The sequence below is a fragment of the Deltaproteobacteria bacterium genome (genome assembly GCA_019310525.1).
GTDB lineage: Bacteria > Desulfobacterota > DSM-4660 > Desulfatiglandales > HGW-15 > JAFDEE01.
The window spans coordinates 1-40,774 of record JAFDEE010000053.1; the positions used below are offsets into that span (position 1 = coordinate 1).

33 protein-coding genes and 1 tRNA gene are annotated in these 40,774 nt (G+C 51.8%); 24 read left to right on the forward strand and 10 right to left on the reverse strand.

Going from position 1 to position 40,774, the window contains the following annotated elements; all coding sequences use genetic code 11:
* From JRF57_10850 to JRF57_10890, 9 genes are all read right to left on the reverse strand, one after another.
* Positions 1–72: transfer RNA gene (locus JRF57_10850), tRNA-Val, on the reverse strand.
* A gap of 50 nt (positions 73–122) precedes the next feature.
* Entirely contained in the window at positions 123–977 is an 855-nt protein-coding gene (locus JRF57_10855; GenBank protein MBW2304197.1) for an rRNA pseudouridine synthase, read from the reverse strand.
* Positions 862–1,671, reverse strand: a complete 810-nt coding sequence (gene scpB, locus JRF57_10860) for an SMC-Scp complex subunit ScpB (GenBank protein MBW2304198.1) — start codon at positions 1,669–1,671, stop codon at positions 862–864. Before scpB ends, JRF57_10855 begins: the two co-directional genes overlap by 116 nt.
* Positions 1,664–2,413: a segregation/condensation protein A gene (locus JRF57_10865; GenBank protein ID MBW2304199.1), complete on the reverse strand. Its 750-nt coding sequence runs from the start codon at positions 2,411–2,413 to the stop codon at positions 1,664–1,666. Before JRF57_10865 ends, scpB begins: the two co-directional genes overlap by 8 nt.
* Positions 2,414–2,693: 280 nt before the next feature.
* Positions 2,694–3,677: a tryptophan--tRNA ligase gene (gene trpS / locus JRF57_10870; protein MBW2304200.1), complete on the reverse strand. Its 984-nt coding sequence runs from the start codon at positions 3,675–3,677 to the stop codon at positions 2,694–2,696.
* 128 nt (positions 3,678–3,805) lie between these two features.
* Entirely contained in the window at positions 3,806–6,523 is a 2,718-nt protein-coding gene (locus tag JRF57_10875) for a CBS domain-containing protein (GenBank protein MBW2304201.1), read from the reverse strand.
* Between the two features lie 425 nt (positions 6,524–6,948).
* Positions 6,949–7,314, reverse strand: a complete 366-nt coding sequence (dksA, locus tag JRF57_10880; GenBank protein MBW2304202.1) for an RNA polymerase-binding protein DksA — start codon at positions 7,312–7,314, stop codon at positions 6,949–6,951.
* A gap of 20 nt (positions 7,315–7,334) precedes the next feature.
* The gene (gene dnaJ / locus JRF57_10885; protein MBW2304203.1) at positions 7,335–8,444 is read right to left on the reverse strand and encodes a molecular chaperone DnaJ; all 1,110 of its coding nucleotides are present in this window, start codon (positions 8,442–8,444) and stop codon (positions 7,335–7,337) included.
* Positions 8,445–8,446: 2 nt separating this feature from the next.
* Positions 8,447–8,767 carry a DNA-directed RNA polymerase subunit omega gene (locus tag JRF57_10890; protein MBW2304204.1) on the reverse strand — a complete coding sequence of 107 codons (321 nt, stop codon included), beginning with the start codon at positions 8,765–8,767 and terminating at the stop codon, positions 8,447–8,449.
* Between the two features lie 752 nt (positions 8,768–9,519).
* On the opposite strand from JRF57_10890, the gene JRF57_10895 reads away from it, so the two are divergent.
* Entirely contained in the window at positions 9,520–11,052 is a 1,533-nt protein-coding gene (locus JRF57_10895) for a YifB family Mg chelatase-like AAA ATPase (protein ID MBW2304205.1), read from the forward strand.
* Positions 11,053–11,278: 226 nt separating this feature from the next.
* Positions 11,279–11,932 carry a lactate utilization protein gene (locus JRF57_10900; protein ID MBW2304206.1) on the forward strand — a complete coding sequence of 218 codons (654 nt, stop codon included), beginning with the start codon at positions 11,279–11,281 and terminating at the stop codon, positions 11,930–11,932.
* Positions 11,933–11,983: 51 nt separating this feature from the next.
* On the opposite strand, the gene JRF57_10905 is transcribed toward JRF57_10900, so the two are convergent.
* Entirely contained in the window at positions 11,984–13,429 is a 1,446-nt protein-coding gene (locus JRF57_10905) for a CoA-binding protein (GenBank protein ID MBW2304207.1), read from the reverse strand.
* A 694-nt stretch (positions 13,430–14,123) separates the two neighbouring features.
* Between JRF57_10905 and JRF57_10910 the strand changes: the two genes are divergently transcribed.
* From JRF57_10910 to JRF57_11015, 22 genes are all read left to right on the forward strand, one after another.
* On the forward strand, positions 14,124–14,891 hold the full coding sequence (locus tag JRF57_10910; GenBank protein MBW2304208.1) for an ABC transporter ATP-binding protein: 768 nt from the start codon (positions 14,124–14,126) through the stop codon (positions 14,889–14,891).
* Between the two features lie 41 nt (positions 14,892–14,932).
* Positions 14,933–16,066 carry a branched-chain amino acid ABC transporter substrate-binding protein gene (locus tag JRF57_10915; protein MBW2304209.1) on the forward strand — a complete coding sequence of 378 codons (1,134 nt, stop codon included), beginning with the start codon at positions 14,933–14,935 and terminating at the stop codon, positions 16,064–16,066.
* Positions 16,067–16,146: 80 nt separating this feature from the next.
* Positions 16,147–17,058 (forward strand): branched-chain amino acid ABC transporter permease, encoded by a 912-nt coding sequence (locus JRF57_10920; protein ID MBW2304210.1) that lies wholly within the window; start codon positions 16,147–16,149, stop codon positions 17,056–17,058.
* A 1-nt stretch (position 17,059) separates the two neighbouring features.
* The gene (locus tag JRF57_10925; GenBank protein MBW2304211.1) at positions 17,060–18,286 is read left to right on the forward strand and encodes a branched-chain amino acid ABC transporter permease; all 1,227 of its coding nucleotides are present in this window, start codon (positions 17,060–17,062) and stop codon (positions 18,284–18,286) included.
* Entirely contained in the window at positions 18,273–18,977 is a 705-nt protein-coding gene (locus JRF57_10930) for an ABC transporter ATP-binding protein (GenBank protein ID MBW2304212.1), read from the forward strand. The genes JRF57_10925 and JRF57_10930 overlap by 14 nt, the downstream gene beginning before the upstream one ends.
* A gap of 641 nt (positions 18,978–19,618) precedes the next feature.
* Entirely contained in the window at positions 19,619–20,134 is a 516-nt protein-coding gene (locus JRF57_10935; GenBank protein MBW2304213.1) for a purine-binding chemotaxis protein CheW, read from the forward strand.
* A 916-nt stretch (positions 20,135–21,050) separates the two neighbouring features.
* Complete coding sequence (locus tag JRF57_10940) at positions 21,051–21,191, forward strand: DUF2080 family transposase-associated protein (GenBank protein MBW2304214.1); 141 nt, start codon at positions 21,051–21,053, stop codon at positions 21,189–21,191.
* Between the two features lie 437 nt (positions 21,192–21,628).
* The gene (locus tag JRF57_10945) at positions 21,629–23,638 is read left to right on the forward strand and encodes an aldehyde dehydrogenase (protein ID MBW2304215.1); all 2,010 of its coding nucleotides are present in this window, start codon (positions 21,629–21,631) and stop codon (positions 23,636–23,638) included.
* Between the two features lie 36 nt (positions 23,639–23,674).
* Positions 23,675–24,223 carry a (4Fe-4S)-binding protein gene (locus tag JRF57_10950; protein ID MBW2304216.1) on the forward strand — a complete coding sequence of 183 codons (549 nt, stop codon included), beginning with the start codon at positions 23,675–23,677 and terminating at the stop codon, positions 24,221–24,223.
* A 33-nt stretch (positions 24,224–24,256) separates the two neighbouring features.
* Positions 24,257–25,408 carry a (Fe-S)-binding protein gene (locus tag JRF57_10955; protein MBW2304217.1) on the forward strand — a complete coding sequence of 384 codons (1,152 nt, stop codon included), beginning with the start codon at positions 24,257–24,259 and terminating at the stop codon, positions 25,406–25,408.
* Between the two features lie 282 nt (positions 25,409–25,690).
* Positions 25,691–28,828: a CoB--CoM heterodisulfide reductase iron-sulfur subunit A family protein gene (locus tag JRF57_10960; GenBank protein ID MBW2304218.1), complete on the forward strand. Its 3,138-nt coding sequence runs from the start codon at positions 25,691–25,693 to the stop codon at positions 28,826–28,828.
* A 50-nt stretch (positions 28,829–28,878) separates the two neighbouring features.
* The gene (locus JRF57_10965; protein ID MBW2304219.1) at positions 28,879–29,706 is read left to right on the forward strand and encodes a hydrogenase iron-sulfur subunit; all 828 of its coding nucleotides are present in this window, start codon (positions 28,879–28,881) and stop codon (positions 29,704–29,706) included.
* A 773-nt stretch (positions 29,707–30,479) separates the two neighbouring features.
* The gene (locus JRF57_10970) at positions 30,480–31,184 is read left to right on the forward strand and encodes a formate dehydrogenase accessory sulfurtransferase FdhD (protein MBW2304220.1); all 705 of its coding nucleotides are present in this window, start codon (positions 30,480–30,482) and stop codon (positions 31,182–31,184) included.
* Positions 31,181–31,999, forward strand: coding sequence for a formate dehydrogenase accessory sulfurtransferase FdhD (gene fdhD, locus JRF57_10975; GenBank protein MBW2304221.1), 819 nt, complete (start codon positions 31,181–31,183; stop codon positions 31,997–31,999). The genes JRF57_10970 and fdhD overlap by 4 nt, the downstream gene beginning before the upstream one ends.
* Positions 32,000–32,051: 52 nt before the next feature.
* Positions 32,052–33,686, forward strand: coding sequence for a 2,3-bisphosphoglycerate-independent phosphoglycerate mutase (locus JRF57_10980; GenBank protein ID MBW2304222.1), 1,635 nt, complete (start codon positions 32,052–32,054; stop codon positions 33,684–33,686).
* A gap of 328 nt (positions 33,687–34,014) precedes the next feature.
* Positions 34,015–34,659, forward strand: a complete 645-nt coding sequence (locus JRF57_10985; GenBank protein ID MBW2304223.1) for a TetR/AcrR family transcriptional regulator — start codon at positions 34,015–34,017, stop codon at positions 34,657–34,659.
* 2 nt (positions 34,660–34,661) lie between these two features.
* A complete protein-coding gene (locus JRF57_10990; GenBank protein MBW2304224.1) occupies positions 34,662–35,450 on the forward strand; it encodes an outer membrane lipoprotein-sorting protein in 789 nt (262 codons plus the stop codon).
* An 11-nt stretch (positions 35,451–35,461) separates the two neighbouring features.
* Positions 35,462–36,685 (forward strand): ABC transporter permease, encoded by a 1,224-nt coding sequence (locus JRF57_10995; protein MBW2304225.1) that lies wholly within the window; start codon positions 35,462–35,464, stop codon positions 36,683–36,685.
* Between the two features lie 157 nt (positions 36,686–36,842).
* The gene (locus tag JRF57_11000) at positions 36,843–38,069 is read left to right on the forward strand and encodes an ABC transporter permease (GenBank protein MBW2304226.1); all 1,227 of its coding nucleotides are present in this window, start codon (positions 36,843–36,845) and stop codon (positions 38,067–38,069) included.
* Between the two features lie 73 nt (positions 38,070–38,142).
* Positions 38,143–38,856, forward strand: coding sequence for an ABC transporter ATP-binding protein (locus JRF57_11005; protein MBW2304227.1), 714 nt, complete (start codon positions 38,143–38,145; stop codon positions 38,854–38,856).
* Between the two features lie 121 nt (positions 38,857–38,977).
* Complete coding sequence (locus tag JRF57_11010) at positions 38,978–39,358, forward strand: hypothetical protein (GenBank protein ID MBW2304228.1); 381 nt, start codon at positions 38,978–38,980, stop codon at positions 39,356–39,358.
* Between the two features lie 43 nt (positions 39,359–39,401).
* Positions 39,402–40,688, forward strand: coding sequence for a hypothetical protein (locus tag JRF57_11015; GenBank protein ID MBW2304229.1), 1,287 nt, complete (start codon positions 39,402–39,404; stop codon positions 40,686–40,688).
* The last annotated feature ends 86 nt before the right edge of the window (positions 40,689–40,774 follow it).

Below are 40,774 nucleotides of genomic sequence, written 5' to 3' on the forward strand. Positions count from 1 at the left end.
TGGGCGGTGTGGGATTTGAACCCACGACTTCCACCGTGTGAGGATGGCACTCTCCCGCTGAGTTAACCGCCCGGATGTGTGTACTCTTTACACTATCCTTTCCCTGCATGCAAATAAAAAAATCATTTAAGGCCCACCATTTTTTTCATGGCGTCCACCTCGTGGGTTTCCAGGTGGCGGTATTCACCGATCTTCAGGTCCCCGAGTTCCAGCACACCGTACCCGGTTCTGATCAGGTGTACTACCCGGAATCCGACGGCCTCGAACATCCGCCGAATAAGTCGGCGTCTGCCGCTCGTGACGGTAATGCGTACAAGACTCTTGCCCTTTTCCTCCCCCAACCGGGCCACTTTTGCCGTGCCGCTGAAACCATCGTCAAGGTATACTCCTTTCCTCAACCGTTCCAAAATCGCCTCGGGAATGGATCCATTCACCGTAACCTTGTAAGTCTTGGGAACCCTGAAACGTGGGTGTGCAAGGCGATGTGCCCAGTCTCCGTCATCGGTCAGGAGTAAAAGCCCCAGGGTATCGAAATCGAGCCTTCCAACGGAGTAAACCCTTTGGGGCACATTTTCAAGGAGATCCGTAACAACGGGCCGACCTTCAGGATCGCTGAAGGAACAGAGATAACCAAAGGGCTTGTTGAGCATGAGGTAGATCCTCGGGGAAGGCCCGGGGATCTCCTGGCCATCTACCTTGATCCTGTCTACACCCCAAAGGGCCTTGGCACCGGGACCGGAAACCACCCGGCCGTTGACCGTGACCCGGCCCTCAGATATCAACGCGTCTGCTTTTCGACGGGAGGAGACCCCTGCAAGTGAGAGGATTCGATTGACCCTTTGGGGGACCAGGAAGGTTCTATCATCCCCCGGAGGGCTCTTGATCGGGGTCCATTCGGCCGGTTTTGGTTGGGAGGCTTTCTCGGGTTTGGCGCCCCTTGATGTCTTCCGGCGCGCTTCCCGATGCCTGCCCTCCATCATCCTCTTCCCCTTCTCCCGGCGCATCCCCCGCGCCCTTTTCCGAATCCCGGTTTTGGGCCTCGAAGAACCCATTTTGGGTGATTTCTTTGATCTCATGGATGAGGCTCCTTTGCGATGGTAATCCCTCCGGTCCCCCTTCTTTCAAAGGCGCCTCGGATTCCAGTTCGTCTGAACCCAGGGACTGGATTTCCTTGAGTTTTGGGAGGGAGTTGAGGTCCTTGAGATCGAAGACTTCCAGAAAGCGCTTCGTCGTTCCGTAAATCAAGGGTTTTCCGGGAAGGTCCTTTCTCCCCATGATTCTGATGAGTCCTTTTTCAAGGAGGGTTTTCAAGATCCCCCCCACGTCAACGCCCCTGTATTTCTCTATCTCCTGGCGGAGAATAGGCTGCTTGTAAGCAATAATGGCCAGGGTCTCAAGGGCCGCCCTGGATAGCCTGCTTGGGGAACTCTGGATCATCTTCCGAATGTAGGGTGCATACTGGGGATGAGTCCTGAGCTGGTAACCTCCGGCAACCTCCTTGAGAGTGAAGCTGCGCCCCATGGCCTCGTATTCATATCTCAAGACCTTTAGGGCGCTCCTGATCTCAGCCGGCGAGGCATCCGGCAGACAATCCCGGATATCTTTCGGACTCAGCGGTTTATCTGATGAAAAGAGCAATGCTTCTATGATCAATTTCAAAGACTTAACCATTCTGGTCATCCTCGGTTTTCTTGAATCGGGCTTCGAGCCGGATATCTCCTTCCGGATCCGGTTGAAAGGCCCTGACAAGGCCCCTTTGAATAAGCTCTAGAAGGGCGAGGAAAGTAACGACCAGTTCCCCTAAGGGTGCCTTTTCCGTGAAGAGGTCCCTGAAGAACAAGACCCCCTTCTCCTTCAGGCGGTCAAGGATAACCGTGGTCTTCTCTTTCAGAGACCACTCTTGTGCCCGAAAATGGAGTTGAGGGAGGGGACCTCGCTGATCGAAAACCCTTTTAAAGGCATCAATGAGTTGAAACAGGTTGACCTGAAACGGGGCATCTTCTTCTGCCTGGAACTGCTCGAGGTAATCACGCGGCAACCTCCTCGTAAACACGTTCCTGTCAAGGAGGGGCCTTTCACCCAGCATAGCGGCCGCCTCCTTGAGCTGGAGAAATTCGATAAGGGGGCGGGTGATTTCATCCCTTGGATCCTCTTCGTCCTCATCGTCGGTCTTGGGCAGAAGCATCCTGGATTTGATGTGCATGAGGGTGGAGGCCATTACCAGGAATTCGCCTGCCACGGTGATGTTCAATGCCTTCATCATGTCTATGTATTCCAGGTACTGGTCCGTGATCAAGGCGATGGGGATATCAAAAATATCCACCTCGTTCTTTCGGATGAGATGGACAAGAAGATCCATCGGCCCTTCAAAAATCTCAAGTTTGACTTCGTAATCCTTGGTTTCCACCGTCATCAATGATGAACCGTCCCGCCTCAAAGGCTTTTGGTGGATGCCCGCATTTGTTTTCAGGCTCCATCAGATCCTGGTGCCGGGCGCCCGGCGTATGGCATGGTATATTTTTATCCCAAATCTTCGGTAATCCTTCGCTCGATACGGATGGATCAAATGGTTTCTGCCACTTGGAAACCTGCCGGGTCCGTATATGGGAGGCTGAGAAGCCTTCGTAAGGTTTCCCGCGCGGCCTTACGTGAAAAAGAAGGGATCTCACCTAGGCCCAGTGGGGAGGTTTGGGCTAGATCTTTACGGCTTCCCTGACTTCTATCATGGTCTTTTGCGCTACCTCTCTGGCACGGGCATTCCCGTTCTCCACCACTTCCCGCACATAATTCATGTCGGCCTCAAGCTCAGCCCTTTTGGCCCGAATAGGTTCCAGGGCCTTGTTCAAGTTTTCGCTCATACGTTTCTTGCACTCCACACAGCCGATTGAGGCATTTCGACAGTCTTCATCGATTTGAAGGAGAACTTCACGTGGTGTATAGATTTCATGAAAAGAGAAGACGTTGCAGATCTCCGGACGTCCCGGGTCGGTTTTTCGGGCCCGTTGTGGATCAGTGATCATTTGGCTTACTTTTTTCTCCGTATCCTCAATTGAATCAGATAGAAAGAGCGCATTGTTATAGCTTTTGCTCATCTTTCTCCTGTCAGTCCCCAGGATCTTCGAGGTAGGTGCCAATAAGGTGTCGGGTTCGGGGAAAACCTGACCATAAAGGTGGTTGAACCGCCTGGCGATCTCCCGAGTGAGTTCCACGTGTGGGGCCTGATCCTCTCCGACGGGAACGCCGTTGGCCTTGTACATGAGGATATCGGCGGCCTGAAGAACAGGATATCCGAGAAAACCGTAAGTGTAGACATCTCTCTGGGTCAGTTCTCTGAGCTGTTCTTTGTAAGTCGGGTTCCTTTCCAGCCAGGGCAACGGGGTGATCATGGAAAGGAGCAGGTGCAGTTCCGAGTGCTCTTTGATCTGGGATTGTACGAAAAAAGTCGCGACATCAGGGTCGAGTCCCACTGAGATCCAATCGATGATGATCTCAAAGGTGCTTTCCCGGATGGTTCCCGTATTGGCATATTCGCTCGTCAGGGCATGCCAGTCCGCAATGAAAAAGAAACACTCATATTCTTTTTGAAGCTCCATCCAATTGCTCAGGGCCCCATGTAGGTGACCCAGGTGGAGTTTTCCGGTCGGTCTCATTCCGCTTACGATTCTCTTCTTGCCCATTTCTTTATTCCGCTCCAAATTTATTCATATTTTGTCCCCCGGACAATGGGAGGAAAACTCTTGCCTTCTTGGTTATCGGTAACACGCCTGGGAGACGGGGCGGGAAGGAAGCTGTGTGTTCCCGCGCCTCAGGAAGGCGGCTCCTGATTCCCTCCGCTCTCGGCGGATATTGGAAAGTGATCCTTCACGAAGAGGATTTCGTCTTCCCTGCTCTTTAGGGTTTCGTTCAGCCTGGCCTCCAGGAGGCTGTCCAGGATTCTCCGGTATAGAGGACCCGGGGGGTACCCCAGTTCCTTCAGGTCTTTTCCCCTCAGGATGGTTTCAGTCCCCTTCAAGTGGGTGAAATATTTTGAGATCAGCCGCCTGACACCACGATTCTTGCTTTTGGCCATCATGTAGAGCAGGATGTCTGTATCATATTGGGAGAGCAATGTATAGAGAGGATAATTATCTCCCTCCCTGAAACGGTACAGTTTGTCCAGCACGTCGTTCACTTGGCTCCGCTGCTCGATCATCCTCCTTCTCTCCCCGACCCCCACCTGCATGCGTTCCATCAGATCCTCCAGGGCAGGCGCTTCGAGGGATGACGTGAGCCCATGCCAGTAAACCTTCCACGATTCGTAAGGTTCATCCAGATAGAGATTGTCGAACCAATAGAGCACCCCCCTGATCTCCCTGAGAAGCGTCCAGAGGTCGTTGTTCACTTTGATTTCCGGTGAGAGAAACCGCAGGAGATCGAATTCGTTCATCCTCTCGATGGCCTTAACCGGTTCCTCTTCCATGAGCATGAGTTTTATCTCTGTGAAAAGGCGTCTTCCCGAGAGGGCCTTGAATGATTCGATCTTCACGGCGTTTTTGATCAGGGCAAGGGTGAGTTTGCCGATTTTGAAACCGAATCGCTGCTCAAAACGTATGGCCCTCAGCACCCGCGTGGGGTCCTCCACGAAGCTGAGGTTGTGAAGCACCCTGATCACCTTTTCCCTGAGATCCTTCACAGCCCCGAAGTGGTCCACCAGGATTCCGAATTCCTTTTTGTTCAGCTTGACAGCGAGGGTGTTGATGGTGAAATCCCTCCGGTAAAGATCCATTTTCAGGGAGCTCATTTCCACATTCGGCGGGGCGGCGGGAGATTCATAATATTCGATCCTGGCGGTCGCGATATCCACTTTGAACCCGTCAGGGAAGATGAGCACCACTGTTCCGAATTTTCGATGGCTCCTGACCTTGACTTCGTGTTGCTTGGCAAATTCCTGCGCGAAGCGGATCCCGTCCCCCTCGATCACGATGTCTATATCGAGGTTTTCGCGTTTCAGGAAGATGTCCCGGACCACGCCGCCTACCAGGTAGGCGTTGTATCCCAGCATGTCGGCAACCACACCGAACTCTCGTAATATTTTTATAATCTTTCTCGGGAGACGTTCTTTGAGCATGGCCGACATGTTCTTCTTTCGGCCGAACCGGGCCGCATGACGGGACTCGTAAAGAAAATCTGGCAGCACCGGACCTCCCACCAGGATGTTCATGAGATCCGTTCGGGTGATGACGCCCACCACCTTTCCCTTTTCAACAACGGGAAGGATCCTGAGCTTGTCCTGGATGATTTTCTCCTGAACCTCCTTGAGAGGGGTTTCAGGAGTTACGGTAGGGACGTCTATGTTTAAGTAATCCTTGACCTTTATGTCTCCCAGGCCGAAGTAGACGGCCTTTTCCACGATTTGGCGAGTGATGTACCCCGCGAGTTCGCCCTTTTCGTCGAGGGCCACCAAGACGTTGATGTTATATTGGGTCATGAGGGTCGCGGCGTTCTTTATGGTTTCGTCCACCGGCACATGGATCACCGGGGAGGTCATCATATCCTTGGCCTTTTTCTGGGGGGTGATCCGGCTGCGGAGAAGATGGTGGAGGGATTTTTCAACCTGGATCAGGGTCTTGTTCTTGATGGTGGCTGATGCCGCCTGGGGATGCCCGCCGCCGCCGAATGCGAGGGCGATTTCGGCCACGTTGACGTCCTCCACACGGCTTCGTGCCACGAGGTAGATCTTGTCTTCCATCTGGGCCAAGGCAAAGATCACCTTCAGGTTTTCCATCTCCATGAATTTGTGGACCAGGACCGCGAAATCCCCGATGTATTCCTCCCTGATGACCTTGGCGATGATGACCTCGACCCCGTTGATAACCCTGGTGGTGGCGGAGCGTGTAAGATCGTTCAGCAGCCATACCTGTTCGGCCGTGAACTCCCGTGGAAGCATGTCGGCGATGAGATTGAGATTTGCTCCCTGTTCAACGAGCCATGCCGCGGCCCGCAGATCCTCGGGCCGGGTTGAGGAGAAGGTGAAGGACCCCGTATCCTCGTGAATCCCCAGGCACATGATGGTGGCCTCGTCGGGATTGATGGGGATTTTGCGCTGGCGTATGATATCGGTCAGGATGGAGGTGGTGGCGCCGACAGGCCGTATGACTTCCAGGTCTCCGTGAATATCTTCATGGGAGTCGTGGTGATGATCGTAGATGTGGATTTCCAGGCCTTCCCTGTCCACAAGGTCGGCGAATTTCCCGATGCGGCTCCGCATCCGTGTATCCACAAGGACGAGCCTCTTTACCTCGTCGAAATCGACATCTTTGATCCTTGTGAAATCGAAGAGATAGGAGGTCGAGTGCAAGTAGAAATTGCGGAGGTTCCTTTCTTGCGATCCTGGAAAAACGAGGGCCGCTCCTGGATAAAGTTTTCTTGCTGCAATGAGGGAGGCGAGGGCATCGAAATCCGCATTGATATGGGTAGTGATGATTTCCTTCGGTCTCCCTTTTGAGGAAGGAGATCGATCCTTTAGGGACGGCTTCTTTTCCATGACAGCATAGTAGCATAGAGGACTAATTCAGTCACCGGTCATTTCCAGGAGACCTTTGCAAAACGCCCCCTTTTGTTCATTTTCGGCGTCAGGCTCAAACCGGGCACCCACCCGAAGGGTGGGGAGTCCAAGTGAAACGCGGACAAATTTCAATCCTCAAAATACTTCAATGTATGGATGCTTGTCCCGCTTGGGATACCAAGGGGGGCGGTTGAAATTTTGGCCTTCCCCTCCGGGGCGTAGGCCTTACGGGCCGGAGGGTTGAACTTGAAAATAGAGCATTTTTCAAAGGTCTCTTCCCGGTGGCCGTCGGGGCTCCCTTCAGGCGGGGCATAAGGGCTTGGTGCCCATGAGAGGGGCGGAAGAGAAGAGCTGGAGAAACCGGCTTGAGCCGGGTTGTTTTTCCCTTGTCGAAAACAGAGATATCAGATCCCCTTGGCTTTCTCTTCGGATTCCTGTTTTTTCTTGCATTCGATGCAGAGTGTGGTGACGGGCCTGGCCTTCAACCTAGCCTCCGAAATGTCTTCTCCGCAGACTTCACAGATGCCGTAGGTCCCATTGTCGATGCGTTCCAGGGCTTCTTTGATCTTGCCGATCAGCTTTCTTTCCCTGTCCCGGATCCTGAGGGTGAAATTTCTGTCCGATTCCAGAGTGGCTCTGTCGGAGGGATCCGGCAGATTCGCCTTTTCGGAAGTCATGCCGCTCACGGTCTCGTTGGCTTGAAGAAGGAGTTCCTCCAGTCTTTCTTCGAGGCCCTTTTTGAACTGTTCGAGTTTCTTTTTTGATAACATGGCCTTAGATTCCTTCATCACTATTTCATAATTTTATCCCAAAAGGTTTTCTCTTTTCGACGGAACTTTGTCCCTTCGGTCTTCGCGAATTCTTCCAGAAGCTCCCTCTGGCGCTGGGTCAGTTTCTTGGGTATTTTCACATGGACCTTCACGAAAAGATCCCCCCGCTTGTTTCTCTTCAGCATCGGCATTCCCTTCCCCGGAACCGTCAGGATATCATCAGGCTGGGTTCCGGGTGGGATTTCCAGCTCAAAGCCGTCCTCCGCTTCGATTAAGGGGATATGAACGGTCCCCCCGAGGGCGGCCTGAACGAATGAGACTGGGATTTCACAGAGCAGGTGCTCACCCTCGCGGGTGAAGAAATCGTGTTGCCTTATGTGGATAAAAACGAATAGATCTCCCGGTGGCCCGCCGAATTCTCCGGGTTCCCCTTCCCCTTGGAGTCTTAATTGGGAGCCGGTATCGACCCCGGGAGGGATCTTGAGCGTGATTTTCCGCTCCTTTCGGATTTTCCCCGCTCCCCTGCACGCCTCGCAAGGATCCGTGATGATCTGACCCTGCCCGTTGCATGCAGGGCAAGTAGTGGTGATCTGGAAAAACCCCTGGGAACGGACGACCTGCCCCCGGCCCCGGCATGTGGGGCAGATTTGGGGCTCCTTGCCTGGTTTGATTCCTGAACCGTTGCAAAGCCCGCAAACCTGCCATTTCATGAAGGAAATTTCCTCTTCTTTACCGTGGAAGGCCTCCTCGAGGGTCAATTCCAGATCATAGCGGAGGCTGTCGCCCTGCCTGGCCCGTGTTCTGCCGCGGCTTCTCCGGGAACCGAATCCGAAAAAGTCCTCGAAGATGTCCCCGAAACTGCTGAAGATGTCCTCAAAACCACTGAAACCCCTGAAGCCGCTTCCCTCAAGGCCTTCGTGACCGTAACGGTCATAAATTTGACGTTTCTCCCTGTCCCTCAGGACTTCGTATGCCTCCGCAGCTTCCTTGAACTTTTCCTCGGCCTCCTTGTCTCCCGGGTTTCGATCAGGATGATATTTCATGGCCAGTTTACGGTAGGCCTTCTTGATCTCTTCTTCGCCTGCGGAACGGGAAACGCCCAGGACTTCATAGTAGTCCCTTTTGTACATCGTTATTGACCTTCCGCGATCTCTTCTTTCTTCTCTTCTTCCGTTGGAGTTTCAGCAGATATTTCACGGGGTTCGGGTTGCTCGACTCCTTCAAGCAGGATGCCCGTGTCATCCGGAAGTTGAGGAGTCTCCTTTGAAGTATCCGCCAGGACCACCTTTCCTGCTGCGATCTCACGGAGTGAGACAACGATATCCTTGTTCTTGGACTGAATGGTGGGTTCCGCGCCTTTCCTGAGCTGGCGCACCCGTTTGGCCGCCATGTGAATCAACGTGAAACGGTTGTTTACTTTCTTTAAGCAGTCTTCTACAGTAATGCGTGCCATTGGGGATCTCCTGCAAAAAGTATTGCTCCCTTAAATAGGGGGCGGTTACCTTTGGGCGCCGAAGGTGACCAACGCGCCTCATGCTGAACGGCTGGCTATAAGCTCAATATTTGGCATAAATAAACTTTACTTTATAGCAGCCTGAATGTTATATGTAAATTCTTTTTTTTGGATGTCCAGGGGTGGAGGGGCATTTTATTGTCTACCTATGGGAGTGATAGTAAAACCCTTGCCCGGGGGAGGGGGGCACGTCTCCAGGCGACGATTTGGTTTGAGTATCTAATGCGAGAGGGTTCGAGGGGTCACGGGTTCCGGAGCGTATGCGTAAATAGTGTCCATCCATAAGGCAGGCAATTTTGTTCAAGGTCAAGGAAGGCGAAGATTTTAACCCCCCCGCTTGGTATCCCAAGCGGGACAAGCATCCATACATTGAAGTATTTCGAGGATTAAAATCTGAGCCTGACGCCGCTTGTCCGCCGCTGTCTGACGGACTTGTCACGCCGAAGCCTTAGCGAAGGCGGAAGATTGGGGAAAAGGGGCATTTATGGATGGGCACTAAATAGATTTCATCGCCCGGGAGCCTTTGACCCCTTGAATCCTTGGACCCTCTGGCCATTTCTAACTGGAATGGTCGTTGACTGGATGGCTTCAGGCGGAGAAATCGAATTCCCCGAGTAGAACAGGATCGCCGTTACCAAGGTGCACGGCATGGCAAACCGATCATCGTTTCCAGCTGAGTGAGGCCCAGAGACATGCTCGCCAAGGTCTTGAGCAGCGCCGTCATCGGCATTGATGCCTATATCGTGAACGTCGAGGTGGATATCAGCCAGGGACTCCCTTCCTTCTCAACCGTGGGGCTGCCGGAAGGGGCCGTCCGCGAGAGCAAGGAAAGGGTCAGAACGGCTATCAGGAATTCCGGTTACCATTTCCCCTCGGATCGCATCACGGTAAATCTGGCCCCAGCCGATATCAAGAAGGAAGGAACGGCCTTTGACCTTCCCATGGCCCTCGGAATCCTTGCGGGAACAGGACTTGTTTCTCCATCTTCCTATGCAGGGCACCTAGTCCTGGGAGAAATGGCCCTGGACGGGCTCGTCCGGCCCATAAAGGGAGTTTTGCCCATGGCGATAGCGGCCAAGGAGCAAGGTCTGGCGGGCATCTACCTTCCGGCCGAAAACGCGCCGGAGGCCTCTGTTGTCGGCGGGATAAAGATATACCCCCTAAAAAGCCTTTCCCAGTTGATCGAAGCTCTCTCGGGCATTCGACCCATTGAGCCTTTTTCAGGCGATAACCTCCCTTTCGAACCCGGTAAAGAGGAGTATCCCTTCGATTTTTCCGATGTCTGCGGACAGGAAAGCGTTAAGAGGGCGATGGAAATCGCCGCAGCCGGGGGACACAATATGATCATGATCGGGCCCCCTGGAGCTGGAAAGACCATGCTCGCCAAGCGCCTTTCCACCATCCTCCCTGAACTCGCTTTCGAAGAGGCCCTGGAAACTTCCAAGGTTTACAGTGTGATGGGTCTCATGCCAAGGGGAAAGGGCTTGATTCAGACCCGTCCCTTCAGGGCTCCCCACCACACCATTTCAGATGCCGGGCTCATCGGTGGGGGGAAAAATCCCAAACCCGGCGAAGTGAGCCTTGCCCACAACGGGGTTCTGTTTCTGGACGAGTTGCCGGAATTTCGCAAGAACGTGCTGGAGGTCCTCAGACAACCCATGGAAGACAGGGAGGTCACCATTTCAAGGGCCAGTTCTTCGGTCACCTATCCGGCCAATTTTATGCTGGTGGCCGCCATGAATCCCTGTCCTTGCGGTTTTCTCGGAGATCCGAAACGTGAATGTACCTGCACCCGGCTCCAGATCCAGAGGTACCGGTCGAAAATTTCCGGGCCTTTGATGGATCGGATTGACATTCACACGGATGTCCCCGCGGTTCCTTTCAAGGACCTGGCCTCTGAGGATGCCGGGGAGACCTCGGCCGAGATCCTTGGACGGGTCAAGAAGGCCAGGGAGATTCAGAAAGAGAGATTCAGCCGACTAAAGGTTCACGTCAACGCGGACATGGAAAGCCGTCACATTCGAAGGTATTGCAGCCTGGAAGCCGGTTCCATGGATCTCCTGGAAAATGCCATGGATCGATTCGCCCTGAGCGCCCGGGCCCACGCGAGGATCTTGAAGATATCGAGAACCATTGCGGATTTGGAGGGCAGCCCCGAAATCCGGTCCCACCACGTGGCCGAGGCGATCCAATACCGGACCTTGGATCGAAAGGCGCTTTTGTGAATAGGGCCCCGACAGGGATCCGTTCAGACCGACCGACGCACTTTAATGGAAGGGGTTCCATATGATGACTTGTTAAATAAAAGGATCTCATCAAAATTTTGAAACGCTCAGTTTAGGTTGAATAAATCGTTTCCTGCATGGGGAGGGGAGGCGGATGTCCTGAACATCTCCCTTGAGCATCCGTGTGAAAGGAAAAACAAATGATTTCACGGAAAAGGAGCGCACAATGGAGAAACCGATTGAAAATTACTGGAGCTTGAGGCTCGAGGAAGTCAAGAAGGCCCTGGAAGAGAACAATTTCGAGGTTTTTCTCGCCGAGGATGCAGGTAAGGCCAAAGAGGTGGTCTTGGACCATATTCTCCCGGCCGTGGCCCCTAGGAGCGTTTCCTGGGGAGGCTCAGTAACCTTCACAACCACAGGGCTCTACGAGGCTATAAAGGCCCGGTCGGATTTAGAGATCCTGGATACTTACGACAGGAGCATTCCCCGGGAAGAGGTAATGGAGAGACGGCGCCGAGCCCTCTTGGTGGATCTTTTCATCACAGGGACCAACGCTGTGACGGAAACGGGTATGTTGATCAATCTGGATATGATAGGGAACCGGGTCGGGGGGATCACCTTTGGACCGAAGAATGTAATCATTTTGGCCGGCAGAAATAAAATCGTTCCGGACCTGGAAGACGGGATGTTCAGGATCAAGAATTATGTGGCCCCGGCCAATGCAATGCGCCTGGACATGAAGACGCCTTGCGTAAAGACCGGAAATTGCGAGGACTGCAAGAGCCCTGAGCGTATCTGCAATCACTGGGTCATCACGGAAAAATCCTTTCCCAAGGGCCGGATCAAGGTCGTCCTGATCAACCAAGACCTCGGTCTCTGAACCCTTCACGGGGGGCTTTTCAAAGTCCCCCTCCTTCCTTTTTTGCACCATTCAATGACCGCAGGCGCGGGCGTATTCAACGAGGGCCCGCATTGCGCGGGCGGCACGTGCTGGTTCCGGAAATACAGGTATTCCGCCACTCCTGAGCCGTAAGATAAACCTTTCCTTGAGGTCCCTGAAGGTATATCCCACTAGAGGTTTTCGGTGGGCGCCGGGAAGGGCGCAGATCGCTTTGGCATGTTCGTCGATGAATTTGTTCGTTTCCTCGCGGATACGGTCCCGTGGCACACCCATTCGGCCCAACGTTTGTTCAACGAGTTGGGTGGGAAGCAGAAAATAGACCAGAAGCATGTCGGCCCCTTCATCTTCCAGGAGGATCCTGGGAAGTTCCTCGAAATAGTGGGTGGGGTCCTTGTGATATGTCATATCAACAGGGTTCGAGAGGCTTCCCGTGGGAGGAACGAAAGGGGCCAGTCTTTCCTTGGTTTCGCTGGAGAGATTGGGAATCTGCAGTCCTGACCGGTCGCAGGCATCGGCGGCGGCTGCACCCGGTCCGCCGGAATGGGTTTGGATGATGACGCGGGCCCCCCGGGGCCTGGGCTGGGTGGCCAGTACCCAGCAAAAGTCGAAAAGCTCGGTAACGGAAGAGGCTCGGATGATGCCGCACTGGCGAAAGGCACCATCGTAAACCCGATCCGAACCCGCCATAGCCCCTGTATGGGAAAAGCTTGCCCGTTTTCCCGCACCGGAACCCCCGGCATAGAAGGCAACGATCGGCTTGTGAGGAACGATGCTCCTTGCAGTTTCGAGGAAATACCTCCCCCGTGTGATCCCTTCGATGTAAAGGGCGATGACCTTGGTGCGGGGACAGGCTCCGAGATATTCCATGGCATCCACGATATCCACATCGGCCTCGTTGCCGACGCTGAATGCAGTGCTGAAACCCAGTTCCATGTTGTCCAAGAATTTGAACATCTGGGTGACGAAGCTCCCGCTTTGGGAGGCAAGTCCTACATATCCCGCCCGGCCGTCGAATTGGAAAAAGGTGGTATTGAGTCGGTGGTGGGGATTTGCCACCCCGATGCAATTGGGTCCCAGGAACCGTATGCGGTACCTGGCGGCGATCTCCTTGAGGCGGCGCTCCAGGAGCACGCCTTCCCCCCCGACCTCCCTGAACCCGCCCGAGACCACGATGGCATGCCGGATGCCACTCTTCCCGCAAGCCTCTAGGACCTCAGGGACCACCCGGGTGGGCAGTACGAGGAGGGCCAGATCCGGCACCTCGGGAAGTTCCCCGGGATCCCGGTAGGCTTTGATTCCCAGGACCTGCTTTTCGGTTGGATGAATGGGATAGAGAGGTCCTTCAAATCCCAGGTGAAGGAGAGAGAGGAGATGGCTGGTCCCCATGGAATCCCCGCGGTTGGAGGCACCGAAAAGGGCGATGCTCCTGGGATTGGCGAGGGGGTATAAGGGGCTGTCTTCGACCCTGTCAAGCATGATTTTTTGTCCTCCGCGTCGTTTCGCTGGAAATAAAACCTGGATAGGCGGTTGTCACCCGAACCAAGAGTTAAAGGAAATCCACCCTGGAATCAACAAAAATAACCAGTGGCAGATTTTGGGAAAAACCCCATTCACCAACCGCGCTGGGGAAACGAACGCCTTCTTATTTTACAAACGTATGAAACCGGATAATCTTCACATCCGGCTTCAGAATTCATCGGGAGCGGACGTGCTCCAGGGAACCACCAGATCAGGAAATCCGAGAGGGAAGTTGGTCGAGTTCAGGGATCTTCCTTCTTGACTTCACCCGCCGATTCCTATATGAAACGACCCGACCTTCTTTTCGGACTTCTTTTAAGGGATGTGAGATTTAAAGGTCGTAAGTGTATATTGTTCTTTGTTTTTCTTTGGTGCTTGGTCTGATGAGCAGAGGGCTTTGAAACCGTTCAATTTTGTCCAAGGTCTAAGGAGGACGAAAATTTCAACTATTGGAATACATTGAGTATTTCAAGGATTGGAATCTGAGTCCAACCTGCCTGTGTGCAATGCATTGGCAGGCGCTGAGATCGGCAAAGTTGGGCGTTTTACAAAGGTCTCGACCATTTAGCCCTATTCTCCCATTATCGGGCGCAGACGGTCCTTCGAGTAAGTGAAAACCCTCCAGGTATTCCGTAATATATCAAATGGTCCAATGGCTGAATTGGTACTCCAAAACGTAACGAAGAGTTTCGGGGGCTTAAAAGCGGTCGATGATTTGGAGATGACCCTTCACCCGGGAGAGATTCTGGGGCTCATCGGGCCCAATGGAGCAGGGAAGACCACGGTCTTCAACATCATCACCGGGGTATATACTCCTAACACCGGGACCGTCCGTTACGGTGAAACATCCCTCAACAATCTCCTGCCACACCAGATTGTCGAAGCGGGGATCGCCCGCACATTCCAGAATGTCAGGCTTTTCAAGGCAATGACAGCCCTGGAGAATGTACTTGCAGGGCTTCATTGCCGAACGAGGATCGGAATCTTGGGCGCCATCTTCCGGACTCCCTCCCAGCGAAAGGAGGAGAGGGAAAGCCGCGAGGAGGCGGAGGAGATCCTCGGGTTCCTTGACCTTTACAAGGTCCGGCATGAACCCGCGGGAAATCTCCCGTACGGCTTCCAGCGTAGGTTGGAGATCGCTCGAGCCCTGGCGACCCGTCCCGGCACATTGCTCCTGGACGAGCCGGCGGCGGGGATGAATCCCCAAGAATCCCTCGAACTCATGAAACTGATCGAATCCATCCTTGAAAGGGGCATCAATATTTTGCTGGTAGAACACGACATGCGGGTCATCATGGGTATTTGCCACCGCATCGTGGTCCTGGACTACGGCCGTAAAATCGCTGAAGGCAGCCCTGAGGATATTCGGAAAGACCCAAAAGTGATTGAGGCCTACCTGGGAAGTCAGACGAAAGGCTGATTTCTTGTTCTGTTAAACCTTAGTGAGAAGGAGGTGTTAGGATGAAGTCTTTAAGGGTTTTGTTAATCATGATGGTGGTTTGTGGATTGGCGGCCTATCCTGGCTTGGCCGCAGCCAAGACCCTGAAGATCGGCTCCATGAGTCCTTTGACGGGACAGTACGCCGCGGACGGAAATGACATCAGGCAGGGTGTCGAGACGGCAATCGCCATGTGGGAGAAAAAGGGGGGTGTGCCCGGTTATGACAAGATCAAATACTACCCCCAGGATTCCGCCTGTGACGGCAAGCAGGCTGTTTCTTCGGCCAACAAGCTTGTCAACTTAGAGGTCGCAGGCGTCATTGGCGCCTATTGTTCATCCGCCACCATTCCTGCCTCTGACGTGTTGAATGACGCCAAGATCGTCATGTTGACCCCCGCCTCCACCAATGAGAAGGTAACCGAGAGGGGCTTCAAATATATGTTCAGGGTTTGCGGCCGGGATGATGATCAGTCCAAGGCAGCGGCCAAGTTTCTCATCAACCGTCTCAAGATCAAGACCGTCGCCATCGTGGACGACAAGACCACTTATACCCAGGGCCTGGCAGACAACCTGGAAAAGGCCCTTGGAGGAAAGGTCAAGGTCGTGGCCAGGGAACATATCAATCAGGGCGACAAAGACTTTTCGGGCGTTTTGACCAAGATCAAGGCCCTTGATCCGGACGTGCTTTACATGAGCCTTTATAATCCCGAGGGGAATCTTATGGCCATCCAGGCCAAGAGATTGGGACTCAGGGCCACCCTCATGTCCGAGGATGCGGTCTACCATCCCAATTATCTGAAAATCGCCAAGGAAGCTGGCGAGGGTACCTATTTCACCTTCGGCCAGCCCCCCAGCAAGTCCATACCGGAGGTCAAGGCCTTCCTGGATGCCTATACCGCCAAGTACGGAGAACCCGGTTCCTATTCTTCCTATGCCTATGACGCGGCCAATATCCTGCTCTCTGCCATAGCAAAGGTGGGTGCAGATGATCCGGACAAGTTGGCCGAGGCCATCCGGGCCACCAAGATGCAAGGGGCTTCCAAGTTCATTACCTTCGATGAGAAGGGAGACAGTGGATCGACTTATAAAGTGCTCGTGGTGAAAGGCGGAAAGTTCGTACCCTTCTGGGATCCCGAGACCGGGAAAGATTTCTGATTCTCGGGGGTGTAAAGGCCGGCCCAGAACATACAGGTTCCGGGCCGGTTTCCTTCTCTGCTTTATACGGGTGCCAACGCATGGACGTATTCCTTCAGCAGGTCGTCAACGGACTTACCCTGGGCTCCATCTATGCACTGATCGCCCTGGGTTATACCATGGTTTACGGCATCATTCAGTTGATCAACTTCGCCCATGGAGAGATCTTTGCGGCCGGGGGGTACCTGGGTGTCATTACTTTGTCCTTCCTCCAGGCCAGGGGTGTCCTTGAGCATCACCCGATCCTGGGCCTGGCCTTAGCATTCTTTCTGGCCATGGTTTACTGTGCTTTCATGGCCGTGGCCTTAGAAAGGATCGCCTACCGGCCCCTCAGGGGGGCGAGCCGGCTTTCCCTTCTCCTCTCTGCCCTAGGGATGTCGATCTTTTTTTCAAACGGAATGATGCTCTGCCAGGGCGTGTATGACAAGGCATATCCCCATTTCTTCGTATCAGGAGGGTTTCACCTCGGAGGGGTGGTGATTACCCAGATGCAGATTTTCATAATGGTGGGGTCCATTCTCCTGATGGTTGCCTTGAACCTTTTCGTCAACAGGACCCGCCTAGGAAAGGCAATGCGCTCCACGGCCCAGGACAGGGTAATGAGTGCCATCCTGGGTATCAATGCCGATAAGACCATCGTGACTACCTTCGTCATCGGGGCATCCCTTGCGGCCGCTGCCGGGGTGATGGTGGGACTCTATTATGGTTCCGTCCGGTTCGACATGGGCTTCATCCCTGGCATCAAGGCCTTTGCAGCGGCCGTCCTCGGGGGTATTGGAAATTTGACGGGTGCAATGCTCGGGGGAATGATCATCGGGATGGTGGAGATTTTCGCTGCAGGATACCTGGCAAGCGAATACAAAGATGTGTTCGCCTTCGTCATCCTCATCCTTGTCCTGTATTTCCGGCCGACAGGCATCATGGGTATGCAGGTGGATGATACGAGAGTCTGATATGTTGGCCAAGAAGTCCTTAAAATTGGTGATGTTTCTTGTGTGGGCCTTCATCCTGCTCTTCCCCATGCTGGCTGTCAAAGATGGCCAATTCGTTTGGGAAAGGCTTTTGAAGGTCATGGCCGTGCTGACGGCAAGCGGCCTCCTGGTCCTGGCTTACACTTCCATACCGAAGCGGACCTTGAAACCGGGATTCACCGGGAAGGGCCTACCCTTTCGGATCCCTCCAAAGGGGATCATCGCCGCGGGGATCGTTTTTGCCCTTGTTTTTCCCTGGCTCACCAGCAACTATGCCCGTGACGTGGCCATTAATGTCCTTATTTACATATCTCTGGGACTTGGGCTCAATATCGTGGTCGGGCTGGCGGGTCTACTTGACCTGGGGTATATCGCATTTTACGCGGTAGGGGCTTATACTTACGCTCTCCTCAACACCCACTTCGGGGTTCCCTTTTGGATCGCTCTGCCGATCGGTTGCATCATCAGCGCCCTGGCCGGGACTATTATCGGTTATCCAACCCTCAAGATGCGGGGTGACTACCTTGCCATCGTGACCCTGGGATTCGGGGAGATTATCCGTATCGTGCTCAATAACTGGGACAAAGTGACCCGGGGACCCAACGGCATACTGGGAATCAAGGCCCCGGGTGTTTTTTACCCGACCATCGGAGAAGGTGGGATTCATTTCGCCCATTTCTATATGAAGAATCTCTTTTGGCTCTATTATCTCATCTTGGTCATTGCAGTCATCGTCATGGTTTCCGTATACCGCTTGAATACATCGCGTATCGGAAGGGCCTGGATGGCCGTGCGCGAGGACGAGACTGCCGCTGAGCTTACTGGAATCCATACCACCCGCATGAAACTCTGGGCTTACATTCTGGGAAGCATCTTTGCGGGATTCGCCGGAGCGTTTTTCGCCGCCAAGGTGAGATACGTCAATCCCAGCAGCTTCGTTTTCCTGGAATCGGCCTTGGTCCTTTGTATTGTTGTCCTTGGAGGGATGGGCTCCATCCCTGGGATCCTCCTGGGGGCGGCGGCCATCATCGTTCTCCCCGAGGTTTTTAGAGATCTTGAATTATACAGAATGGCCGCATTCGGCGGCGCCATGACACTTATGATGGTTTTTCGGCCCGAGGGACTAATCCCGGCCAAACCCAGGAAACCGGATGATGAGGGGGAGGGAAAAGTTTCCCTCAGCGAGGAGGGTGCTCGTGCTCACGGTTGAGGAGGTCCATACCTATTATGACCACATCCACGCCCTGAAGGGTATCAGCCTCCATATCGAGGAGAAGGAGATCGTCTGTCTGATCGGCTCCAACGGAGCGGGAAAGTCCACTACCCTGATGACCATCAACGGGGTGATTCATCCCAGTCAAGGTCGCATCCGGTTTCTCGATCTGGATATCACGACCGTTCCCCCGGACAAGATCGCGGGGCTGGGCATCAGCCAGGTGCCGGAAGGGCGCAGGATCCTACCGCGCCTCACCGTGGTGGAGAACCTGGAGATGGGGGCCTTTCTTCGCAAGGACAAACAGGGGATTAAGCGAACCATGCAGGAAGTCTTCGACCTCTTTCCCGCCCTGGCGTCGCGAAAAAGACAACAAGGAGGAACTTTGTCCGGTGGAGAACAACAGATGCTGGCCATCGGTAGGGCCCTCATGGCTCAGCCGAAACTGCTCCTGCTGGACGAACCTTCCCTGGGACTCGCCCCTATCATAGTGGACAAGATCTTCGAAATCATCCAACAGATCAATAAGGTGGGAACCACTATCTTCCTGGTGGAGCAAAACGCCAATCTCGCCCTGAATATCTCCAGGCGTGCCTATGTCATGGAAACAGGCCTGATCACCCTGGAAGGCCCAGCCGCCGAATTGTCAAAGAACGAGGAAGTGCGAAAGGCCTACCTGGGAGAATAGTGGGACGATCATGCCTGGAGACCTTTGAAAAACGCTCCCTTTTGTCCAAGGGTCAAGGAAGACGAAAATTTTAACCACAGGAATACATTGAAGTATTTCGAGGATTAAAATTTGAGTCTGACGCAGAGATTGGGCAAAAGGGAGCGTTTTTCAGTCTGCCCTATTCTGATTTCGCAGGACCCAATCCCGGGGGCGCCATGATTCGGTCACTGAGCGTCAAAGGTCTGTCGAAAAGGTCCTTCAACCCATCCCTTTTCTTCCCCTTTTCCGGATTTCTCTCTATCTTGGTTTCCTTCCCCATGGAGCTGGGGTGCCGTCCGTGATCCCGGAATGACGTGGTCTTTACAATGCCTCCAAGGTAATTGCCTTCGGAGCAGGGATCCTCCTTGGGCCAAGATGGAAAAACCCAGTGCAGGAAAGAAGATCACCGCTTTAGAGGATTCGTATATTTTTCTTTATGGTCCCCGGGACTGGGTGGCATTCGATTTGCAGAACGGTAAGATGACGATGGGTCTCGAAAGAGGCCTTATGAAGTTTTTGTCATGTAACCCATGTGAAACAGTGGGGAAAAGACCCGGGTCACATTCCCAGGTCCAACCCCGATCAATCAATAGAAAGATCCTGGAAAGGAGGTTCCTGGAATGACAGAACAGGCTCAAGTGTTGGAGAGAGAGGAGGGCTTGAGTTCGGCCTTGGCTGACAAAGAGGGGAAATATCTCACTTTTACCCTGGATGAAGAGGCGTACGGCATCGGCATCCTTAAGATCAAGGAAATCATCGGTATGATGCCGACGACCCCTGTTCCCCAGACCCCAGAGTTTATAAAGGGAGTAATCAACCTCAGGGGGAAGGTGATCCCGGTCATTGATCTCAGACTCAGATTCGGTCTGGAACCGGTCGAGTACACCGAGAGAACCTGTATCATCGTCGTGGAGACCACAGGGGACTCCGGTGACGTGATGATCGGGATTGTGGTGGATTCCGTATCGGAGGTCCTGAACATCAAGAATGAGGATATCGAGGAGACTCCCAATTTCGGCACCAAATTAAATACGGAATACATTCTCGGCATGGCCAAGATGGAAGGGGGAGTCAAAATCCTCCTGGATATCGACCGGGTGGTTAAAGTGGATGAAATCAGCCAGGCTTTTAATTGAAAGACTTAGTGTGTCTTTCCCCCCTTCTTTCTCCCTATGGCGAAGGAGTGGAACATATTGAACTGATTGAGCAAAAAGGGAGCCTTAATGAACTGCTGGGAATTCAAGAAGTGCGGCCGTGAAAAGGGAGGATCAAAAGCGAATGAACTGGGTGTATGCCCGGCATATCCAGATCATGGAACCCATTGTGCTTGGATTGCCGGGACCCTTTGTGGGGGAAAGGTACAGGGAAGTTTCGCCCAAAAGGTGTCTTCCTGCATGAAATGCGATTTTTACCTCAGTCCCCACTATGATAAGACCTACAAGGGATGAAGGCGTTTCCAGACGCCTTCCGTTTGATTCCGTACAATTTTCCATCGAATCGAGGGCCGGGAATCGTTTAATATGCCGGATCAAACCCGAGGCCCAATAAAATTATCCCGGATGCCGCGTCGGGTCCGTCCATGGCCTCCTGGGGTGGCTCTTCATATCCATTTACCCTTCTGAAACACTTCTTTGCTTACCCTGCTAACGATCAGGCAGGAAAAAGGTGTGTCCGGGGCTGGCATCAATAGTGAACTAACCGCCCTTCAACCGGCCTCATAAGCCTTTCCATCCTTCCCAGACGTGTATTATCCGGTGGTCGCCGAAATCTTTTCAAAGGCTGGGAATTATCTCACGCCCAACTCCACCCATTCGCAGGGTGGAGGTCCTGGTAAGTGCTCTTTTTCCTTGACAGAGCTTGGGGATTTTCCTTATGGTTACTTTGTAGCTAAATTGTATTTAAATTGTGGCGCAACCACTTCTACATTTCCTGGCTTACTGATTAATAATATCAATATGATAGTATGCACAGCCCTTTGGGGGATAGAATTAAATGCCCGAGGAGAAAAAAAGGGAGAACGAAAAAGACCAGCCTCACGAGAAGGACCGCAAGATGGTTCAAAGTAAGGTGAAGTTCGAGGTCTATGGTGAGGAAATGGTTGAAAAGGAAGTCAGGTTTAGTGGTAACAGCGGCCGAGTCTACCTTCCTCCCGACTGGGTGGGTTCCAGGGTCAAAATTATCCGTGTTGATTGATTGAATAAATGAGTAAGCCGGAAGGTCAATTAGTGGAAGGTCCGTTTGGAAGAGGTGTAATGGCTTGTAAAAATACACATTTTCCTTGACAGGTAGTTACAATGTAGTTATTTTGTGACTACATTTTGCCGGACGTTGTTATGTGTTATGGGGGTTTTTTTAATTCGTGTTCATCCATAAATAGGCAATTTTGTTCAAGGTCAAGGAAGGCGAAGATTTTAACCGCCCCGCTTGGGGGCCAAGCGGCAGAGGCACCATACATTGAAGTATTTCGAGGATTAAAATCTGAGCCTGACGATTCTTACAGAGATGCGCCTTCAGCAACTTGAGCAATCTCAAACCTTCACCCTGCGGGTTAAGGCCGTTAGGAGTCAAGCGCCTGAAACCCATGCTGAATGAACATGCCCCGGATTCAGGTAATCTAGAAGGGGGAAAAAATGAGGTATGCAGAGACAGGCTTTAACTTGGAAATTGATCTATCTCGAGGAAGCATTGAAAAGGTACAAACCGATCCTAGATTAACCGAGCTTCATCTGGGGGGGCTGGGTACTAATGCCAAAATATTATGGGACAGGGTCCCTCCTGAAGTTGATGCCTTTTCTCCTGATAATCTGTTGATCTTTAGTTCGGGCCTCCTGGGGGGAACTCCGGCCCCAGGGGCTAATCGCACCATTGTTTCAACCATCTCGCCCCAGACCCATTTGATGGCATATTCAATGATGGGGGGATTTTTTGCCCCGGAGTTGAAATATGCAGGGTATGACAAAGTTATCATCAGGGGGAAATCTCCCAGCCTGGTCTATTTGTGGATAAACAACGACAAAGTGGAAATACGTGATGCCAGTCATCTCCATGGTAAAGGCGCTCTCGAAACTTCAGAACTCATACGGCAGGAATTGAATGAACCAAAGGTCCAGGTGGCTGCAATTGGGTTGGCCGGTGAAAACAGGGTCTACTATGCTTCCATCGAACATGGCAGGTCCAGCGCCAGCAGAGGTGGACTTGGTGCCGTCATGGGGGCCAAGGGACTAAAGGCCATTGCCGTTAGAGGAACGAAAGATGTTAATCTTGCAAGGCCCGATGAATTCTTCGAACTGTGTAACGAGGTGCTGAAATATATTCAATACAGGGCTGAACATCCCGTAAAAGGTGTGCCGGCTATACTGAAAGGAATAGGGTCACCCCAGGAAATGGCAATCCATGACGAGAAGTGGCATACGACCAGTTTCAGTTGGGGAAACGCGCGGCAGAGAAGAAAGGGCTTCTGGACCAAAGAGGTGGAAGAGGAGTGGAGCAGGACCCAGGAAAACGCCGTTGAGCGACTGATAAGTTGCTATAACTGCCCCATGAAATGTGGGGCGGTTATTTCTTATCCCGCCCTCGGGGTCTCAAAGTACATGATGAAGTGTTACTCGAAGCTGACCTATGTAATGGGCGCAATGACGAACAGCCTGGATTTCGGCTTCAGGATCGCCGGTATGGCTCAGGAATATGGAGTGGACGGATACACAACGCCGCAAGTTATGGCCTTCGCCGTTGAACTTTATGAAAACGGTATTTTGACTGATGAGGATATGCCGGGATTTCCTTCCGGCAACGAGGAGCGATTTTTCTGGTTGCTTGATAAAATTGTCCGTCGGGAAGGGATAGGAGATGTACTGGCTGATGGGGTTTATTGGGCAGCCCGTAAGATCGGCAAAGGAGCAGAGGCATATGATCATAACACAATCAAGAAACATGAACAGATCCCTATCAAGCTGGGAATGCTGAATCCTATTTATTACATAATGTGGGCCACCGGTGAAAAAGCAAATATTACCCAAATTGAAGGACAGCTTCCCCAGGCACCGTTTCCCACCAAAGAGTTGCGGGAGGATTTTGTAAAGGATTGGATCCAAGTTCCAACCAGAAACGGGGAAAAGATCAAGCAGTTTGTCTTGGAGTGGGGTGATCCAGGCACCGAATTCCCGAATTATCCGTCCACTGACCTGATCTGTGAGCTGGTCGAGTGGCAGGAGACTATGCACTATATTGATGATGCGGTTGGACTTTGTGCAGGACTTTCATCCTTCCCCCTTAAACCCCCCTATCATATACATAACCTGCCACGGATTATTTCCAGCGGAACGGGATTCGATATGGACGAGGATGGGTTATGGGAATTAGTAAAAAGAAACCGCAATTTGATCAGAGCAGTCAATGTGAGACGAGGTCTGAGGAGAAAAGATGAGAAGCCTCCGGAGGACCACTGGAAGAAAAGATTCCCTGAGCTGGAATCCAAGTTACTTGACGAATATTATAAATTCAAGGGATGGAATAACGATGGTATTCCTACAAAAGAGACGTTGGACAAACTGGGCCTGGATTACGTGGCCGAAGACTTGATACAGAGGGGGATTTTGAAGGATAGTGATGAAGATGTTCCTTCCAAAGAAAAGTCCGCGTAATTAAAGAAGAAATATCGTGAAAAGGTGGTAACCGTTATGACTGAGAAAAAAAAGAAAATAGTCAAAACGATAATTGTTGATGTTGACAAATGCAACGGCTGCCGGGCATGTGAAGTAGCTTGTTCTGCGTTTCATGCTACACCTAAATACAGCAGAAATAACCCGGCCAGATCTCGGATTCGGGTAATTCATGAACCCCTTAAAAACATATACGTTCCTGTATATGCAGGTGAATACACTCCAGCCGAATGTGCCGGGAGGGACAAGTATGTGATCGACGGAAAGGAATACGATGAATGTGCCTTCTGCAGGGCTTCCTGCCCATCCAGGGACCTGTTCAAGGAGCCTGACTCAGGACTTCCCCTGAAATGCGATATGTGTGAATCTGATCCACCTTTGGAAGAGCCTTTGTGTGTTCAGTGGTGCTTGGCCGACGCCCTGACTTATGAAGAAAGGGAAGAAGAAGTAGAAGAAGAAGAGAAAGTGGAAGATATTGAGGTGGGACTGGAATCATTGGTTGACAAATATGGACTTGACAAGGTGCTGGATAGTATTGCACGTATGGCGATGTCAAAGAACGACTAAAACCTTAAGTCTAAAAACGAGGATTAAAAAACAGTGGAAACCGTAGCCCCTTACAAAGAAATTATAGATGTCATAAAAGAGAGCGGTGGGGAAGCATTTAAAAGATGCTTTCAATGCGGATTATGCGATACTGTTTGTCCTTGGAATAGAGTTACTACCTTTAGCATGCGAAAGATAGTCCGACAGGCCACGTTCGGTTTGACTGAGATAGAAAGTGAAGATATATGGCGCTGTACGACCTGCGGAAGGTGCCCTCAGCAATGCCCAAGGGACGTAAAACAGATAGAGTCCGTGGTATCCTTACGCAGGATTGCTACGGAATACGGGGTCTTTCCTACGCCGGTAAAGCCTATCCGCACCGCAAGCGCGAGCCTTGTTGCCGAAGGTAATCCCTTGAATGAAGAACGGGAAAAGAGAGCGGATTGGGCCAAAGAATTGTCTGTAAAGACGTTCACCGAGGGGATGGAAATTTTATATTTCCCCGGTTGCTACCTCAGCTATGATCCGAGATTAAAAAAGGTGGCCAGAGCGACAGCCGGTATTCTCAAGCAGGCAGGGGTCGATTTCGGAATACTGGGAACCAAAGAGAATTGCTGCGGAGAAAGCATCCGCAAGACGGGTGATGAGGAATTATTCAAACGCCTCGCCCGGGAGAACATCAAAAATTTTATTGATAATGGAGTAAAGAAAATAGTCGTTTCCTCTCCTCATTGCTACCATACCTTCAAAAACGAGTATCCTGAATTCCAGGTGAATTTTGAGGTGGTTCATATCTCTCAATATTTGTTTGAACTTATTGGCGACGGAAAACTCGAACTCAAAAAGGAGTATGAAAAGAAAGTCACCTACCATGACCCATGTTATCTTGGGCGACATAACGGAATATATGACGAGCCTCGGGAAATCTTAAACAAGATACCCGGTTTAGGGTTGTTGGAGATGTCCGACTCGCGGGTTGATAGCTTGTGTTGCGGTGGTGGGGGAGGCCGTATCTGGATGGAAACCAAAAAGGGTGAACGGTTCTCCGATATCAGGTTGGAACAGGCTATAGATGTTGGTGCTGAGGTGTTGGTTACTTCCTGCCCGTATTGCATCGCCAATTTCGAAGACAGCCGGTTAACCCTCGATGTCACCGAAAAAATAGAAGTTAAGGACATCACAGAGATAATACAGGAAGCTATTTAGTTTCCTTCCATAAATGGCCTTTTTGCGCAATCTTTCCGCCTTCATCACGACTGCGGTGTGACAAGGTGGGGTAATCCACGGGATTCTTTGTGGCGGCGATAAGTATACGCCTTCGCGTAATCCCTCGATTTTCTTGAACTTGCGCAAAAATTCTCATTTCTCGATTGGAAATCTGACCTGTGCCCTAAGTTTATTTGCGGTTGGGCACTGTCTGAAGTAAGTACTGATAACCCGGACGCTCGGGACATTACGGGCACAAAAAATCTTGTGGGGTTATAAAAAATGGAAAGAGAATTTTTGATAAAAGAAAAAATTCAACAACTTTCTAAAAGTCTTGGAGACAGCAATTTCGGAGACGTTATGGTTGTTGGTGGAGGAATCAGTGGCATTCAAGCCTCTCTTGATCTTGCCGCTGCGGGTTTTAAGGTTTACCTTGTTGAGAAATCACCTGCTATCGGGGGCCATATGGCCCAACTTGACAAGACCTTCCCCACCAACGACTGCTCTATGTGAATACTTTCGCCCAAACTGGTCGAGGTCGGCCGGCATCCTAACATAGAGGTTTTGACTTATACTGAAGTTGACGGTGTAGAAGGGGAAGCAGGAGACTTTAAGGTAACCCTTATCAAGAAGCCCAGATACATTATAGAAGACAAATGCACGGGCTGCACCACCTGTGTAGAATACTGCCCAGTGGAATACCCTGATCAATTTAATCAGGAGATATCGAAGAATAAGGCTGTTCATATATACTTTGCCCAAGCAATTCCTCTTGTCGCATATATTGATGAAAGCTGTATTTATCTTAAAGAGAAGAAATGTCGTATTTGTGAAAGCGTCTGCAAGAATGAAGCCATAGATTTTAATCAAAGACCGGAGAAGATGGAAATAAAGGTTGGGGCGGTAATTCTGTCTCCCGGCTTTGAGCCCTTTGATCCTAGAGTTAGAGATGAATATGGCTACGGAAAGATGCAGAACGTGGTAACCAGTATGGATTACGAGCGGCTGCTATGTGCCACCGGGCCATATGAAGGTGAGATACTGCGTGCTTCCGACAAGAAACATCCACGCAAAATCGCCTGGATTCAATGCATCGGTTCCAGACGGGTCACCCCTGGTGATAACAGCTATTGTTCAGCCGTATGTTGTACCTATACCCAGAAACAGGTGATTTTGACAAAGGATCACGACGCTGAGGCGGAGTGTACGATATTCCATAATGATATCCGTTCTTATGGCAAAGATTTTGAATTATACTATCAGAGAGCAGAACAACTTCCCGGCATTCGTTTCATAAGAAGCTACGCGTCAATCGTAAGAGAGATTCCCGAGAGCAAGAATGTTGTTGTAAGATATGCAACTCCCGATGATGGAGTAAAAGAGGAAGAATTCGATATGGTCGTGTTATCCGTCGGGTTGAATCCTCCTGCAGATTACGAGGATCTGGCGGATAAGTTCGGAATCGAGCTCAATTCCCATGGATTCTGTAATGCAGTTTCTTCCAATCCAATGGAGACAAACAGACCCGGGATCTTTGTAAGCGGCGCCTTCCAGGGGCCTACAGATATCCCGGAGTCGGTCTTTTCCGCGAGCGGAGCAGGATCCCAATGTGCTGAACTCCTTGACTACAGGCGCGGGAAGCTGACCAAGGAAAGAATATATCCGGAAGAAAGAGATGTTTCAAACGAGGAACCCAGGGTCGGAGTTTTTGTATGTCATTGTGGAGCAAATATTGGAAGTGTGGTAGATGTTCCTTCCGTGGTCGAATATGCCTTGACCCTGCCTAATGTAATCTACGCTCAGGAGCAGTTGTTTTCATGCGCTACCAACTCTGCAAAAGAAATAACGGACATGATCAAGGAAAAAGGGATCAATCGAGTGGTTATTGCTGCATGCAGCCCCAGGACCCTTGAACCGTTATTCTGGGATACTCTTCGGGAAGCGGGAATTAATCAGTATTTCCTGGAGATGGCTAATATTAGAGAGCATTGCTCCTGGGTCCACTCACGAGAAAAAGAAGACGCCACCCAAAAGTCGAAGGATATAGTCCGGATGTCGGTGGCCCGGGCTTGCCATCTGGAACCCTTACAGGAAATTGATCTGCCGGTAAACAAGACGGCGTTGGTGGTTGGTGGAGGAATAGCCGGCATGACTTGTGCCCTCTCCATAGCCAATCAGGGACATGAGGTTTATCTGGTTGAAAAAGATTCTGACCTGGGGGGAACAGCGCGGAGGCTCCATTACACTTTAGAGGGGCTGGATGTCCAGGCCTATTTGGGTGACCTCGTGCGCAAAGTTTATCAACACCCTTTAATACATGTCTATACTGATGCCGTTATCACAGAGGCTACCGGTTATGTCGGGAATTTCGTAACCAAAGTAAAGTCTGAAAGAGGGGTTACAGAGATAAAACATGGAGCAGCCGTTATCGCGATCGGAGCCGATGAATATAAACCCACCGAATACCTTTATGGAGAAGATGAAAGGGTAATGACCCACCTTGAGTTGGAGGAGCTGATAGCCAAAGGAGACGAAAGGCTTATCAACTCCAACAGCCTGGTCATGATCCAATGCGTAGGCTGCAGACAAGAGGACAGAAATTACTGTGCCCGGGTATGTTGCAGCCATGCTATAAAGAATGCCCTGAAACTGAAAGAAATAAACCCCGAGATGGATATTTACATTCTCTTTCGGGATATGAGAACCTATGGATTCAGGGAGGATTATTACCGAGAAGCGTCCAATAAGGATGTAAAGTTCATCTGCTATGAGCCGGATGATAAACCTCAGGTGGAAGCTGTTGAAGAAGAGGGTCGGCCTGTTTTAAGGGTTACCGTGACCGACTCCATCTTGGGTCAGAAGCTTGCATTAGACGCTGATTTCCTTTCTTTGGCTGCTGCCGTTATTCCACCTGCAGAAAACAAGGAAATATCCCAATTGTTCAAGGTCTCTTTGGGACCGGATGACTTTTTCAAAGAGGCGCATGTCAAATTAAGACCTGTTGAGTTCAGTACAGATGGTGTCTATCTTTGCGGAATGGCCCACTACCCCAAACACATACCGGAAGTGATCAACCAGGCCTTTGGAGCTGCAGGTAGGACTTTAACTCTCCTCTCAAACGATATAATCACTGTCTCAGGTTCAGTTTGCGAGGTGGACGAGAAGAAGTGTATGGGATGTGGGGCATGTATTTCAGCATGTACGTATGGCGCCATAGAGTTCCGTGAGACACGACAGGGCAAAAAGGCTGTAGTTAATCCTGTTATTTGTAAAGGAGACGGTCTTTGTAATGCAAAGTGTCCGACAGGAGCCATTTCACTAAAGCACTTTACCGATGAAGAGATAGTAAGCCAAATCGATGCCGCGGCTTCGGAGGAAGAGATCATACAACAAATCGATGCAGCGGTTGGAGATGTCTAAGGATCCACGGAAGAATTAAGCGGGAATTACTTATACGGGAGGAAGAAGGAATGAGTGACGGACTTCAATTTAAGCCGAATATATTAGGTTTTGTCTGTCATTGGTGAGCATACGGCGCTGCTGACCTGGCTGGAGTTTCCAGACTGCAATATACGACTGACATCAAACTCATTCGTGTCATGTGTTCAGGTCGAGTCGACCTGGAATATGTACTTAGATCTTTCTTGAATGGCATGGATGGAGTTTTTATTGGTGGTTGTCGTCTTAATGAGTGCAATTATATTACTCATGGAAATTACCATGCACTGAACATGGTGCATCTGTGCAAAAAAATTATGGAATACATAGGCCTGAACCCGGAAAGATTAAGGATAGAATTTATGACTTCCGGGGAAGGAATCCTTTTTGCTGAACTTATGAATGATTTCGCCAAGAAGGTGAGGGAAATAGGACCTCTAGGCAAAAGCGAAGGAATAGAAGAAAATGAATTGAAAAGCAGATTGGAGAATGTAAAAAAGCTGGTTCCTTACATTAAACTGATAAAAAAAGAGAAGATGGCGCTACGCCTTGATAATATAGAAGAATATAATGAACTTTATACCAGTGAAGAAATAGACAAGCTGTTTAGTGAAGTAGTCTCTTACTATATTGATCCTGAAAAGTGCCAGGCCTGCATGATATGCCGGAGGAGATGCCCCGCAGAGGCGATCATTGGCGGCAAAAAACAGATACATGTCATTGACCAGGATAAATGCATAAAATGTGGAACCTGCTTTGAAGCTTGTCCCCCCCGCTTTGGTGCAATTAAAAAAATTATAGGAGAGCCAGTTCCGCCTCCTATTCCTGAAGAACAAAGGGCTATTGCCAGAACGGGCTAAATAGTGCCCATTCATAAATGGCCCTTTTGCTCAATCTTCCGCCTTCGCTATGGCTACGGTGTGACAAGTTGCGTCAGGCTCAGATTTTAATCCTCGAAATACTTCAATGTATGGTGCCTCTGCCGCGTGGCATCCCAAGCGGGGCGGTTAAAATCTTCGCCTTCCTTGACCTTGAACAAAATTGCCTGCTTTATGGATGGGCACTAAATAAAGAAATCCTTTTGTAGCCTGACAAAAAAGACTTCTAAACTTTGGGGCCGCGGGAAATTAGAAGCTCATTCGGAGTATGTGAGGTAACCGTTTAGAATCAAAGGCAAATTCATCATCAAAGAAAAACATCATATTATCTCTTTTGATGATGCCTCTTTTCTGAGCGTGAAAATGCCTGTAATCTCCGTGGTTGAAAGAGGGCGCACATTTACGGAAATAACCTTGCGGAACAGAAACTGCGCGATGCATAGACGCTGCCTTCGTTGTCCGGGAAGGGTCCTCTGATCAGCTGAATACGGCCCCAAAACCATTGATTTTGATATTCAGGATGAAAGCTCAAGCCCATTTCAAGTTATTTTCCTGAAAAACCTATTAATCCCAATCCTGTCTCACTCCTCCCTGGCTTCATGAATGACCATGATTCTGTGCCTGAAAAATTCCTTTCAAATCAAGAAGTTATCGTAAGGCAACTTGATAACAAAGAACTGGTTGAATATAATTTATATTTCAAGCAGATGCTTCACGATGCCTTTCTTTCCGGCTGAAAGGCGAATATTCAAAAAATGACGAATAGCAATGTATTACAGGAAGTTGAGCTGATCCGGATGAACGGAGGTTGTGAGCGAACCACCGAACATATCATCCGTGAGACCGCCCAGACATTTCGCATTAACGGCGAGCCATATGTCACAGCCATGATGCTGGCCGGAATGGAAAAGGAGTTCGCGGTGGGGCATCTCTATGCCCAAGGGATAATCTCAGGGATGTCCGATATTGTGTCAATCACCGTGACCGGGACGACGTTAGAGGTAATGCTGGCCTATACCAAGAAACCCGGCGAAGAGCCTGGCCCGGTTGACTCCGACCTCGTCGTCGACTGCAACACAGTGTTCACCTGCGTCAAGGCTATCTTGAAATCTGATATCTTTGCCGAGACCGAGGCGGTACATTCCGCCGGGCTGTTCATGGAAGGAACAGAAACCGTTTCCATCGTGGAAGACCTGGGCCGTCACCATGCCCTTGATAAAGTCATCGGTGCGGCGCTCTTACAGGGTAAGGATTTAACCAGGGCGTTAGTCACCTCTACCGGACGCTTACCGGCCGAGATGATCTCCAAGTGCCGCAACGCCGGCATCCCCATCATAGCCACCAAGGGGGTGCCGACTACCAAGGCCGTGGAGCTGGCAAAGCGGAGCGGGATCACAATTGCAGGTCTGGTGCGAAGTACGACAATGTTCGTCTATTCGCACCCGGAGCGGATAAGATGAATTTGGAAGCCAAATCCATGATACTTCCGGGCCGGCAGCTCCGGGAGAGAAAGTTCACGGACGTTGAAATCCCAGTTGTCATAGAGCGGGAGCTGCGCATCATTTTCAATGGCAAACACCTCGTCACTGCATCTTTGATGCCGGGGATGGAACAGGAATTTGTGACCGGTTACCTCTTCAGTCAGGGTTTTATTAAGACGACTAAGGATATTTCATCTCTTGTGGTCGAAGGTGCCTCCGCCAGTGTGACCCTGTCTGAAACGGCAGTCCCTGCGCTCACGGAGACCAGCTATCGTATCGTTTCAGGGGGCGGTCGCACGGCTTATACCGATGGAAGCCTGCCTGAAATCAGGTCCGATCTAACTGTGCAAAAGGATGCCGTGTTCCGGGCTATGAACCATTTGTTCGATATTGCCACGGTCTATAAGGAGACGAAGGGCGTTCACTCCGCCGGGATATTCACACCGACTGCCGAACCCGTTTGCATTGTTGAAGAGATCGGGCGGCATAACTGCCTGGATAAGGCCATCGGTTACGCACTTCTCCGCAACATCGATTGCAGCCGCCACTTTATTGCTTCTACGGGCCGCATGGCCTCGGAGATGGTGGCCAAGCTATGCAGGGCGGGGTTTCCGGTGGTGGCCACCAAAACGGCCGTGACGGATAAGGGATTAGAGACAGCTCAGGCCAGTGGAATGACGCTCATCGGCTTCGTCCGGGACAGGGGCACGAGAATTAACACGGACATGGAGGTGAGGGTAATCGAAGAGCCGGTGATGAAAATCTATACGGGTGGTGAACGGATAACCTGTTAATGTCCCATTCCGGGAAAGGGATATAAACCGCCGCGGAGGGAAAGCCGTGAAACTGAGCCTTAAGAAACTTACCGGCCGCCATGCCGCCGGACCCAGAGGACCACTTCTTCTCATTATTATGGACGGTGTTGGTTTGGGGCCTGATGATGATACGAATGCCGTGTATTTGGCAAAAACCCCCACCCTGGACAGGCTTCTTAGCTCCCCACTCTTTGCCAGGCTCCAGGCCCATGGGACTGCTGTGGGACTCCCCACGGACAAAGACATGGGAAACAGCGAAGTAGGCCACAACGCCCTTGGAGCGGGAAGGGTCTTTGACCAGGGCGCAAGGCTGGTCAACAAGGCCATCAAGTCCGGGAAGATTTTTAAGACGGAGCTCTGGAAAAGCATAGAGCAACGGGTTTTGAATGGGGGGACCTTGCACTTCATCGGGCTGCTTTCAGATGGAAATGTCCATTCCCATATAGATCAGCTCTTTTCCATGTTGGATCATTGCGCGGAGCAAGGGTTGGGGCGGGTCCGGGTCCATGCCTTGCTTGACGGGAGAGACGTGGGAGAGCGCTCGGCCCTGGATTACGTTGTTCCCACCCAGGAAAAACTGAAGGCCCTTTCCGAGGCAAAGAGCCTGGACTATCGAATCGCGTCCGGGGGAGGCCGCATGAAGGTGACCATGGACCGTTACAACGCGGACTGGAACATCGTCAAGCGGGGGTGGGAGGCCCACGTGCTAGGGAAGGGGAGACCCTTCCGATCGGCCGAGGAGGCCGTAAGGACCTATTATGCGGAAGATCCCGAGATTACGGATCAATACATGGATCCCTTTGTGGTCGTGGACGAGAAAGGCCGTCCCGTCGGTCCCATTCGGGACGGGGATGTTGTAATCTTTTTCAATTTCCGGGGAGACCGGGCCATTGAGATCTCCCGGGCCTTCACTGAAAAGGATTTCAAAGAATTCGATCGTGGCCCGCTCCCAGATATTCTTTATGCAGGGATGATGGAATACGATGGCGATACCCATATCCCTCCCAATTACCTGGTCATGCCGCCAGTCATTGACCGTACAGTGAGCGAATACCTTTGCGCCGCCGGAGTGACGAGTTTCGCTATCTCAGAGACCCAGAAATTCGGCCACGTAACCTATTTCTGGAACGGAAACCGTTCTGGATACATAGATCCATCCCTTGAGACCTATATTGAAATTCCCTCTGACAAGATCGAGTTCGACAAGGCCCCCAAGATGAAGGCCCTTGAGATCAAGGACAAGACAATAGACCTGTTGAGGTCAGGGAAATACCGTTTTGGGCGCCTGAATTTTGCCAACGGGGACATGGTTGGACATACAGGAGTGATGGAAGCAGCCATTGAGGCCGTGGAGACGGTGGATCGTTGCGTGGGTGAATTGCTGACTGTAATCGAGGAGTTGGAGGGCATCGCGGTGGTCACCGCAGATCATGGGAACGCAGACGAGATGTTATCGGTGGACAAGAATGGAGAAAGACACATCCGCACGGCTCATTCCCTGAATCCCGTCCCCTTTGCCATTTTTGATCCTCGATATGAGGGAAATTATGGCATGGCTCCCATTCAAAGACCCGGACTTTCCAACGTGGCCGCCACCCTCTTGAATCTTCTGGGGTACGAAAAGGTGCCGGACTACGATCCTTCCTTGATCCGATTTTCCGATTGATAGCACGATGGTTTTTTCTTGGAATTTTTCCTTGACAAAGGAGTTTTTGTTTGGTTATTATTCTGACCGACCAGTCGGTCAGAATAGAAAACAAAAAATAATGTCCCGAATCTATTCCAGATGCCCATGGATCAATGATAACCAAATAAAGCTGAAGGGCTTGATATTTCGAGAATTCAAGAGGCCAAGTTATGGAACATATTCATCGAATCCTTTTCCCGACGAAAACTTGAAATAGAGAATTTCCTTGAAGGCGAAGGATTCTCTTCTGACAAGGATGTCTCGCAATGAATTTCAGACTGACCGGTCGGTTTTGTGGGGAAAATATATGGGACTCCGAGATCAATCAAGATTGGATAAAAAAAATCGAATTCTGGAGGCAGCAGCCCGGGTGTTTGCCCGCAGGGGATATTCAGGCGCGGTGATGGCCGATATCGCCGAAGAGGCGGGTATCGGGAAGGGTACCCTCTATGAATACTTCGACAGCAAGGAGGAACTCTTTTTCGGGGTCTTCGGGTGGTTCATGGGGATGATGCTGGAACTCAGCCGGGTTGAAACTTCGGTGTTGGGGGCATCGGCGAGCGAAAAGATCCTGGCCATAATGGAGTCTCTCATCCGGATAACCGGTGAAGAGATGAATGAAATGATGACCCTGTTCATGGAATTCTGGGCGGCCTCCGGGGCATCCAGGATGCAGGAAAGGTTCAAGCAGGCGTTCAGGGAGACCTACACCGGATTTCGAAAGATCTTTGCCGCCCTGATTCGGGAAGGCATGGAGAGGGGGGAATTCAGGAGCGATGCGGATCCGGAGTCTCTTGCAGCGGTTCTGGTGGGAAGCTGGGACGGGTTGTTTCTCCAGGCCTGGTTCGAGCCCTCCTTTGACGTGGAAAAGGTGCTCAAGGACTTTCTGGAGACTCTTTTTAAGGGCCTGATGCAAAAACCGAAGCAAACGATGGAACCGGAGGAGGGGTAGGCATGAATAAAAGAGGATGGTTGATTTCTGTGTATCGGTTCTTCTGGCCGGGCCTTTTGCTTATTCTGGTGATACTACCCGGAAAAGAGGTCTCGGGTTCCGAGGCATTGACTCCCAAAGAGATCCTGGACCGGGTGGACGATCTTTTCCGGGGGAGATCCAGCCACGGTAACATGACTATGGTTATCAAGACCGCCCATTGGCAACGCACCCTTTCCCTAGAGTTCTGGAGTGAGGGAAAGGAAAAATCGCTCATACGGATCCTTGCACCAAAAAAGGAAAAGGGGACGGCCACCCTCCGGGTGGACAATGACATCTGGAATTATCTCCCCAAGGTCAACCGGGTGATCAAGCTCCCGTCTTCCATGATGTCCGCCTCCTGGATGGGATCCCATTTCACGAACGATGACTTGGTGAAAGAGAGCCGTATGGCCGAAGATTATACCTTTAAGGTCACCTTCAACGGAAAGAGGAACGGGCGGGACATAGTGGAGATCACCTGCCACCCTAAGCCCGAAGCAGCCGTCGTGTGGGGAAAGGTTGTTATTACGGTTCGGAAGGAGGATTATTTGCCCCTTTTTTCACGTTACTATGACGAAGACTTGAACCTAGCCAGGACCATGTATTTTTCGGATATCGGACCTCTGGGAGACAGAATCCTGCCGCGCCGGATGAGTGTGGTTCCAGAGGACAAGCCCGGTGAAAAGACGGAAGTAATCTATGAAAAGATGAGTTTCAACCTGGTACTCCCCCGGGACACCTTCTCCATCCGGACCCTGATGAGGAGATAGGGGGTTTCCCCATGAACCATATCCTCTGTATCGCTTGGCGGAACCTGTGGCGAAACCCCAGGCGCACCCTGATCACTGTCGTGGCAATCGGCCTTAACGTGGCCGTGCTCATCGCGAGCTATGGCCTCATGGAGGGCATACTGGAGCATTTTCTCTCCAGCGCCACCAACATCGTGGTCGGGGAGGTTCAGATCCATTCTCCCAAGTTCTTGGTGGACCGATCTGTGTACAGGGATCTGGAAGCACCGGATGACATCCTTTCCCGATTAAAGAGATGGAATCTCCCGGCCGTTGCCCGCAGTTACGGGTTCGGGCTGGTGGCTCATGGGACCAAATCCGCAGGAGCGCTTTTCTGGGGGGTGGACCCGGTTGCGGAAAGGAGTGTGTTCGATCTTGCAGGAAACGTGCTGGAAGGCTCTTTCCTCTCCCCTGTGCCCCAGGGTGGGATAGTCCTTGGAAAGAAGCTGGCCAGGACCCTGAACGTCTCGGTGGGTGACGAGATCATCGTAGTGGTCCAGGCCGCCGACGGCTCCCTCGGGAATGAGCTCTACCATGTCCGGGGCATATTGAAGAACGTAGGGGACAGGATAGACCGGGAAGCAGCGATCCTTCACCGGGAGGATTTCAAGACCCTTTTCGTCTCAGGGGGGAGGATTCACGAGATTGCCGTCAACACCCGGGGAAAGGTCCCCCTGGAAAGGTTGAAAGAAATGGCCGCACGGGCCGCTCCCGGGGCGGAGATCAAGACCTGGCGCGACCTCCTTCCATCCCTCTCAGATATGATGAACTTTTTTGATGCCTCCATGTGGCTTATGGGAATGATTTTTTTTATCGCCGCCGCCCTGGGGGTGATGAACACCATGCTCATGTCCACCTTTGAACGGATAAGGGAATTCGGCATCCTCAAGGCCCTGGGGGCCACTCCCTGGCGGATCCTCCTGGACGTGGCCGCGGAGGCATGGGTGCTTGGTTTGATATCGACCCTTGCAGGGATCCTGATTGGGCTGCCATTGACATATTACCTCCAGGTAGCCGGGCTCGACTTGAGCATGTTCGCCTCAGGGGATGTCTCGGTGGCTGGTGTGGCCCTTGATCCAATCTGGCGGGCGGCCCTCGCCCCCAAGACCGTAGCTGTTCCTGTGGTGGTCATGTGGGTGGTATGCCTGTTGGCTTCCCTATACCCCGCGGCCATTGCGGCGCGTCTCGACCCGGTGAAGGCTATGGTGCGGACCTGAGAGGTCATGAAAAAGGGTGCTGCCCGGATTCAAGGGGTTGTCGCGGGAGGAATCCCCTGAAAGAACGGCCGGCGGGTCCCTTGTATCCTGGAAGGCTTAGAAAAAAAGGATCTTTGATTCGGAAATTACGAATCGGGTCCAGGAAAGGGAGAGAGTCTTGGTCATTCGACTGGCTTGGAGAAATATTTGGCGAAATCGCAGAAGAACGATTATCACCTTGTTCTCCATCGGCATGGGATTGACATTCAGCCTCTTTTTCATCGCCCTTGGCGAAGGCGTCTACGACCAGATGATCGATCAGATCGTGCGAATGCAGGCCGGTCATATCACTCTGCAACATCCGAAATACCGGGATGCCCCGTCCGTGGATCAATGGATAGAGATTCCACAAGAATTGCGCCGCGAGATCGAAAGATGGCCAGAGGTGGAGAGCACCAAGATGCTCGTCCTGGGACAGGGAATCGCCAAAACAGGATCCGGCAATGTGGCGGCAGCCATCATGGGGGTAGAGCCCGGTGTGGAGCGTCAAAGTTCTCCCCTGGCAAAGAACCTGGTGGAGGGGGCCTATCTCCAGGAAAAAGATAAGTCTCTGGTTGTGCTGGGTTTGGAGATGGCCGAACGGTTGCATCTGGGTTTAGGCAAAAAACTGGTGATTTCCACCAACGACGTCAACGGGATGCTCGTGGACCAGCTCTGCCGTGTGAAGGGGATTTACAGGACGGGCTCTGATGAGATGGATGCGTACGTGATCCAGGTGCCTATCACCTTTGCCCGTCGCCTTTTCAACATGCCTGAAAAGGGCGCGACCGAGATGGGTGTGATCCTGAAAAATCCCGGGTTTCAGGAAGCCGTGCTGAAAAAGATCCAGGCCAGAACCCGGGACCTGGGGGTCTCCGTGCTCACATGGCAGGAAGTCCTGCCCCAGGTCGCCTCTTACATCAGAATGGACAAGGGTTCCAACTGGGTTTTACAGGGAATCCTGATTTTTCTCATCCTCTTCACCATTTTCAACACCATGTTGATGTCTGTTCTGGAGCGCAAAAGAGAATTCGCGATGCTCCTGGCCCTGGGCACGGCACCGGGTAAGCTCAGACTTCAAGTTTTCATGGAATCCGTGCTCCTTGGCTTTATCGGAAGTTGCGGGGGAATGTTGATGGGCAGCCTTGCCGTCTACCTCGGCCATCGATATGGAATCAATATGAGCGCCATCATGGGGGATTCCGTGAACATATCCGGTTTCGCCGTCTCCACCAAGATGCACACCAAATTCTCTTATGGGATCATCCTGGGTACCACGGCGGTTGTCTTTGGAGCCACGGTGCTCCTCAGCCTCCTTCCCATGAGGCATGCAACGAAATTGTCCATCGTGGAGAACATAAAGTAGGGATAACACTTCGGTGTTTAGAGACAGCGTCTGTCCATAAATGGCTTTGGAAGAAAAACAACAAGGGGAATCAATGAATGAAATCGTCACCATTCGGGGGCTTCTCAAGGATTACGGGGAAGGAGGGGGGGTCACCCATGCTCTGCGCGGGATCGATCTGGATCTTGCCCGGGGTGAGTTCACGGCCATGGCAGGACCTTCCGGTTCAGGCAAAAGTACGCTTTTGAACATCATCGGGGGATTGGACCGGCCGACATCCGGCTCGGTGAGAGTGGCGGGAGAAGATCTCAGTAAACTCACCCGTTCTGATTTGAGCCGCTTGCGAAGGGACCGGATCGGATTCGTTTTCCAGTCCTACAACCTGATTCCGGTTCTCAACGTGATGGAAAACGCTGAGTACGTTTTGCTTCTTCAGGGCATGAGGCTTCGGGAACGGAGGGAAAGGGTTCGCCGGGTGTTGAAAGAAGTGGGCTTGGAAGGTCTTGAAAACCGCTTTCCCCGGGAGCTTTCAGGGGGGCAGCAACAGCGGGTTGCCATCGCGCGGGCCGTGGCCCCTGAGCCGCCTCTGATCCTGGCCGATGAGCCCACCGCCAATGTGGATTCCAAGACGGCCGCCGCCCTTCTGGATCTCATGAGGCGGCTTAACGAGGAAAAGGGCATTACCTTCCTTTTTTCCACCCATGACCCTGCGGTCATGAAAAGGGCGAGGCGTTTGATCCTGCTGAAGGACGGAAGGATCGACGGAAGCAGGGAGAACAAAGAAGAAGAGGGCTCGGAGGCCGGATAGACTCCCTGATGAAACATCCCCTCCCGGCCCTGAGTTGCCCGGGCCTTTTCGGTCACCAAAGGAGAATCCTAAGTAAAAGGATCTCATCAAAATTTTGAAACGCTCAGTTTAGGAGAATGTCATGTGGGAACTACTGTCCCGGATTTACCTGATCAATGGGACTCTCCTGATCGACCATGAAATCGATTCCGCCTACTGGCGGGAGTGGAACCTTTTCCGGCTTCCAGGTGGAATCGGGGCCTTTGTCTTGATCCACCTTCCCGTGCTTTTCTTGATACTCTGGGGAATTATTCTCCTTGAGAGGCGGTCCGTCTGGGGAATCATCCTTTCAATTATCTTGGGGCTGTCTGGCATTTTCGCCTTTGCCGCCCACGCATACTTCATAAAGAGGGGACATCCGGAGTTCAGGTCCAAAACCAGCATTTCCCTGCTCCTGGCTATCTTACTTGTATCTCTACTTCAAGTGGGTACAGGACTTCGTGCCTTCTTAGGGATCCTTTGAGATGAGCGTTTCGTTTCGCGGGAGGTTTAGAGGAAATTGGTTGTTGTGCGGGTTTCTTGTGATGGCCTGCGTATTTACCTGTTCCCGTCCTTCCCGGGCGATTACAGGGAACAGTGATGAGGGATTCGGACTTGACGGCAGCCTAAGGATCATCGGCGCCTTGTTCAGGAATCGTGATGGATCCTCCGGTCCTGGAGCGGAAAAATACGATGAATACATGCAGGCCGTGCTGCGACTCGCAGCAGCCGGCCGGCCCCGCGAAGACCTGTTTTACGAGATCCACTTGGTCCAGTCCCTGACTTATTTCTCGGGAGGGAAAGGCCAGGGCGGAAACATCGATCTCACCGGCGGTAATACCCGATACCGGGCCCTGGATGAAGCCTCCAAATGGTGGACGAGGAAAGATGCCGAGACGTTGCTTTGGTTGGATCGATTTAACTTGAAAATGGCCTTTCCGGTAATGGACGTAACTATCGGCAGGCAGGCGGTCACCTTCGGCAAGGCCCATTTCTGGAATCCCCTGGATGTCTACCTGCCTTTCGCTCCGGCCCAGTTCGACCGGGACTACAAGGCCGGAGTGGATGCCCTGAGACTGGATTTCCCCCTGGGGGACTTTTCAGGGATCACCCTTGTGGGGGTCCTGGGAAGGGAGATAGATAGCTCGGGGCATTATGCGCACGAAGAGCGGAGATTCCACGCGGACTGGTACGGTTCATCCCTGCTGGCACGTTTTTTCACGAACCTGGGAGGCTGGGACCTTGCCTTCCAGGGGGGAAAGATATACGGCGGGTACCAGGTGGGTGGTGCATTCACCGGGGAAATCAAGGGCGTGGAGGTGCGGGGAGAAGCGGCTTATTTCCGTGGGAGCGAGAGCCCGGCCCTGAACTATCCACTTAAGGGCGATCTTTTCGAAGATAGACTTACGGCCGTAATCGGCCTCGGGAAGCGTTTTCCAAACAGCTTGGTCCTTGATGCGGAGTACCTTTTTAATGGAGGAGGGGAATCCAACCTTTCCAGATCAGCGGTTGCCCGCTTCCGGCAAGGGGCCATCCCTCACCTGGGAAGACACCTGGCAGGCTTCATGGCCTCTTACGAGTTCACGCCCCTTTTAGTGGGGCAGTTCTCATTGATCTATTCCTTCTCGGATCATTCTTGCCAGTTTCAACCCAACCTTACACTCTCTCTTTCCGACGATTCGGACCTGATCATGGGAGCGAGTGTGAATGTCGGAAAGGTTCCGGAAGTGTCGGATTTGGGGGTGTCTGAACCAAGGAGCGAATTCGGATCCTACCCCCACATGGTTTTTATGGAGTTGAAGGTCTATTTCTAAATATGCCGGGCTCCCGGAGAAAATCCCGAGCCCCTGGCGAGTACTTCAATTCGATACCAGGCTCCAGGGGCCGATGGCGCCTTTTC

Excerpts from the sequence above, each read along its gene's own strand:
- JRF57_10945 (MBW2304215.1), top strand. The coding sequence starts at position 21,629 with ATGAGGTATGCAGAGACAGGCTTTAACTTGGAAATTGATCTATCTCGA.
- trpS (MBW2304200.1), bottom strand. The coding sequence starts at position 3,677 with ATGGGCAAGAAGAGAATCGTAAGCGGAATGAGACCGACCGGAAAACTC.
- JRF57_10875 (MBW2304201.1), bottom strand. The coding sequence starts at position 6,523 with ATGGAAAAGAAGCCGTCCCTAAAGGATCGATCTCCTTCCTCAAAAGGG.
- JRF57_10855 (MBW2304197.1), bottom strand. The coding sequence starts at position 977 with ATGGAGGGCAGGCATCGGGAAGCGCGCCGGAAGACATCAAGGGGCGCC.
- JRF57_11010 (MBW2304228.1), top strand. The coding sequence starts at position 38,978 with ATGTGGGAACTACTGTCCCGGATTTACCTGATCAATGGGACTCTCCTG.
- JRF57_10970 (MBW2304220.1), top strand. The coding sequence starts at position 30,480 with ATGACGAATAGCAATGTATTACAGGAAGTTGAGCTGATCCGGATGAAC.
- JRF57_10905 (MBW2304207.1), bottom strand. The coding sequence starts at position 13,429 with ATGCTTGACAGGGTCGAAGACAGCCCCTTATACCCCCTCGCCAATCCC.
- JRF57_10925 (MBW2304211.1), top strand. The coding sequence starts at position 17,060 with ATGTTGGCCAAGAAGTCCTTAAAATTGGTGATGTTTCTTGTGTGGGCC.
- JRF57_10915 (MBW2304209.1), top strand. The coding sequence starts at position 14,933 with ATGAAGTCTTTAAGGGTTTTGTTAATCATGATGGTGGTTTGTGGATTG.
- JRF57_10865 (MBW2304199.1), bottom strand. The coding sequence starts at position 2,413 with ATGACGGTGGAAACCAAGGATTACGAAGTCAAACTTGAGATTTTTGAA.
- JRF57_10995 (MBW2304225.1), top strand. The coding sequence starts at position 35,462 with ATGAACCATATCCTCTGTATCGCTTGGCGGAACCTGTGGCGAAACCCC.
- JRF57_10985 (MBW2304223.1), top strand. The coding sequence starts at position 34,015 with ATGGGACTCCGAGATCAATCAAGATTGGATAAAAAAAATCGAATTCTG.
- JRF57_10990 (MBW2304224.1), top strand. The coding sequence starts at position 34,662 with ATGAATAAAAGAGGATGGTTGATTTCTGTGTATCGGTTCTTCTGGCCG.
- JRF57_10895 (MBW2304205.1), top strand. The coding sequence starts at position 9,520 with ATGCTCGCCAAGGTCTTGAGCAGCGCCGTCATCGGCATTGATGCCTAT.
- JRF57_10910 (MBW2304208.1), top strand. The coding sequence starts at position 14,124 with ATGGCTGAATTGGTACTCCAAAACGTAACGAAGAGTTTCGGGGGCTTA.
- JRF57_10950 (MBW2304216.1), top strand. The coding sequence starts at position 23,675 with ATGACTGAGAAAAAAAAGAAAATAGTCAAAACGATAATTGTTGATGTT.
- dksA (MBW2304202.1), bottom strand. The coding sequence starts at position 7,314 with ATGTTATCAAAAAAGAAACTCGAACAGTTCAAAAAGGGCCTCGAAGAA.
- JRF57_11005 (MBW2304227.1), top strand. The coding sequence starts at position 38,143 with ATGAATGAAATCGTCACCATTCGGGGGCTTCTCAAGGATTACGGGGAA.
- fdhD (MBW2304221.1), top strand. The coding sequence starts at position 31,181 with ATGAATTTGGAAGCCAAATCCATGATACTTCCGGGCCGGCAGCTCCGG.
- JRF57_10935 (MBW2304213.1), top strand. The coding sequence starts at position 19,619 with ATGACAGAACAGGCTCAAGTGTTGGAGAGAGAGGAGGGCTTGAGTTCG.
- JRF57_10900 (MBW2304206.1), top strand. The coding sequence starts at position 11,279 with ATGGAGAAACCGATTGAAAATTACTGGAGCTTGAGGCTCGAGGAAGTC.
- JRF57_10920 (MBW2304210.1), top strand. The coding sequence starts at position 16,147 with ATGGACGTATTCCTTCAGCAGGTCGTCAACGGACTTACCCTGGGCTCC.
- dnaJ (MBW2304203.1), bottom strand. The coding sequence starts at position 8,444 with ATGTACAAAAGGGACTACTATGAAGTCCTGGGCGTTTCCCGTTCCGCA.
- JRF57_10940 (MBW2304214.1), top strand. The coding sequence starts at position 21,051 with ATGGTTCAAAGTAAGGTGAAGTTCGAGGTCTATGGTGAGGAAATGGTT.
- scpB (MBW2304198.1), bottom strand. The coding sequence starts at position 1,671 with ATGGTTAAGTCTTTGAAATTGATCATAGAAGCATTGCTCTTTTCATCA.
- JRF57_10890 (MBW2304204.1), bottom strand. The coding sequence starts at position 8,767 with ATGGCACGCATTACTGTAGAAGACTGCTTAAAGAAAGTAAACAACCGT.